The organism is Pseudoduganella sp. GW821-FHT11H04, assembly GCF_058807935.1.
Genome location: NZ_JBXARE010000014.1, coordinates 55,778 through 113,053, shown reverse-complemented (window position 1 = coordinate 113,053; position 57,276 = coordinate 55,778). Strand labels below are relative to the sequence as shown.

General features: G+C 60.7%; 50 protein-coding genes (2 of these 50 only partly in view). 18 read left to right on the top strand and 32 right to left on the bottom strand.

Annotation, left to right across the window (positions count from 1 at the left end):
* The 5 genes from AC1RTP_RS23815 to AC1RTP_RS23795 all read left to right on the top strand — a co-directional run.
* Positions 1 to 706 carry the 3' portion of a BMP family lipoprotein gene (locus AC1RTP_RS23815; protein WP_498611119.1) on the top strand. The gene continues 293 nt to the left of window position 1, outside the view, so the window shows 706 of its 999 coding nt (coding positions 294-999); its start codon lies beyond the left edge, outside the window; it ends in the stop codon at positions 704 to 706.
* An 80-nt stretch (positions 707 to 786) separates the two neighbouring features.
* Positions 787 to 2,316 carry an ABC transporter ATP-binding protein gene (locus tag AC1RTP_RS23810; RefSeq protein ID WP_498611118.1) on the top strand — a complete coding sequence of 510 codons (1,530 nt, stop codon included), beginning with the start codon at positions 787 to 789 and terminating at the stop codon, positions 2,314 to 2,316.
* Positions 2,317 to 2,318: 2 nt separating this feature from the next.
* Complete coding sequence (locus tag AC1RTP_RS23805) at positions 2,319 to 3,401, top strand: ABC transporter permease (RefSeq protein WP_498611117.1); 1,083 nt, start codon at positions 2,319 to 2,321, stop codon at positions 3,399 to 3,401.
* A 4-nt stretch (positions 3,402 to 3,405) separates the two neighbouring features.
* Positions 3,406 to 4,377, top strand: coding sequence for an ABC transporter permease (locus AC1RTP_RS23800; protein ID WP_498611116.1), 972 nt, complete (start codon positions 3,406 to 3,408; stop codon positions 4,375 to 4,377).
* A gap of 76 nt (positions 4,378 to 4,453) precedes the next feature.
* Positions 4,454 to 5,323: a hypothetical protein gene (locus AC1RTP_RS23795; RefSeq protein ID WP_498611115.1), complete on the top strand. Its 870-nt coding sequence runs from the start codon at positions 4,454 to 4,456 to the stop codon at positions 5,321 to 5,323.
* Here AC1RTP_RS23795 and AC1RTP_RS23790 read toward each other — a convergent pair.
* From AC1RTP_RS23790 to puuE, 11 genes are all read right to left on the bottom strand, one after another.
* The gene (locus tag AC1RTP_RS23790) at positions 5,250 to 6,488 is read right to left on the bottom strand and encodes an MFS transporter (RefSeq protein ID WP_498611114.1); all 1,239 of its coding nucleotides are present in this window, start codon (positions 6,486 to 6,488) and stop codon (positions 5,250 to 5,252) included. The genes AC1RTP_RS23795 and AC1RTP_RS23790 overlap by 74 nt on opposite strands.
* Positions 6,488 to 7,516 (bottom strand): S1/P1 nuclease, encoded by a 1,029-nt coding sequence (locus AC1RTP_RS23785; RefSeq protein ID WP_498611113.1) that lies wholly within the window; start codon positions 7,514 to 7,516, stop codon positions 6,488 to 6,490. Before AC1RTP_RS23785 ends, AC1RTP_RS23790 begins: the two co-directional genes overlap by 1 nt.
* Positions 7,513 to 8,754 carry a phospholipase D-like domain-containing protein gene (locus AC1RTP_RS23780; protein ID WP_498611112.1) on the bottom strand — a complete coding sequence of 414 codons (1,242 nt, stop codon included), beginning with the start codon at positions 8,752 to 8,754 and terminating at the stop codon, positions 7,513 to 7,515. The genes AC1RTP_RS23785 and AC1RTP_RS23780 overlap by 4 nt, the downstream gene beginning before the upstream one ends.
* A gap of 12 nt (positions 8,755 to 8,766) precedes the next feature.
* A complete protein-coding gene (locus AC1RTP_RS23775) occupies positions 8,767 to 10,428 on the bottom strand; it encodes a bifunctional metallophosphatase/5'-nucleotidase (RefSeq protein WP_498611111.1) in 1,662 nt (553 codons plus the stop codon).
* Between the two features lie 121 nt (positions 10,429 to 10,549).
* Positions 10,550 to 13,963 carry a TonB-dependent receptor gene (locus tag AC1RTP_RS23770; RefSeq protein WP_498611110.1) on the bottom strand — a complete coding sequence of 1,138 codons (3,414 nt, stop codon included), beginning with the start codon at positions 13,961 to 13,963 and terminating at the stop codon, positions 10,550 to 10,552.
* 424 nt (positions 13,964 to 14,387) lie between these two features.
* On the bottom strand, positions 14,388 to 15,791 hold the full coding sequence (locus AC1RTP_RS23765) for an adenosine deaminase family protein (protein WP_498611109.1): 1,404 nt from the start codon (positions 15,789 to 15,791) through the stop codon (positions 14,388 to 14,390).
* Between the two features lie 11 nt (positions 15,792 to 15,802).
* Positions 15,803 to 17,110 carry a guanine deaminase gene (guaD, locus tag AC1RTP_RS23760; protein WP_498611108.1) on the bottom strand — a complete coding sequence of 436 codons (1,308 nt, stop codon included), beginning with the start codon at positions 17,108 to 17,110 and terminating at the stop codon, positions 15,803 to 15,805.
* Between the two features lie 2 nt (positions 17,111 to 17,112).
* Positions 17,113 to 18,030 carry a xanthine dehydrogenase accessory protein XdhC gene (gene xdhC / locus AC1RTP_RS23755; RefSeq protein ID WP_498611107.1) on the bottom strand — a complete coding sequence of 306 codons (918 nt, stop codon included), beginning with the start codon at positions 18,028 to 18,030 and terminating at the stop codon, positions 17,113 to 17,115.
* A gap of 1 nt (position 18,031) precedes the next feature.
* Positions 18,032 to 20,359, bottom strand: coding sequence for a xanthine dehydrogenase molybdopterin binding subunit (gene xdhB / locus AC1RTP_RS23750; protein WP_498611106.1), 2,328 nt, complete (start codon positions 20,357 to 20,359; stop codon positions 18,032 to 18,034).
* Positions 20,360 to 20,370: 11 nt separating this feature from the next.
* Complete coding sequence (gene xdhA, locus AC1RTP_RS23745; protein WP_498611105.1) at positions 20,371 to 21,837, bottom strand: xanthine dehydrogenase small subunit; 1,467 nt, start codon at positions 21,835 to 21,837, stop codon at positions 20,371 to 20,373.
* 79 nt (positions 21,838 to 21,916) lie between these two features.
* On the bottom strand, positions 21,917 to 22,867 hold the full coding sequence (gene puuE / locus AC1RTP_RS23740; protein ID WP_498611104.1) for an allantoinase PuuE: 951 nt from the start codon (positions 22,865 to 22,867) through the stop codon (positions 21,917 to 21,919).
* Between the two features lie 93 nt (positions 22,868 to 22,960).
* Here puuE and uraH point away from each other — a divergent pair, with 93 nt between their 5' ends.
* On the top strand, positions 22,961 to 23,314 hold the full coding sequence (gene uraH, locus AC1RTP_RS23735) for a hydroxyisourate hydrolase (protein WP_498611103.1): 354 nt from the start codon (positions 22,961 to 22,963) through the stop codon (positions 23,312 to 23,314).
* On the opposite strand, the gene AC1RTP_RS23730 is transcribed toward uraH, so the two are convergent.
* Complete coding sequence (locus AC1RTP_RS23730) at positions 23,311 to 23,799, bottom strand: NuoB/complex I 20 kDa subunit family protein (RefSeq protein WP_498611102.1); 489 nt, start codon at positions 23,797 to 23,799, stop codon at positions 23,311 to 23,313. The two genes, uraH and AC1RTP_RS23730, sit on opposite strands and share 4 nt — an antisense overlap.
* Before the next feature lie 80 nt (positions 23,800 to 23,879).
* On the bottom strand, positions 23,880 to 24,770 hold the full coding sequence (locus tag AC1RTP_RS23725; protein ID WP_498611101.1) for a helix-turn-helix domain-containing protein: 891 nt from the start codon (positions 24,768 to 24,770) through the stop codon (positions 23,880 to 23,882).
* A gap of 113 nt (positions 24,771 to 24,883) precedes the next feature.
* Between AC1RTP_RS23725 and AC1RTP_RS23720 the strand changes: the two genes are divergently transcribed.
* From AC1RTP_RS23720 to yacG, 7 genes are all read left to right on the top strand, one after another.
* Entirely contained in the window at positions 24,884 to 26,173 is a 1,290-nt protein-coding gene (locus AC1RTP_RS23720; protein ID WP_498611100.1) for an HlyC/CorC family transporter, read from the top strand.
* A 121-nt stretch (positions 26,174 to 26,294) separates the two neighbouring features.
* A complete protein-coding gene (gene pilB, locus AC1RTP_RS23715; protein ID WP_498611099.1) occupies positions 26,295 to 27,983 on the top strand; it encodes a type IV-A pilus assembly ATPase PilB in 1,689 nt (562 codons plus the stop codon).
* Positions 27,984 to 27,993: 10 nt separating this feature from the next.
* A complete protein-coding gene (locus AC1RTP_RS23710; RefSeq protein ID WP_498611098.1) occupies positions 27,994 to 29,202 on the top strand; it encodes a type II secretion system F family protein in 1,209 nt (402 codons plus the stop codon).
* Positions 29,203 to 29,207: 5 nt separating this feature from the next.
* Positions 29,208 to 30,077 carry a prepilin peptidase gene (locus AC1RTP_RS23705; RefSeq protein ID WP_498611097.1) on the top strand — a complete coding sequence of 290 codons (870 nt, stop codon included), beginning with the start codon at positions 29,208 to 29,210 and terminating at the stop codon, positions 30,075 to 30,077.
* A 1-nt stretch (position 30,078) separates the two neighbouring features.
* Entirely contained in the window at positions 30,079 to 30,681 is a 603-nt protein-coding gene (gene coaE / locus AC1RTP_RS23700; protein ID WP_498611096.1) for a dephospho-CoA kinase, read from the top strand.
* 61 nt (positions 30,682 to 30,742) lie between these two features.
* Positions 30,743 to 31,498, top strand: coding sequence for a cell division protein ZapD (zapD, locus tag AC1RTP_RS23695; protein ID WP_498611095.1), 756 nt, complete (start codon positions 30,743 to 30,745; stop codon positions 31,496 to 31,498).
* Positions 31,499 to 31,506: 8 nt separating this feature from the next.
* On the top strand, positions 31,507 to 31,695 hold the full coding sequence (gene yacG, locus AC1RTP_RS23690; RefSeq protein WP_498611094.1) for a DNA gyrase inhibitor YacG: 189 nt from the start codon (positions 31,507 to 31,509) through the stop codon (positions 31,693 to 31,695).
* 93 nt (positions 31,696 to 31,788) lie between these two features.
* Here yacG and mutT read toward each other — a convergent pair whose 3' ends face one another.
* From mutT to argJ, 3 genes are read right to left on the bottom strand one after another with little or no spacing between them, the layout of a single operon-like run.
* On the bottom strand, positions 31,789 to 32,190 hold the full coding sequence (mutT, locus tag AC1RTP_RS23685) for an 8-oxo-dGTP diphosphatase MutT (RefSeq protein ID WP_498611093.1): 402 nt from the start codon (positions 32,188 to 32,190) through the stop codon (positions 31,789 to 31,791).
* Complete coding sequence (locus tag AC1RTP_RS23680) at positions 32,187 to 33,053, bottom strand: ATP-binding protein (protein ID WP_498611092.1); 867 nt, start codon at positions 33,051 to 33,053, stop codon at positions 32,187 to 32,189. The genes mutT and AC1RTP_RS23680 overlap by 4 nt, the downstream gene beginning before the upstream one ends.
* A 5-nt stretch (positions 33,054 to 33,058) precedes the next feature.
* Complete coding sequence (argJ, locus tag AC1RTP_RS23675; RefSeq protein ID WP_498611091.1) at positions 33,059 to 34,297, bottom strand: bifunctional glutamate N-acetyltransferase/amino-acid acetyltransferase ArgJ; 1,239 nt, start codon at positions 34,295 to 34,297, stop codon at positions 33,059 to 33,061.
* A 251-nt stretch (positions 34,298 to 34,548) separates the two neighbouring features.
* Here argJ and AC1RTP_RS23670 point away from each other — a divergent pair, with 251 nt between their 5' ends.
* From AC1RTP_RS23670 to AC1RTP_RS23660, 3 genes are all read left to right on the top strand, one after another.
* Entirely contained in the window at positions 34,549 to 35,781 is a 1,233-nt protein-coding gene (locus AC1RTP_RS23670; RefSeq protein WP_498611090.1) for a porin, read from the top strand.
* Between the two features lie 10 nt (positions 35,782 to 35,791).
* Positions 35,792 to 36,199 (top strand): type 2 periplasmic-binding domain-containing protein, encoded by a 408-nt coding sequence (locus AC1RTP_RS23665; RefSeq protein ID WP_130315351.1) that lies wholly within the window; start codon positions 35,792 to 35,794, stop codon positions 36,197 to 36,199.
* A gap of 244 nt (positions 36,200 to 36,443) precedes the next feature.
* On the top strand, positions 36,444 to 38,417 hold the full coding sequence (locus tag AC1RTP_RS23660) for an ATP-binding protein (protein WP_498611089.1): 1,974 nt from the start codon (positions 36,444 to 36,446) through the stop codon (positions 38,415 to 38,417).
* A gap of 78 nt (positions 38,418 to 38,495) precedes the next feature.
* On the opposite strand, the gene AC1RTP_RS23655 is transcribed toward AC1RTP_RS23660, so the two are convergent.
* The 3 genes from AC1RTP_RS23655 to secA all read right to left on the bottom strand — a co-directional run bounded on the left by AC1RTP_RS23655 (position 38,496) and on the right by secA (position 42,149).
* Positions 38,496 to 38,786, bottom strand: a complete 291-nt coding sequence (locus AC1RTP_RS23655; RefSeq protein WP_498611087.1) for a hypothetical protein — start codon at positions 38,784 to 38,786, stop codon at positions 38,496 to 38,498.
* 56 nt (positions 38,787 to 38,842) lie between these two features.
* Complete coding sequence (locus AC1RTP_RS23650; RefSeq protein WP_498611086.1) at positions 38,843 to 39,196, bottom strand: hypothetical protein; 354 nt, start codon at positions 39,194 to 39,196, stop codon at positions 38,843 to 38,845.
* 190 nt (positions 39,197 to 39,386) lie between these two features.
* Entirely contained in the window at positions 39,387 to 42,149 is a 2,763-nt protein-coding gene (gene secA / locus AC1RTP_RS23645) for a preprotein translocase subunit SecA (protein ID WP_498611084.1), read from the bottom strand.
* Positions 42,150 to 42,294: 145 nt separating this feature from the next.
* Between secA and AC1RTP_RS23640 the strand changes: the two genes are divergently transcribed.
* Entirely contained in the window at positions 42,295 to 42,765 is a 471-nt protein-coding gene (locus AC1RTP_RS23640) for a DciA family protein (RefSeq protein WP_498611082.1), read from the top strand.
* An 83-nt stretch (positions 42,766 to 42,848) separates the two neighbouring features.
* Here AC1RTP_RS23640 and lpxC read toward each other — a convergent pair whose 3' ends face one another.
* The gene (gene lpxC, locus AC1RTP_RS23635; protein WP_498611081.1) at positions 42,849 to 43,784 is read right to left on the bottom strand and encodes a UDP-3-O-acyl-N-acetylglucosamine deacetylase; all 936 of its coding nucleotides are present in this window, start codon (positions 43,782 to 43,784) and stop codon (positions 42,849 to 42,851) included.
* Positions 43,785 to 43,817: 33 nt separating this feature from the next.
* The gene (locus tag AC1RTP_RS23630; protein WP_498611131.1) at positions 43,818 to 44,660 is read right to left on the bottom strand and encodes a DMT family transporter; all 843 of its coding nucleotides are present in this window, start codon (positions 44,658 to 44,660) and stop codon (positions 43,818 to 43,820) included.
* Positions 44,661 to 45,317: 657 nt separating this feature from the next.
* Between AC1RTP_RS23630 and AC1RTP_RS23625 the strand changes: the two genes are divergently transcribed.
* The gene (locus AC1RTP_RS23625) at positions 45,318 to 45,857 is read left to right on the top strand and encodes an SET domain-containing protein (protein ID WP_498611079.1); all 540 of its coding nucleotides are present in this window, start codon (positions 45,318 to 45,320) and stop codon (positions 45,855 to 45,857) included.
* On the opposite strand, the gene AC1RTP_RS23620 is transcribed toward AC1RTP_RS23625, so the two are convergent.
* The 11 genes from AC1RTP_RS23620 to mraY all read right to left on the bottom strand — a co-directional run.
* Positions 45,833 to 46,285 (bottom strand): hypothetical protein, encoded by a 453-nt coding sequence (locus tag AC1RTP_RS23620; protein WP_498611077.1) that lies wholly within the window; start codon positions 46,283 to 46,285, stop codon positions 45,833 to 45,835. The genes AC1RTP_RS23625 and AC1RTP_RS23620 overlap by 25 nt on opposite strands.
* Positions 46,286 to 46,393: 108 nt before the next feature.
* A complete protein-coding gene (locus AC1RTP_RS23615; RefSeq protein ID WP_057261919.1) occupies positions 46,394 to 46,897 on the bottom strand; it encodes a peroxiredoxin in 504 nt (167 codons plus the stop codon).
* An 81-nt stretch (positions 46,898 to 46,978) separates the two neighbouring features.
* Positions 46,979 to 48,199 (bottom strand): cell division protein FtsZ, encoded by a 1,221-nt coding sequence (gene ftsZ / locus AC1RTP_RS23610; protein WP_498611075.1) that lies wholly within the window; start codon positions 48,197 to 48,199, stop codon positions 46,979 to 46,981.
* A 97-nt stretch (positions 48,200 to 48,296) separates the two neighbouring features.
* On the bottom strand, positions 48,297 to 49,529 hold the full coding sequence (gene ftsA / locus AC1RTP_RS23605) for a cell division protein FtsA (RefSeq protein WP_155455388.1): 1,233 nt from the start codon (positions 49,527 to 49,529) through the stop codon (positions 48,297 to 48,299).
* Positions 49,530 to 49,544: 15 nt separating this feature from the next.
* Entirely contained in the window at positions 49,545 to 50,309 is a 765-nt protein-coding gene (locus tag AC1RTP_RS23600) for a cell division protein FtsQ/DivIB (RefSeq protein WP_498611073.1), read from the bottom strand.
* A 16-nt stretch (positions 50,310 to 50,325) separates the two neighbouring features.
* On the bottom strand, positions 50,326 to 51,285 hold the full coding sequence (locus AC1RTP_RS23595) for a D-alanine--D-alanine ligase (protein WP_498611071.1): 960 nt from the start codon (positions 51,283 to 51,285) through the stop codon (positions 50,326 to 50,328).
* A 4-nt stretch (positions 51,286 to 51,289) separates the two neighbouring features.
* Entirely contained in the window at positions 51,290 to 52,678 is a 1,389-nt protein-coding gene (gene murC / locus AC1RTP_RS23590) for a UDP-N-acetylmuramate--L-alanine ligase (protein ID WP_498611069.1), read from the bottom strand.
* Positions 52,675 to 53,730, bottom strand: coding sequence for an undecaprenyldiphospho-muramoylpentapeptide beta-N-acetylglucosaminyltransferase (gene murG / locus AC1RTP_RS23585; RefSeq protein WP_498611130.1), 1,056 nt, complete (start codon positions 53,728 to 53,730; stop codon positions 52,675 to 52,677). The genes murC and murG overlap by 4 nt, the downstream gene beginning before the upstream one ends.
* Positions 53,731 to 53,741: 11 nt before the next feature.
* Positions 53,742 to 54,953 carry a putative lipid II flippase FtsW gene (ftsW, locus tag AC1RTP_RS23580; RefSeq protein ID WP_498611067.1) on the bottom strand — a complete coding sequence of 404 codons (1,212 nt, stop codon included), beginning with the start codon at positions 54,951 to 54,953 and terminating at the stop codon, positions 53,742 to 53,744.
* Positions 54,953 to 56,455, bottom strand: a complete 1,503-nt coding sequence (gene murD / locus AC1RTP_RS23575; RefSeq protein WP_498611066.1) for a UDP-N-acetylmuramoyl-L-alanine--D-glutamate ligase — start codon at positions 56,453 to 56,455, stop codon at positions 54,953 to 54,955. The genes ftsW and murD overlap by 1 nt, the downstream gene beginning before the upstream one ends.
* Positions 56,455 to 57,276: the 3' portion of a phospho-N-acetylmuramoyl-pentapeptide-transferase gene (gene mraY, locus AC1RTP_RS23570; protein ID WP_498611064.1), read on the bottom strand. 348 nt of this gene lie beyond the right edge of the window; the window shows 822 of its 1,170 coding nt (coding positions 349-1,170); the start codon falls outside the window, past its right edge — the gene reads right to left on this strand; it ends in the stop codon at positions 56,455 to 56,457. The genes murD and mraY overlap by 1 nt, the downstream gene beginning before the upstream one ends.

Below are 57,276 nucleotides of genomic sequence, written 5' to 3'. Positions count from 1 at the left end.
AGTCGCTAAAGAATTCCCGAAAGTCCACTTCGTCCTGATCGACGGCGTGGCGCAAGGTAATAACGTCAATTCCGTGACATTCAAGGAAGAAGAAGGTTCTTACCTGGTGGGCGTGGCTGCGGCCATGGCTTCCAAGTCCAAGAAACTGGGCTTCATCGGCGGTATCGACATTCCCCTGATCCGTACCTTCGCTTGCGGCTATGCCCAAGGCGCCAAGGCTACCGACAAGAAGAGCGAAGTGATCTCGAACATGGTCGGCACCACCTCCGCCGCCTGGAACGATCCTGCCAAGGGCGGCGAGCTGGCACGCGCCCAGTTTGACCGCGGCGTGGACGTTGTGTTCGCGGTGGCCGGCGGTTCCGGCATGGGCACCCTGCAGACCGCCAAGGAAAAAGGCAAGCTGTCGATCGGCGTGGACTCCAACCAGAACCACCTGTACCCAGGTTCGGTGCTGACTTCCATGGTCAAGCGTGTGGACAACGCCGTGTACGACTCCTTCATGCAGATGAAGAACGGCACCTGGAAGGCTGGCGTCACCTCCAAAGGCTTGAAGGAAGGCGGCGTGGATTGGGCGCTGGACGAGAACAACCGCAAGGTGATCACGCCTGAAATTGAGAAGAAGGTTATGGGCGCGCGCAAGGACATCATCGATGGCAAAGTAAAGGTCATCGACATCCGCACCACCAACGCCGCTTGCCCGGCCTAACAAGCAGTTCCTATAAAGAGAACGCGCCGACGGGGTTTCCCGTCCGGCGCGTTTTTCAGTAAATAAGACCGAAAATCCTTATGACGCCAGCAGTAGAATTCCGCAATATCTCCAAGCACTTTGGGGCGGTGAAGGCGAATACGGACGTCAATTTCACCATCGCCAAAGGGGCCATCCATGGCCTGGTGGGTGAAAATGGCGCCGGCAAGTCGACCTTGATGAGCATCCTTTACGGCTATTACCGCGCAGATGGCGGTGAAATCCTGTTGGACGGTAAGGCACAGCATATCCACAACTCGCATGAGGCGATCCGCCTTGGCATCGGTATGGTGCACCAGCACTTCATGCTGGTCGAGAACATGACCGTGCTCGATAACGTGATGCTGGGCAGCGAAGGCGGCTTCCGCCTGCGCGAGCACCGCGCCAACGTCGAAAAGAAACTGCGCGAAATTTGCGAACGCTATCGCCTGGACGTCGATCCTCTCGCGACCATCCACGACCTGTCCGTGGGCGCCCAGCAGCGCGTCGAGATCCTGAAGCAGATCTACCGCTCGGCAAACATCCTGATCCTGGACGAGCCGACCGCCGTGCTGACCGCTCAGGAGACCGAATCGCTGTTCGAAATCCTGAAGCTGTTCAAGGAACAGGGCAAGACCATCATCCTGATCACGCACAAGCTGCAAGAGATCAAGGACATCACCGACACCGTCACCGTCATGCGCGGCGGCCGTGTGGTGGGCGCAGTGGAAACCGCTTCGACGACCAAGGAAGAACTGGCGCAGATGATGGTCGGCCGCCCGATCGAGAACAACCTGCCGCGCGGCGCCTACAATCCTGGCGCTCCGGTGCTGGAAGTGAGGAACCTGCAACTGGCCGACGATAACGGCGTCAAGCTGCTGCAAGACATCGGCTTCACCCTGCGTGCCGGCGAGATCGTGGCGATTGCAGGCGTATCCGGCAACGGCCAGTCCGAGCTGATGGAAATCCTGTCAGGCATGAAGCTGCCGACGTCCGGTGAAGTGGACTTCGAAGGCAACCCCCTGCCCTTCGCCGGCCGCAGCGACGCCGACGGCCTGCCGACCAAGTTCCGCGAACTCGGTATCGGCCACGTGCCGGAAGACCGCCTGCGCGACGGCGTGATCAAGGCATTCTCCGTGATGCAGAACACCTTCTTCGGCTACCAGGACAAGGTAAAGAACAAATGGGGCCTGATCGATTTCAAAGGCATCGCCCAGCGCTGCGCCGGCCTGATGAAAGAGTTCGACGTGCGCCCGGCCAATCCGGACCTGCGCATTGGCCTGCTCTCCGGCGGTAACCAGCAGAAGGTGGTGATCGCACGTGAAGTGCTGGCCAAGCCGAAGCTGATGCTGGTAGGCCAGCCAACCCGCGGCGTGGACATCGGCACCATCGAATCCATCCACACCCAGCTGCTTGCCCTGCGCGATCAAGGCGTGGCAATCCTGCTGGTATCGGTGGAACTGGAAGAAGTGCGCGCCCTGGCCGACCGCATCCTCGTGATGTGCGGCGGCAAAATCACCGGCGAACTGAAAATCGACGAATTCGACACCACCCGCATCGGCTTGCTGATGGGCGGCATGCATAAACACTGATTATGACCACGAACGATATGCCACGTTGGGCAACCGGCTTTGTCCTGCCCATCCTGAACCTGATGTCCGCCCTGCTGGTGTCGGCGCTTGCGATCCACCTTATGGGCGAAGACCCGGTGGAGTCGCTGAAGATCCTGATCAACAGCGCCGTCGTCAATCCGGAAGGCTTGAGCTACACGCTGTTCTACGCCTCCACGCTTGTGTTCACCGGACTGGCCGTGTCGATCGCGATGCAGGCCGGGCTGTTCAACATCGGCGCGGAAGGCCAGATGTATTTCGGCGGCCTGGGCCTGACGCTGGTCATGATCAACCTGGACGCGGTGCTGCCATGGTACTTGCTGATCCCGGCCGGCATGGTCGGCGCCGCGGTATTCGGCGCGCTGTGGGCATACATTCCCGGCTACCTGCAAGCCAAACGCGGCTCTCACATCGTGGTGACCACAATCATGTTCAACTTCATCTGCGCCTCGCTGATGAACTTCGTGATCGTCAAGTACCTGATCCCTGCCGGCGAGCAGAATACCGCTTCACGCGTGTTCTCGGCCGCAGCGGAAATGCCGCGCCTGAACACATGGTTCCCGATCCTGGGCGAAACCCCGCTCAACATCGGTTTCTTCTTCGCCATTATCGCGCTGGTCGTTTACGGTATCGTGATGTGGCGTTCGGCGTGGGGCTACAAAGTGCGCGCACTGGGCCTGAACCAGCACGCCGCCCATTACGCTGGCGTGAAGATCAGCGCGATGATCATCCTCGTGATGGCGATTTCTGGCGCGCTGGCAGGCTTGGGCGCGGTCAACTCCATCATGGGCTCGACCCACTACCTGTCGCTGAACTTCGTTGGCGGCGCAGGTTTTGTCGGCATCGCCATTGCGCTGATGGGTCGCCAGCATCCCGTTGGCATCTTCCTGTCGTCGGTATTATTTGGCGCCTTGACCCAGGGCGGCTTCGACCTGTCGCTGGAAAAACCGAACATCCCTACTGAAACCTTTATCTTTATCCAGGGCTTGATCATCCTGTTCTGCGGCGCGATGGAATACCTGTACGCCCCGGTCATCATCAAGCTGCTCAAATCGCGCAAGGGTTAAGACCATGACATTCGAAGACCTCCACCTGGGCTCCGTCCTCGTCTCCACCGTACGCAATGCGCCGGTGCTGATTTTCGCCGCCATGGCCGGCCTGTTCGCGGAACGCTCCGGCGTGATCGACATCGGCCTGGAAGGCAAGATCCTGGCCTCCGCCTTCGTCTCCGCCGCCGTGGCCTTCGCCACGAAAAACCCATGGTTCGGCATCCTGGCCGGCATGGGCGTCTCCGTCGCGCTGGCCATGCTGCAAGGCTTCGTCGCCGTCACCCAGAAGGGCAACCAGCTCGTGGCCGGCATTGCGATCAACATCGCCATGAGCGGCCTGACCTTCGTGGTCGCGCAATACTTCTTCCAGCAAGGCGGCCGCACCCCCGACCTGGGCGAAGCGCGCCTGTTCGACGTGGTGCTGCCCGGCAGCGCCGCCGTGGCCGACGTGCCCTTCCTCGGCTGGTTCTACACCAAGCTGATTGGCGGCCACTCCGTGCTGGTCTACCTGGCCTTCCTGCTGGTACCACTGGTGCACTGGTTCCTCTACCACTCGCGCTTCGGCCTGCGCCTGCGCGCTTGCGGCGAAAACCCGCACGCCGCCGATGCAGCCGGCGTTTCCGTCGAACGCACCCGTTACAGCGCGATGCTGATCGCCGGCGTGCTGTGCTCCTTCTCGGGCGCCTACCTGGCCATCGTGCAATCGGGCTTCTTCCTGCGCGACATGTCCGCCGGCGCAGGCTACCTGGCGCTGACCGCCATGGTGTTCGGTAACTGGCGTCCTCTGTATACCTTCCTCGGCTGCCTGATGTTCGGCTTCTTTGGGGCGGTGCAGATCCAGCTGGAAGGCGTCGACTTGCCGGTCATCGGCCGCATCCCGGGCGCCCTGATCCAGATGGTGCCTTACGTCGTTACCGTAATCGTGCTGGCCGGCCTGATGGCCAAATCGGTCGCCCCGAAAGCGATCGGCGTACCGTTCGTCAAATCCCGCTAAGGCAACAACAGCGCTCATCGAAAACCCCGCTACGGCGGGGTTTTGTTTTATATTGCATGATGCAAGGAGCGTCGCCATGAGCCTACGACTGTTGTTGGTCCTTCTATATTGCCTGTGCCTTAATGCATATGCAGGAGACACGCGGCTCGTCTATCCAAAGTATTTTTCCGTTCTCGACAGCACCGGCGAATTCGATTGGATCGTGCTGCGCGTGGCGATGGACAAGACGGCCGCCAAGTTTGGCCAATATAAGCTCGGCCCATCGAAAGACCCGATGTCCGTTGCGCGCCTGTTGCAGGAAATGTCGTACCCGGAAGGCAGCATCAATGTCTTTGCCCGCGCAACCGACATCGAACTCGAAAAGAAATTCAATCCAATCCGCATTCCCATCGACCGCGGCCTGATGGGCATGCGCCTCCTCGTAGTTCGCCAAGGCGATTTGCCACGCTTCGCAGCCGTGCGCACTTTCGAAGACTTGAAGCGGCTCAGCGCCGGCCAGGGCAAGGGTTGGATCGATACCGAAGTACTTGTTGCGGCAGGCATCAGCGTCGTGGAGGCGCCGCGCCCTGACGCCTTGTACGCCATGCTGGAAGCAGGACGCTTTGATTTCTTCCCGCGCGCGCTGGACGAAGCCTCACGCGAATTGGATATGCAGCACAAGACACGCCCAGGCATCGTGATCGAGCCGACCTTGATGCTGCGCTATCCCCTGCCGCGCTACTTCTTCGTTCGGCGCAACCCGGAGGGCGACAAGCTTGCTGCGCGTATCAAAGCTGGAATGGAGATGATGGTGCAGGACGGCTCGCTGGCCGCCCTCTTCCGGCAATACAAAGGCCCGCTGATTGAACGCGCCGCCATTGGCAAACGCCGCATCATCGACCTGCCGAATCCCCTTCTTCCGCCAGAGACTCCTCTCCAGCGCAGTGAGTTGTGGTACCGCCCTTGAACGCAAGTGCAGCTAGCGTCAGCAAGGCGAAGACAGCACCGGCGCCAAAGGCGACTGCGGCGCCGTAACTGTCCCACAGCCATCCGGCAAGCGCACTCGATACCAGGAGCGCCACTCCGCTGGCCAGGTTGAACAGCCCGAACGCAGTGCCGCGCAAATGCGACGGCGCCGCATTGGCCACCATGGCCGACAACAGCCCTTGCGTCATCCCCATATGCAGCCCCCACAGGAAAACACCGCCGATGACTCCCCGCCAGCCCTGCGCCATTGCCAGCACCGCATCGGCAGCGACCAAGACCAGCAAGCCGGCAGCCAGCAAGGAGCGATGACTGACGCGGTCGGACAGTTTTCCAAATGGGTAGGCAGCGAGCGCATAAACAAAGCTCATTGCAGCCATGACCAACGGCACCTGGGCAATACCCATACCGCGCTCTTGAGCACGCAACACAAGGAAAGCTTCACTGAAGCGGGCCAGCATGAACAACATCCCGAGACCCACCAGCCACCAGTACGAGCGGCCAAGCTTGCGCAATTGCTCGCGGTGCAGAGGATTGATGCGCTTGCGACCCGGCGCTTCAGCGGGCTCGCGCACACCGACCACCATCAGCACCGTCGCCAATATGCCGGGAATGACGGCAACCCAGAACACACTGCGAAAATCGTTGGCCCACAAGAGCATCAAGCCGGAAGCGAGCAGCGGACCGGCACAAGCGCCAATCGTATCCAGCGACTGGCGCAGGCCAAAAGCAGCACCACGCATGGACTCCGGCGTCAGCTCGGCCAGCAAGGCATCACGCGGCGCACCGCGTATGCCTTTGCCGACGCGGTCGAGCAGGCGCGCCGTGGTGACCATGCCCATCGAACCTGCAATCGCAAACAGCGGTTTGGAGAAGGCGCCCATGCCGTAGCCAATGGCCGCAAGCGTTTTGCGTTTGCCCAGGTAGTCGCTGAGTGTCCCGGAAAACACCTTGACGCCCAGCGCGGTGGCTTCGGCCAGGCCTTCGAGGATACCGACAGCCAGCCCGCTCGCACCGAGCGTGCCGACCATGAAGAGAGGCAGCAGGCTGTGGATCATTTCAGATGAAATGTCCATCAGCATGCTCACCAGCCCCAGCACCCAAACGCTGGCCGAAAGCCGGTTGTTGGGTGGGGGCTGGGAAGTCATTATGGGAAGATCTTTTGCAGCACGGCGGCCAGGTTGTAGCCGCCTTTGATCAACTGCTCACGCGCGAGGGCGGACGATGGCACGGGATAGTTGTCCGGCACTGCCATTGCCCACACGGTGTAGCTCTCGCCGTTGCGGCTGGTCTGCTTGCTCGCAACGCCAACCTTTACGTCGGCGTAGGCTTGCTTGGCGACCGCCAGCGAGTCATTTGCCCACTGCACCGGCCAAGTGCTTGCCTCGCCCGTCGGCAGCGCGATCGACGGCTTGCCGTCAATCGCCCACTGGCTGAACTTGTCCACGGTGCGCATGCTGCTGCGGCGCATGGCGTAATCCACCGCAGTGGTGTCCCAGTAGGAGTGGAATGGCTTGGTTGGATACTTGGGTGGCGCTGTGTCATCGCCGGCAGGTATGCCGCTCTTTACGCTGGCTGCGGCCAGTGCCGCCTCATCCATCTGCAGGTTGTTGCCGCCGCGCGAATCGAAAACGTTCAGCGAGTCCACTTCCTTGTCGGTCTGCGGTACCACGAACTTGCCATCCTTGCTGACGAAGGCTGCGCCCACGTGCAGCGGCTGGTGGATGTCGCCGACCAGGTGCGTCAGCATCAACAGTGCCTGGCGCTTGGTGAATTTGCCGCTGCCCTTATCCTGCAAGGTGGCGATGCATTGCTCCAGCGTCTGCACCACATCATGCTCGGAAGTGCCAACGCCATGCAGGTGGTATTCGTTCAGCTGGAAAGGCACGTCGGTGTAGTGGTACTCCGAGTGGTCCGGATGGGTCGCCACATACTCGTTCATTTCCGGCGTTTGCGGACCGCAGAAAGTGCCCTTCACGCAGTCGGCCCAGTTAGCGATCTTCTCCAGGTCCTCGCCCGGCTGCAGCAGCGCCCTGACCTGCTTCTCGGCGTTGGAGCCTTTGATCAGGTTATCGGCAATCGCGCCAACGATGCGATGGCCGGAGTTACCCCATGCCATGGCATTGGTAGACAGGAAGGCGCCGGACAGCGCGGCGATCAATGCAAGTTTCTTCATTCTTCTTTACCTTTGCTAGGTTTCGGGTAGTTCTTGTTGATGTCCAGCGGCGCGGCGTACGGCGAGCTCCATGCCTGCTCTTGCAGCGCATACAGGCGCTTTGCCATGGCTTCGTTGCGCATGACCACTTCCATATTGCGCGACAGGTCGAAATAGCCGCCAGCCCAGTTACTGGTGCCGACCCAGGCCAGCTTGCCGTCGATGACCAGGGTCTTGCTGTGCAAAACGCGGGCGAACGGAATAAAACCGGTCGAGGCTTTCGGCAGCGTCACGATGCGCACTTCCACATTCGGCAAGATGGCCAGGCTTTTCAGGTGCTGCAGCGCCGGCTGCTCCAGGTTCCAGTTCGACACCATCAGCTTGACCTTCACCCCGCGCGTGGCGGCCGCACGCAGCGCGTTGTCGACCACAGCATAGTAAGGACGCGTTCCGTTCGGGCCATAGCTCAAGGGCGCATAGTCGAGCATGGAAACGCGGATTTCCTGCTTTGCATCCGCCAGCAAGGCCGGCAGCACGGTTTCGGAATCAGCCACACCGGCTGGATTGAATCCGCCCGGACTCGCGATGAGGAAGTTGGCGTCGGCAGGCAAAGCCACCGGTGCAGCATTGGCGAGGATGGCCGCTTTCGGCTGCAGCGGCGCCACCGATTTGCCGGCGGCCAGCGCCGCCTGCGCAGCCCAGTCCTGCTCGAAAATGGCCTGCACCTGGCCGACGATCCTGGCGTCGGTAATGCGCAAGCCGGTTTCGTGGATGTGGGTGAACGAACGCCAGTCGAAATTCTGGCTGCCGATGAAGGCAGCCTTGTGGTCCACAGTCAGGTACTTGGCGTGGATGATGCCATTGCCAGTTAGCTCGCTGACGTTCAGCACCCGCATCTCAAGGTTGGGGATTGCGCGCAGGCGTTCCACGGTCGCCTTGTCGGACAGGCCGGTAACGCCCTTCTTGTCGACCAGGAAACGGATCTTCACGCCACGCTTGCCGGCAGCCTCCAGGCGCTCGATCACCTTCTCGAACGGTGCGCCGGGCACGCTGGCAATGTAGAACTGGCCAATACAGATCTCTTCTTTCGCGTTGTCGAACAATTCGCTCCAGACTTCGCTTGCACCGCGCAGGTCATCGCTTTTCAGCGTGGTTTCAACCGGCACGGTCTGCACCAGTTCAAAGCCGGGAATCTGGAATGCCGCGTGGGCGCTGGCGAAGCAGCCTGCAAGCGCGGCGGCAAGGATAAAGCGGCGCATGGTTGTCCTTTCTTACTTGATGCGAATAATGCGCGGCATGGCGCCGAAGCTGCCAGCCGCTTTGTTGTCCTGCTCCAGGTGCACCAGGTAGCTGCGGAACGCATCAACGTCGCGCACTCCGGTTGCCACCCTATTGCTGCCCTGGCGGAAAGTCACAAAGCCGTCGTTGCCTTCGGCCAGGAAGTTAAATACTGCCACGCGGTAGCTCGCACCATCAGCGATTGCCACGCCATTCAGTTTGATGCTGTCACGCACAATGCGCTGGCCCTTTGGCTGGCGGGTATCCCAGGAATATGTGAAACCTTCGGATACCTGCAGCAACCCGCGCTTTTCCGGCTCATTGCCATCCCACTGCTGCTCGAGCAGCGTGGCGATCTGGGCGCCTGTCATATCCATCACCACGATTTCGTTCCCGAAAGGCAGTACCGCCTGCGTCTGCGCCACGCTCACCACATTGCCCGCGCCAGCATCGAGAGAGGTACGGACGCCGCCGGCATTGGTGAACGCGATTTGAGCGCCCCATTTGCGGCCAGCGACGAGAATCGAATCGGCAACCAGTTGGCCAAGCGGCGACTCATCGCCATCGACCATCAGGGTCTTGCTGATCGACGGCACAGCCATCTTCGCAACGGGTTTATTCAGCTCCGTATTGCCGCGCGCGCGCACCGACGCCACCAGGGCATCGACTTCCGGCACACCGGCATATTTACCGGGCTCCACGACGATATTGCGTGCATTGGCGTCGACCACGGCGCCCGTCCGGCGGTCCACCACCAGCGAAATACGCGTCAGCATATGGCCGAATTTCTCGGCCTGCGTTACCAGCCGGCCGTCGACGCGGCACAGGTAGCCGTTGTGCGAGTGGCCGCTGACCACCAGGCGCACCGCCGGGTCCAGGCGCTTGACCACATCGGCGATATCGCCGCCCATATCGTCGCAATACTGCTGGTCGTAGCGCGCCTCGGTCCTGCCGCCCTGGTGAATCAGCACCACGAACACGGTCGCGCCTTGCGCACGCAATTCCGGCAGCAGGCGGTTCACGGCTTGCGCCTCGTCGATGAATTGCAGGCCGGTGATGCCGGCAGCGGCAACCAGCTCGGGAGCGTCCTTCAGTACGGTGCCGATGAAGGCGACCTTGACACCCTTCACTTCATCGATACGGTAGGCCGGCAGCAAAGGCTGGCCGGTGCGCGTGTCGATCACGTTGGCGGCCAGGTAGCTGAATTTGGCGCCTTCCCAGGAGGGATTGAGTTTGCAGGCCTTATCAGGGCGCGGCGAGCTGGCGCAGCCGCCCTTCGCCTGGCGCAGCAGTTCGACACGTCCCGCATCGAATTCATGGTTGCCGACCGAAGTAGCGCGCATGCCAATCAGGTTCAGCGCCTGGATGGTTGGTTCGTCGGCGAACATGGCCGACAGTGCCGGGCTGGCGCCGATCATATCGCCGGCACCCACCAGCAGCAAGTCGGGATCATCTTTGCGCCAGGCTTGCAACGTGGCCGCGAGGGCATCAACACCACCCGCCTTGCCCTGTTCAAAAGTGGATGCCTCCAGGTAGCCGTGCAGATCGTTCAGCCCGACCAGCGTAAGTTCGACATGGTTGTCCGGGCGTTGTGCGGCGCAGCCGGCTAACAGGACTGCCAGGATGAGGTGGCGCAGGTAAGGCATAAGTTGCATACGCTGGGAATTAAAGAGAGATTGTACAGGCGACTGCACCAGCTGCAGCGCGGGGAAACTCTATGTTACGCACAAAAAAAACGGGCCTCGCGGCCCGTTTTTTCAGCTCATGCAACCACGTTTAGAACTCGTAGCGCACGGAAGCTTGCAGCTGCCACTGCGATTCACCACGCGACTGGCGAACATCGTAGTCCTTCACGGTGTCACGTACGCGGTATTCGTACTTGCCGGTGGCCGGGTCGATACCAGCGAAGTCCACGAACGAACGGGTCACGCCGCCGGACGAGGAGTAAGGCATCTCGTTGATGCGGCCCCACTTCTTGTTCAGCATGTTGCCGAAATTCATGATGTCGAAGGACAGCACGCCTTTGTGGCCGGACATGAAGCCTGGGATCTCCTGCTTAAGGCGCAGGTCGAAGTTATTGGTCCATGGAGCGAACGAATCGTTGCGCTGCACTACACCGCCAGCGGCGTTGCGCAGGCTGCGGTACTGGTTAACAGTTGTCCAGAACTTGTCTTCGTTGACGTGGCTCGTTGCGGTGTCGCCGACGAAGATCACATCGCCCGAACCTGGTGCACGTGGGATGTACATCAGGTCGTTGTTGGTGATGCCGTCGCCGTTCAGGTCGTTGTTGAAGGTCCAGCTGTACGGCTTACCGGTGCGGCCTTCGTAATTGATGCCGAAGGTGGTGCGGTAGTTGCCGAAGAAGGCCTTGCGGAAGTTCATGTACGCCGCGATACGGTCTTTCACCAGGTACTGGGAATTGGCCGTGGTGTTTTCGTTCGGGTTGAAGGTAGCGCGGGCATTGTAGGTCGAGCCGGAGGTCGAAGCCTGCAGTGGCGATACTTCCTTGGCGTCAGTGTAGGTGTACGACACGGACCAGCCGAAGCCGCCGATCAGAGGACGGGTCAGCGACAGGGTGGCGAGGTTCGACTTGCCTTCCTTGGTGTTGTACGCCACGAGAACGTTACCGTAGGACGCGTTGCTCAGCGCCTTGCTACGCGCACCGGTACAGGTCGTGCCGGTGGTGGTCAGGCTGCCGGTGGCGGTCCAGCAACCTGGGAGGTATGCCTGGGAAGTGTAGTACAGTGCACGGCCGTCGGTACCAGTCTTGGTCTGTTCGCCCAGGTTCAGGTTTTGGTAGTAGAGACCGTCCTTGGTCTTCAGCGACAGCACTTCTGCAGTGAAGGTCATGCCATACCATGGCAGTTCGTGGTCGAAGGCAAAGTTGGCTTTCCAGATCGAAGGCTGGCGGAAGCCTGCTGCCAGTGCGTCCACGTTAGCTTGGCTGGAGGATGCACCCAGGTTGGTCGGCTGTTTGTTGATGTCCGGAGTAAACATCGCGTCCGGGCATGGGGAGGTCGAGCTGCCGCAAGTCACGGTGCGGGTTGCCACGCCGTTGTTTTGATATGGGTTCGCCATCCAGACCGACATTGCCACGCCCTGGAACAGGCCGGCGCCACCGCGAATCTGCATTGGACGCGCGGTAGGGAACTTGTAGTTGAAGCCAGCACGCGGCTGCCACAGTTTCTGACCGTCGATAATGTTGGTGTTATCCAGGCCAAAACCACCAGTGGCGCGGGTGCTAGGCAGGCTGCCTGCCACGCGTGGAGCGGCTACGGCGGCGTTCAGGGTTGGACGCTCTGGCAGATCTTCCATGTCAAGGCGCACGCCGGCGTTGACGGTGAAGCGGTCCGTCACGCTCCAGGTATCCTGCACGAACAGGCCGGTATCCTTCAGGGTGAACTTGGCGATCGCATCGTCAAAGGTATGACCAGCAGCCGGCACCTGCACCGAGAAGCTCGATGGGCGGCCACGGGTGAAGTTCTCCATGATGGCCTTGGTCATATTGTCGTTATTGCTGCTGCAGAAGTTGCTAGCCGCGTTAGCGCCACCCAGGAAGTTGTATGCCACGTTCGGGATGCAACCGAAGGTGTAGTTGCCGTAGACGTTCTGCAAGAAGATGTTGGTCACTTCATTCTTGTTCATGTCCGCGCCGAACTTGACTTCATGCGCACCCAGGTTCCAGTTGGCGCCCACGTAGATGTCGTCGGTTTTGGTGCCCAGCACGTTGCGTTGGCGGCTGAATTCGGTACCCATGTCCAGGAAGCGGCTGGTGGTCGGCACGCTGGCAGGTGCGCCAACCGCGTTCGGGCCGCTCCAGTTCAAACCGATGGCCGGCAAAGTCGAGCCAGTGGTCCACAGGCTGTCGTAATCGCGGCGCGACCATTTGATCTCGGTCGAGAAGTTCGGAGTCCAATCGGAGAACAGCTGGGCAACCTTGGTTTCCAGGGTTTTGTTGTTGGTGATCCAGTAGCTGCTCAGGGACAAGCTGTTGTTAGCGATGCCGGAGAACATTGGCTCAGACTGCTGGGTCTTGGACCAGCGTACCATCAGGCGATGGTCGTCATTGATGTTCCAGTCAATCTTGGCAAGCTTGTCGCGCACATTCATTTGCGCTGGCGTAACCACCTCGGTACCGGGGTCCATGCCCCAGGTGTTCTTGGCGATGTCCTTGGCTTGCTGGATCTGGCCGGTGGTAATGCCGACGTTGGTCAGTGGCGAACCGACCGGGCCAAAGGTTGGCGATGCCAGGCTCGACTTGTACTTCTCGTAGTTGACCATGAAGAACAATTTGTCCTGCAGGATCGGGCCGCTCAGGGTCAGACCGTTGGTGGTGGTCTTGGAAGTAGGCGGTTTGGAGTAAGTATCGCTGGAGAGGTTATAACGGTCGCCAGCCATGTCCTGGTTGCGGAAAACGCTATATACCGAACCGTGGAACTTGTTGGTACCGGACTTGGTCACGGCGTTGATGTTGGCGCCGATATAGCCCTTCTGGGTCACGTCGTAGTTGGCAACGTTGACCTGCGAGGATTGGATCGCATCGATTGAAATCGGCTGCTTGGCGAACGGGGAGCCGGAGCCTTCCAGGCCAAAGGTATCGCTCACGGCAACACCGTCGATGGTCAGGGAGTTGAAGCGCGAGTTCTGGCCGGCCACGGAGATTTCGTTACGCTCCTTGTCGGTTTGCGAAACGCGCGGATCCATACGTGCGTAGTCTTGCAGGCTGCGGTTGACCGATGCCTGGATGTCCAGGTCGGCGGCGCTGATGGTGGTAACAGCACCCTGGTTATTCTTGCTGAATTTCTCGGCGCGGGCAGCGGAACCGGCGATGGTCACGGTTTGCATGGCCTGGCCGATGGTGGCGTCGACGGAAGCCGTTTCCGCCAGTTCGACGAAGACGTTTTCACGCTTTTCAGAAACACCGTTCTTGGTAATGATGATCGTGTATGGACCGCCAGCGCGCAGACCGCGCGCAATGTAGCGGCCTTCGGCGTCGGTCGTCACGTTGCTGGTCGAACCAGATTCAACGTGAGTAACGGTAACGGCCGCACCAGCTGCTGGCTTGCCATCGGAGCCCGAGATACGACCGCCGATCGCGGAAGTCGTGTTCTGTGCGAATGCCGGAGCGGCAAACATCAAGGACAAGCTAAACGCAATCTGCGTCAGCCGGAGCCGTTTATGATTCATCATTGATATACCCCAAAAGAGAACAAATTATTGGTAAATGTCGGCATCTTGCTGCATGCCGCATTTGCGCTTTTTACTAATGTTGCAAAAATAGTTGCCGCCCAACGAGTTTAGGCACCAACCATGACGGCGGTGCGACAGCTTCGTGACATTTGTGTGACGCCTTGGAATCCCAAGTTGCATAGACGTATCTTTCCGTCAACTATGCCTGAAAGGCGCGGTCAAAGACAAATTCATTTTCCCTTGCGTATTTATACGCAGAGCAAATAAATTGCCTATCGTTATACTTTTTTCAGCAAAAAACGGCGTGTTCTTAAGGCGAGATTATAAGAAGCTCGCGCCCCTGACGCCTTTGGAAACGTTTAGGATTTGTAAAAAGATACGCGCACTTGTGGCAAAAGGGCCACAAGTGCGGTTAAAGATGGGCTTACTTCAGCGAAATTGCTACGTCGGCTTCGAACTTTGTGAAACGGGCATCCAGCTGCTTCAGCAGGCGCTGTTTGTCGGCCTCGGCCAGGAAGGCGTAGCGAATGCTGTCATATGACAGCTTTTTTACTTCCGCATAGCTGGTCTTGTAGCGGCTGGCGAACAGCACGTACTCGTTCGACAGGGTATTGCGGCTGACACCGGTATCGTCGCTCGACAATACGAAAGGCACGCCGTATTTGCGATAGATGTTCAGCGGATGCGCCTCACCTTTCACGCCGAGGATGAATTCGTTCGAAGTCAGGTTCACTTCGACTGGAATATTTTTCTCGCGCATATTCTTCAGGATGGCAAGCGGCTGGCGTTCATGGGCGATATCCATGCCGTGGCCGATGCGCTTGGCGCCGGCAATGTCGATCGCTTCAGCAATGTGGAACTTCAATCCTTCCGGCGGCACCTGGCCCAGGGCCAGCTCACCGGCGTGCAGCGAGAGCTTCACGCTTGGATACTTTGCGCTCAAGAATTTGTACATGCGCATATGCAACTCGTAGTCGCGCATGGAGACAGGATAATGCTCGGCCCCGACGATATTCACCGACACCACCTTCGGGTTCTGGCTAGCGATCTTGAAGCCCGCAGCCATTTGCGAGAACACGATCGATGGCGACAGGAAGCGCAGCACGAAAGGCTGGTAGCGCATGGTGAAGTTATCGTCGTCGATGCCGGCGCTGCTGCTGTTGACGTAGGCGCTGTAGTCGGCGATGCCCTTGTTGAAGTCTTTGCTCGCTTCCAGCTTGGCCAGGTAGGCGGCGAAAGCTGCCTCGTCGGTCAGCTTGCCGTCGAACTCGGCATCGAAGGTGATTGGGGCGATCTCGAATACGGTTTCGATATAGCTGACGTTTTCGGCGATCGCGCGCTGCTTCAAGCGCTGCTGGCCATCGTTGCCATTGGTCGACGCCACGTCGTTAAAGCGCGGGAAAGTGGTGAAGAAAGCCAGGTCGGGAGCCAACTGGTCTTCGCTGTGATTGTAGAAGTCCAGGGTCGACCACTTGTGCAGCAGCGCGCGGTAGGCGAGCGGGTCTTGCTCCAGCTCGGCGACGGTTGCGCATGTCTTGGGGTCGGCTGGCTTGTCGGTCTTCACGCTCCAGCTGGATTTGTCGATGCAGTAGCCCAGCTTGGCAACCCACTCCAGGTATTGCTCAGCGTAGATGGCGCCCGAGTAATGGTGATGCAGGTCGGCGCCCTTCGGCATATTGTTGAAGAACATGGTCAGCTCGGCCGTCTTCGGCGCAGGGCCCGAAACCAGCGAGGCGAAGTGGCGCGCTGTGATGTCGGCGTTGTTCGCGGCGAAGGCTGGCGCGGCAAAAGCCGCGGCGATCAACAGGCTGGTCAAGTTCTTGTGCATGGTTTCCCTTTTCAGTGTGCTTGGTGGACCAGCTTCCCTGCCGAATATGTCGCCGCGATGGCGCGATCATCCCCCAGCAGCGCCAGTGCAAACAGCTGTTCTTCCAGGCTGTCGGTATTGGCGCTGCGGCGTGCCAGCAGCGGCGTGGCCTGCGGGTCGATCACGATAAAGTCCGCTTCGCGGCCAGCGGCAAAACTGCCGATCGTGTCTTCCAGGTGCAGGCTGCGCGCGGCGCCCAGCGTCGCCAGGTAGAACATGCGCATGGCAGGCAGGTAGCTGCCCTTCAAGCGCGCTACTTTATAGGCTTCATTCATCGTTTGCAACATGCTGAACGAGGTGCCGGCGCCGACGTCGGTGGCCAGCGAGAGCAGCATGCCGGCTTTATCCGCTTGCTCGAAGTCGAACAGGCCTGAGCCAAGGAACAGGTTGGAAGTCGGGCAGATCGCAGCGGCGGCCTTGGTTTCGGCCATGCGCGCGCGGTCGCTTTCGTCCAGCCAGATACAGTGGCCGTAGACGGCGCGCGGGCGCATCATGCCGTAGCGGTCATACACATCGAGGTAGCTGCGCGCCTGCGGGAACAGTTGCTTGACCCAGCTGCATTCCTCCTTGTTTTCCGAGACGTGGGTCTGCAGGAAGGTGTCGGGATATTTGCGCGCCAGCTCGCCGGCCAGCTGCAATTGCGCTTCAGTCGAAGTCGGGGCGAAGCGCGGCGTGATGGCGTACTGCGAACGGCCTTTGTTATGCCAGCGCTGGATCAGGGCTTCGGTTTCTTCGGCACCGCGTTCAGCGGTATCGCACAGGAAGTCCGGGCAGTGGCGGTCCATCATCACTTTGCCGGCGATCATGCGCAGCTCGCGCTTTTCGCTGGCGGTGAAGAAGGCGTCCACCGATTGCGGGTGCACGGTGCAGTAGACCATGGCCGTGGTGGTGCCGTTGCGCAGCAATTCATCGAGGAAGAACTCCGCCACCTGGGCACCGTGCGCGGGGTCGTCGAACTGGCGCTCGGTCGGGAAGGTGTATTGCTCAAGCCATGGCAGCAGGCCGGGCGCCGGCGAGGCGATCATATCGGTCTGCGGGTAATGCACGTGGGTGTCGATAAAGCCGGGCATGATGATCTTGCCGCGATAGTCCTTCACCTCCGTGCCGGGCGGCAGGGTCGGCGCCAGCGTGGCGTAGTCGCCAGCCGCGCTCACCTTGCCGTTTTCAACGACCAGCAGGCCATCCTCGTACCACGCGTGGGCGTGCTCGATGAAGGCCGGATCGGCGTGAAAATACAGCAAGCCGGCTCGGTAGGCTTGCACGCTGCTTGTTGTGCTCATGCTTATTCTTTCGCCTGGGATTCCCAGACTAACAGTAATTGTGCGGCAACCGAAGCGGCGATGACCGCCGGCGCCTTGTTGATGATACCCGGCATGCCGACCGGGCATACCATGGATTCCACGCTGAGGCCCTTGGCTTCCATGCGGCTGGTGAATTGCGCGCGCTTGGTCTTGGAGCCGATCAGGCCGAACCAGCCGACATTCTCGCGCGACAGGATTGCTTCGCACAGTTGCTGGTCAAGCGCGTGGCTGTGGGTCATGACCAGGTAGCTGGCGTTGTCTGGCGCCTCGTCGACGCACGCTTCCGGCGTGTCGGTGGCTTCGATGGTGACGTTGTCCGGCACTTCGGCCGGGAACATGGCGTCGCGCTCGTCGACCCAGGTGACGGTGCAGGGCAACTCGGCCAGCGCACGCACGATGGCGGCGCCGACGTGGCCTGCGCCAAACAACACCAGGTGGGCGCGCGGCGCGTTGACCGGATCGACCAGCCAGCGGCGGCCATCCGCGTCCGTGTGGATATGCGTTTCCTTATGCTGCTCGTTCGAGAGCCGGCATTCCGCCAAGCCGTCAATAGCGGTAATGCGGCAGCTGTCTTCCCGCCGCCGCTGGCGCAGCAGCGCCATGGCGTCTTCCAGCCCGCCGGTGACCGGCTCGAACAGCAGCCAGACCACGCCCCCGCAGCATTGTCCCAGCGAAGGGCCCAGAGGGAACCGCTCCAAGTGAACCCGCGCGTCGAGCTGCAACATGCCGCGAGCAATCTCCAGCGCCTTATGCTCAAGATGGCCGCCCCCAACAGTATCAAACTGCCCCTGCGCGGTGACCAGCATATGCGTCCCCGCCTCACGCGGCACCGAACCTTCGGCGCGCGCGACCGTGACAAGGACTGCCGGCGCTCCGGCTGGCGTCAACCAATCAGTCATATCAACCTACCGCTTCTACTGCCGCAACTGCGCGCAGGATTTCCTCGCTGGTTGCCGGAGCATTCAGCGGTGGATTGACACGATGCCCCCCGACCGCCGAAATGGCATCGCGGATCGCAAAGAACACCGAGAACGGCAGCAGCAGCGGCGGCTCGCCCACGGCTTTTGAGCGATGGATCGAATCCTCCACATTACGGTTCTGGAACAGACGCACACGGAAATCTTCCGGGCAATCGGAGATGGCCGGAATCTTGTAGGTAGAAGGCGCATGCGTCATCAGCTTGCCGCCCTGGTTCCACCACAGCTGCTCGGTCGTCAGCCAGCCCATGCCCTGGATGAAGGCGCCCTCCACCTGGCCAATATCGATGGCCGGGTTCAGCGATTGCCCCGCATCGTACAGCGCATCGGCGCGCAGCAGCTTCCATTCGCCGGTCAGGGTATCGACCACCACTTCCGACACCGCGGCACCGTAAGCGTAATACGAGAACGGGTGGCCGTTCATGGTTTTCGGATCCCAATGCAGGTTCGGCGTGGCGTAATAGCCATCGGACCAGAGCTGCACGCGGGCCAGGTAAGCCTTCTGCACCAGCGCCTCAAACGGCACGCTCTGGCCATTCACGTGAATCTCATTGCCGTAGAATCGGACATCGGAAATCTCGCCGCCCAGTGTGCGCACGGCAAATTCCGCCAGGCGCTCGCGGATCTGGCGCGCCGCATCCTGCGCAGCCTTGCCGTTCAAGTCAGCGCCGGTCGAAGCTGCCGTGGCCGAGGTATTCGCCACCTTGCTGGTATCGGTTGCCGTGATGCGCACGCGATCCATGTCCAGGCCCAGTTCATGCGCCACAACCTGCAGCACCTTGGTATTGATGCCCTGCCCCATCTCCGTGCCGCCATGGTTGACCAGAACCGAACCGTCGACATACACGTGCACCAGCGCGCCCGCCTGGTTCAGGTGGGTCACATTGAAGGCGATGCCGAATTTCACCGGGGTCAGCGCCAGCCCGCGTTTCAGCACCGGACTGTTCGCGTTGTAGGCGGCGACTGCGGCGCGGCGCTCGCGGTATTCGCTGGTCTGCTCCAGCTCCGCCACCAGTTCATGGATTACGTTATCCACGATCACCTGGCCATATGGCGTCTGGTTGCGTTCGATCTTGCCGTAGAAATTCAAGCGGCGGATGTCCAGCGGGTCGCGTCCCAGGTTGCGCGCAATCTCGTCGATGATGTACTCGATGGCGATAGCGCCCTGCGGGCCGCCGAAACCGCGGAAGGCGGTATTCGACTGGGTATTGGTCTTGCCGCAGGCGGCGTGGATTTCCACGTCCGACAGGTAGTAGGTATTATCGAAGTGGCAGACCGCGCGCGTAGCGACTGGGCCAGACAAGTCGGCCGAATAACCAGCGCGCGAGGTCATGTCGACCTTGGCCGCCAGGATGCGTCCTTGTGCGTCGTAGCCAACTTCGTACTCGTAATAGAAGCAGTGGCGCTTGCCGGTTACCATCATGTCGTCGTCGCGGTCGGCGCGCAGCTTGACCGGCTTGCCGGTGCGCGCAGCTGCAACGGCGGCCGATGCCGCCCACAAAGCCGATTGCGATTCCTTGCCGCCGAAACCGCCACCCATGCGGCGGCATTCCACCTGCACGTGGTGGGAATGCAGGCCCAGGGCGTGCGCCACCACATGCTGCATTTCGCTCGGGTGCTGGGTCGAGCACTGCACCAGCATGCCCCGGCCTTCTTTCGGGATGGCGTAGGCGATCTGGCCTTCCAGGTAGAACTGTTCCTGGCCGCCGACATACAGCTGGCCCTTGATCTTATGCGGCGCCTTTTCGAACGCAGACTGCGCATCACCGCGCAGCAGCTGCATTGGCGGCAGCACATAAGACTTCGCAGCCTTGGCTTGCTGCGGCGTCAGGATCGCGGGCAGCTCTTCGTAGCCAACCACGCCGCGCTTGGCCGCGCGGCGTGCATTGGTATGCGAATCCGCCACCACGATGAAAATCGGCTGGCCAACGTATTGCACGATGCCGTCTGCGAGGATCGGGTCGTCGTGGATGATCGGGCCGCAATCGTTGGTGCCAGGGATGTCGGACACCGTGTACACCGCAACCACGCCCGGCGCTGCACGCACGGCATCCAGGTCCAGGGAAGTGATGCGCGCATGCGCCTTGGACGACAGACCGAGGGCCGCATGCAGCGTGCCGTGGAGCTCTGGGATATCGTCGGTGTAAGTAGCCTGGCCCAGCACGTGCAGCTCGGCCGATTCGTGCGGGCGCGGAATGCCGACACCTGTCCAGGTGGCGGCCTTCAGTTCAGGAGTGACGGGATGGTTCATGGTGCTTCCTTTCACACACTGACAGCGAAAGCGTTGACGGCATCGGCCGCCAGCGGCGCATCGCTGCGCGTCTCCAGCCAGAAACGGCGCAGCAGGTTCTGCGCAGTCTTCATGCGGTATTCGCTGCTGGCGCGCATATCGCTCAAAGGCGCAAAGTCGCGCGTCAGTGCCGCCATGGCGTTAGCCAGCGCAGCCTCGCTCCAGGCGCGGCCAACCAGCTCAGCTTCCGCCTGCGCGGCGCGCTTTGGCGTCGCCGCCATACCGCCGAAAGCGATGCGTGCTTCGGCGATGGCGTCGCCGTCCATGCGGAAGGCAAAGGCAGCGCACACGGCGGAAATATCCTGGTCGAAGCGCTTGGCCAGCTTGTAGGTGCGGAAGCGAACGTCCGGCCGCGGCAGCGGCACACGCACGGCCTGCACGAATTCGCCCGGATACATGTCCTTCTTCATATAATCGAGGTAGAAGTCTTCCAGCGCCAGCACGCGCTCGCCTGCCGCGCCGCACAGAACGACTTGCGCGCCCAGTGCAATCATCCACGGCATGGAATCGCCGATCGGCGAGCCGTTGGCGACATTGCCGCCCAGCGTGCCCGCATTGCGGATCGGCAGGGAAGCAAAACGCTGGCGCAGTTCGCCCAGTTCATTCGGGTAATGCTGGCACAGCGCGTTGTACGCGTCCTCCAGCGAAACGCCGGCGCCGATTTCAATCATCCCGTCAGCTTCGCGCAGCACTTTGAGCGCGTCAACGTGGCCGAGATAAATAATGTCGCCCAGATCGCGCATCTGCTTGGTGACCCACAGGCCAACGTCGGTGGAGCCGGCTAGCAGCACCGCACCCGGATTGGCCGCACGCAACTGGATCAGTTCATCGAGGGTACGCGGCGCCAGGAATGTCTGGCCATGCGCACTGTAGACGGCGAGCGAATCGCGCTTCAGCGCTTGCAGCTGTTCGGCGACGCGGGCAACGTCGAATTCAACTTTCGGGAGTTCGACCATGCGCTGGGCGGCATCGATGATCGGGCGGTAGCCGGTGCAGCGGCACAGGTTACCGGACAGGCAATCGTCGATTTCCTTGCGCGAGGCGCACTGCCCTTCCTTCTTCAGGTACAGGCCCCACAGCGACATGGCGAAACCCGGGGTGCAGAAGCCGCATTGCGAACCATGGCATTCGACCAGGGCCTGCTGCACCGGGTGCAGCGCGCCGTCGGCCTGTTGCAGGTCTTCCACGGTGAACAGGGCTTTGCCGTCCAGCGTAGGCGTGAGCTGGATGCAGGAATTGACCGCTTTCAGCTCCAGCTTGCCGTCGACGACGCTGCCCAGCACCACGGTGCAGGCGCCGCAGTCGCCTTCAGCGCAGCCCTCCTTGGTACCGGTGCAACGCAAGTCTTCGCGCAGATGCTGCAACACAGTCTGCGTTGGGGCGGCGTCTCGCACTTCATGTACGGCGCCACGGTAGTAAAAGCGGATCGGTTCTGACATCTTGGCCTCGCAGGTCTCCTAGCTTGCAAGACTATCACTATCGCACCCCGACCATATAAGAATTCTCTGATTTTGAATATCAGATGTTTCGCATATAGGGGTGATGCTTGTGCCAGTGCTCGGCAATGTCGATGCGGCGGGTGATCCACACCTTGTCATGGCTTTGCACATAGTCGAGGAAACGCGCCAATGCGGCAGCGCGCGCCGGACGGCCGATCAAGCGGCAATGCAGGCCGATCGACAGCATTTTCGGCTGGTTCAGGCCGTTCGGGTCCCCTTCCTTATAGAGTACGTCGAATGCGTCCTTGAGGTAATCGAAGAATTGGGTGCCGCTGTTAAAGCCTTGCATTGCGGCAAAGCGCATATCGTTGGTGTCCAGGGTGTAAGGGACGATCAATTGCGGGCTGACGCCTGGCTTGCCGTCGGCGTCGGTATGCGCCACCTCCTGCCAGAACGGCAAGTCATCGCCGTAATAGTCGGCGTCGTAGCGGAAGCCGCCATGCTCCACCACCAGGCGGCGCGTGTTGGGCGAATCGCGGCCGGTGTACCAGCCCTGCGGCGCGCTACCGGTCAGGTCCTTGATGATTTGCACCGCTTGGTTCATGTGGGCGCGCTCGGTTTCCTCATCCATGTTCTGGTAAGTGATCCAGCGCAGGCCGTGGCAGGCGATTTCGTGGTCCAGCTCCTGGAAGGCGGCCACCGCTTCCGGATTGCGTTGCAGGGCCATCGCCACGCCGAAGATGGTCAGTGGCAGCTTGCGTTCTTCGAACATGCGCAGCAGGCGCCACAGGCCGGCGCGCGAACCGTATTCGTATATCGACTCCATGCTCATATGGCGGCTCGGGAAAGCAGCCGCGCCGATGATCTCGGACAGGAAGGTTTCCGATGCAGGATCGCCGTGCAGCACGCAATTCTCGCCGCCCTCTTCGTAATTCAGCACGAATTGCAGGGCCACGCGGGCCTGGCCTGGCCATTGCGGGTGGGGTGGCGTGCGGCCGTAGCCGATGAGGTCGCGGGGGTAATTGCTCATGATGGGTCCGGGATGAAAGGTATATGCTCAATAATATATTGGCGTTATGGCACTGGTATATGATCAGCCGGATAAGCAAAATAAGGAATGACTATGGGAAAACTCTCTACCCACGTGCTCGATACCGCCCACGGCCGCCCGGCCGCCGGTGTACACGTTGCACTGTACGCCGTGGCCGAAGGCGCGCGCTCGCTGGTGAAGAAAGATGTGACGAACGCCGATGGCCGTTGCGCCTCGCCGCTGCTCGAGGGCGAAACCATGCAGCCTGGCCGCTATGAGCTGGTATTCGGCGCCGGCGCCTATTTCGCCGCGTCCGGCGTGGATTTGCCGGAGCCGCCCTTTATAGATGAAGTAACGATCGCTTTCGGCATCGCACACGCCAACCAGACCTATCACGTGCCGCTGGTGGTGTCGCCCTGGTCGTATTCGACCTATCGCGGCAGCTAATCGCGCAGCATGACTGCGCGCTCCCCGCGCCGAGCCCTCTGCTGCAGTTGCATCAAGCCATACAGCAGGGCTTCCGGCGTCGGCGGGCAGCCGGGCACGTAGACATCGACCGGCACAATGCGGTCGCAGCCCCGCACCACGGAATAAGAATAGTGGTAATAGCCGCCGCCGTTGGCGCAGGAACCCATCGACACCACGTAACGCGGCTCGGGCATCTGGTCGTATACCTTGCGCATGGCGCGCGCCATCTTGTTGGTCAGTGTGCCGGCCACGATCATCAGGTCAGCCTGGCGCGGCGATGGACGCGGGCACATGCCGAAGCGGTCCATGTCATAGCGCGCCGAAGCGGCTACCATCATCTCCACCGCGCAGCAGGCCAGGCCGAAGCTCAGGTACCACAGGCTGTTGGTGCGGACGGTTTCCATCAATGAGTCCAGCGAAGTGAGCACGTAGCCGTCGCGCTCGAGCGTAGCATCCAATTCCATTTCGTTTCCCCTTTATCAGCGTCGCTACGATAGCGGGGAACGCGCGGAAAATATTGTATGGATGCGACATGCGCCGCGAATCAGTAATCCTCGCGGGTGACGATGGGACGGGAGGCTTCGTCGTAACGCAGCAGGCGCAGGGAGCCCTTGGCATCAGCCGCTGCTTCCATCAGGGCTTTAGGCGCCAAACCGGTGTACTGCACGAAGTCGCGCACCATGTGGGCCTGGTCATGGTAGCCGCAATCGACGGCCAGGCGGGTCAGGCCACCGTGGCGCAGCGGGGTAGAGATCATGCGCGACAGGGCGCGGATGTAGCGCATCATGCGGCGGCTATCACGCATGCTTTGCCCGTAGCTGGCCATCACCTTGCGCTCCAATTGACGCACGCTGATGCCGAAACGGGTCGCGATTTCCTCGGTGGGCAAGGCCAGCATCAGGGGAGGCAGGGAGAACGGCTGCGCGCCGCGGCGCAAGGCCGCTTCGCGCTGGTCGAGGCGGCGCAGCAGCCAGTCGGACATCAGTGCCACCCAGCGCCCACTATCCATCCCGCCGCGTAATTGCTCCTCCAGCGCGGCGATGCCGGGCCAGTCCGGCGCCGCATCTTCCAGCGACACCACCGCATCCCGCAGTTCGCCCGGCGGGACATCGAACAGGCGCCCGAAAGCGCCCGCATCGATCACCGCGCTGATAAAGGTCGTCTGAGGCTCCCACACGGCAGGAAAATGGCTGGTCATCGGCCCGGTGACGAAGGGTTCGGAATGCGTCCACTCACGCCCATCGGCATCGGCAAAGCGCGATCCGCCGCGAATGAAAAAAGTAAGCATGGGGCATGGCGAAGCAGGCACCAGCACCGCGCCCGGGCTGAAGAGCTCAATATGGAAATAGCGCACCACCCCCGCCAAGCTGGGCGGAGGGGCGATAGCGAGGCGCATCGGCGCCGAAATCAAGTCCACATCACGCATGCCGAGCATTATATGGCCCCTCGGCAGAGCCCGTGTCAACCTTGGGGTCAGGCTCTTTGGTTGACACGGGCTCTACTGTTGCCATGCTAGAATCGCCCTCTTATTGACTTGTCATTACGACCTTGGATACCGTTCCCTTGTGGGCGCAATTTGCCGCCCTCTCCTTCCTGATTCTTGCCTCGGCCTTCTTCGCTATGGCCGAAACCGCTCTGATGGCGGCCAATCGCTTCCGCCTGCGTCACCAGGCTAAACGAGGCAGCCGCCGCGCCATCGCTACGCTGTGGCTGCTGGAACGTACCGAACAACTGCTTTCCCTGGTCCTGGTCGCCAATACCCTACTCAACGCAATGGCGATCGCCTTGGCCACCGCCATCGCCATCACCCAGTTCGGGCTGGAACAGCATGTAATCCTGCTTTCGACCGTTATCGTGGTATTCATCCTGATCGTGCTGGCCGAGATTTCGCCCAAGATTATGGGTGCGCGCTATGCCGACCAGATCGTGCTGCCAGCCTCCCTGGTGCTGCGCCCCCTGCTGTCGGTGTCCAAGCCCTTGCTCTGGTTCGTGCACCTGTTCGTGAATACCCTGCTGCGCCTGTTCCGCATCAAGCCTACGGGCCAGATCCAGGAGGGAAACCTATCGCCGGACGAATTGCGCTCGGTGCTGCTGGAAAACGGCAGCTTCATCCCGAAAAAGCATAAGAGCATCCTGCTCAACCTGTTCGACCTGGACACCATCTCGGTGGAAGACATCATGACCCCGCGCGCCCATATCGAGGCGCTGGACCTGGCCATGCCGGTGGAAGACATCAAGTCCCAGCTCACTACCTGCTTCCATAACAAGCTGCCGGTCTATGACGGCGAGATCAACCAGATCGTCGGCATCCTGCACGTGCGCAAGGCCATCGCCCTGTTAAATGAGGACGAGGAGCTGACAGTCGAACACTTCCGCAAGCTATTGTCTGAGCCCTTCTTCATCCCTCAGGACACCCCGGCTTTCTCCGCCCTGCAGAACTTCCAGGAGAATAAAGAGCGCCTGGCCATCGTGGTCGACGAGTACGGCGAGGTGCAAGGCCTGGTCACCTTGGACGACATCATCGAGGAAATGATCGGCGAGTTCACTACCTCCACCCCAAGCGCGGCGCGCGCCGAGAGCTTTGGCTGGGACGCGCACGGCGAATGCTTGCTGGAAGGTAGCACGGCTTTACGTGACATTAACAAGCGTCTGGGTTTAAACTTTCCCTTGGATGGGCCTAAGACCCTGAACGGCTTGCTGCTGGAAGTGTTACAGGACATCCCGGATGCGCCCATCTCGGTCAAGGTGGGGAATTGCATCGTAGAAGTGGTGCAAGCACAAGACCAGGCTATCAAAGTAGTGAAATTACGACGTCCGGAGCCCCGCCACGCAGAGTGAACGGTGCGGAGCTTTACAAAAATGATTCCTATAGGCATCATCCGGAGACTCACTCTAATTAACATTCTGATAGTGCGCTCCTATGGCTGCAGTACAACCGAACTCGGCGTCAGGTACCCCTATGTCGGGGCTGGCCCGGGCCCTGATGCAAGCGGGGCGACTCACCCCGCCTCAGGCGGACGCACTTAATAAGAAGGCGCAGACCGAGAAATCGACCTTTATCGATGTCCTCCTTGAAGGGGGCACGATCAAACCGGCCGAACTCGCCGCCTTTTGCTCCGATACCTTCGCTTACCCGCTGCTCGACCTGAGCGCGATCAATACCGACCTGCTGCCACCCAAGGCCATCGACATCAAGCTGATGCTGTCCCAGCGCGTGATCCCGCTGGCCAAGCGCGGCAACAAGATGTCGGTGGCCCTGTCCGACCCCACCAATACCCAGGCGCTGGACCAGATCAAGTTCCAGGCCGAATCCACGGTGGAGCCGGTCATCGTGCAGCACGACGTGCTGCTCAAGCTGCTGGAGAACCTGACCAAGAGTTCCCAGCAGACGATCATGGACATGACCGGCGAAGAAGGGGAAATCGAGTTCGCCGAGGAAGAAAGCGTATCGCAGGCCACCTCTGACGCGGCTGCCGAGGTGGAAGACGCGCCGATCGTGCGTTTCCTGAACAAGATGCTGATGGATGCGGTCAATATGGGCGCATCCGACTTGCACTTCGAGCCGTTTGAAAAGTTTTACCGCATTCGCTTCCGCGTGGACGGCGTGCTGATGGAACACGCCCAGCCGCCGACCACGATCAAGGACAAGCTGGTTTCGCGTATCAAGGTGCTGTCCAAGCTGGATATCTCGGAAAAGCGCGTGCCGCAGGACGGACGTATGCGCCTGATCGTCTCGGCCACCAAGACCATCGACCTGCGTGTCTCGACCCTGCCGACCCTGTTCGGCGAAAAGACCGTCATGCGTATCCTGGATGCGACCCAGGCCCAGATGGGTATCGACTCGCTAGGCTACGATCCGGACCAGAAAGAACTGCTGCTGGACGCGATCCAGCGTCCCTACGGCATGGTGCTGGTGACCGGTCCGACCGGTTCCGGCAAAACCGTGTCGCTGTACACCTGCCTGAACATCCTGAACAAGCCGGGCATCAATATCTCGACTGCGGAAGATCCAGCCGAGATCAACTTGCCGGGTGTGAACCAGGTCAACGTGAACGACAAGGCCGGCCTCACCTTCCCGGTGGCGCTGAAAGCCTTCCTGCGTCAGGATCCCGACATCATCATGGTCGGCGAGATCCGTGACCTGGAAACGGGCGACATCGCCATCAAGGCTGCGCAAACCGGCCACATGGTGTTCTCGACGCTGCACACCAACGACGCGCCATCAACCCTGACGCGTCTGATGAATATGGGGGTAGCCCCATTTAACATTGCCTCCTCCGTGATCCTGATCACAGCGCAGCGCCTCGCGCGCCGCCTGTGCACCTGCAAGAAGCCGGTCGATATTTCGCCCGAACTCCTGCTCAAGGCGGGCTTCAAGGAAGACGACCTGGATGGCACATGGAAGCCTTACGGCCCGGTGGGCTGTGAGCGCTGCAATGGCTCGGGCTACAAAGGCCGGGTCGGTATTTACCAGATCATGCCGATCACGCCCGCGATCGAAGCATTGATTCTGGCACACGGCAACGCGATGCAGATCGCGGCACAATCGGAAGCGGAAGGCGTGAAGTCGCTGCGCCAATCGGGACTGGTCAAGGTCAAGGGTGGCCTGACGAGCCTGGAAGAAGTGCTGGGCTGCACCAACGAATAGGAAATAGGAAATGGCTACTGCGGGCACTAAAGAACAAGTCTTCGCTTGGGAAGGCAAAGATAAAACCGGCAAGACCGTACGGGGCGAAATCCGCGCCGGCGGCGAGGCCGTGGTCAACGTAACCCTGCGCCGTCAGGGCATCATGGTGACCAAGGTCAAGAAGAAGGTCTACCGCTCCGGCAAGAAGATTAAAGAGAAGGACATCACCCTGTTCACTCGTCAGCTGGCGACCATGATGAAGGCTGGTGTGCCATTGCTGCAAGCCTTCGACATCGTCGGCAAGGGCCACGCCAATCCATCGGTCGCCAAACTGATCATGGACCTGCGCGCCGATATCGAAACCGGTACCAGCCTGAACATGGCTTTCCGCAAGTATCCGCTGTACTTCGACCCGCTGTTCTGCAACCTGGTGGCAGCCGGCGAACAGGCCGGTATCCTGGAAGACCTGCTGACCCGCCTGGCGATCTATAAGGAAAAGACCCTTGCCATCAAGGCCAAGATCAAGTCGGCACTGACCTATCCAATCGCCGTTATCGCGGTGGCCTTCATCGTGACGGCCGTGATCATGATCTGGGTGGTGCCGGCGTTTAAAGAGGTGTTCTCCAGCTTCGGCGCCGACCTTCCGGCACCGACGCTGTTCGTGATGGCGATGTCGGAATACTTCGTCAACTACTGGTACCTGATATTCGGCTCCATCTTTGCCGGGCTGTACTTCTTCTTCCAGTCCTGGCGACGTTCGGAAAAGATGCAGGCCACGATGGACCGCCTGCTTTTGAAAGCTCCGGTGTTCGGCGATGTGATCCGCAAAGCGACCATCGCGCGCTGGACTCGTACCCTGGCGACCATGTTTGCCGCCGGCGTGCCCCTCGTCGAATCGCTGGATTCGGTGGGCGGCGCTTCGGGCAATAAGGTTTACCTGGAAGCGACCAAGAAGATCCAGACCGAAGTCAGCACCGGTACCAGCCTGACCGTGGCCATGCAGAACGCGGACGTGTTCCCGAGCATGGTGACGCAGATGGTGGCGATCGGTGAAGAATCGGGTGCGCTCGATTCCATGCTGGGCAAGGTGGCCGACTTCTATGAGGATGAAGTGGACGAGGCGGTTTCCCAGCTGTCCAGCCTGATGGAACCGATGATCATGGTGATCCTGGGCGTGCTGATCGGTGGCCTGGTGGTCGCGATGTATATGCCAATCTTCAAACTCGGTTCGGTGGTGTAAAGAGAATGCAAGAAACTTTGATGCTGTTCTCCCCGCCTGCAACGCTGGCCGCCGCCGTGGTGGCCGGCATCCTGGGTTTGCTGATTGGCAGTTTCCTGAATGTGGTGATCCACCGCCTGCCGATCATGATGCAGCGCGAAGTCGACAGCGTTTGCGCCTGCGAACGCGACGAGCCGGAACCGCACCCGGAAAAGTACAACCTGGTCGTGCCGCGTTCGGCCTGCCCGCACTGCGGCCACCAGATCACGGCGCTGGAAAACGTGCCTGTCATCAGCTGGCTGGTATTGCGCGGCAAATGCAGCTCCTGCAAGGCGCCGATTTCCGCCCGCTATCCGATGATCGAAGCTGTCAGCGCTGCGCTGTCCGCCGGCCTGGTCTGGCATTTCGGCTTTGGCTGGGAAGGCATGGCGGCCTTGGTATTTGGCTGGCTGCTGCTGGCCATGACCTTCATCGACATCGACACCCAACTGCTGCCGGACGACCTGACCTACCCGCTGTTGTGGCTGGGCTTGCTGGTCAACGTGAAAGGCATGTTTGTGCCGCTGCAGGACGCGGTTCTGGGTGCTGCCGCCGGCTATATGGTGCTGTGGACTGTGTACTGGGTGTTCAAGCTGGTGCGCGGCAAAGAAGGCATGGGCTACGGCGACTTCAAGCTGCTGGCTGCGCTGGGCGCCTGGATGGGCTGGCAAATGCTGCCGGCGATCATCCTGCTGTCGGCCGGTGTCGGTTCGGTGATCGGCATCGCCATCATCATCGCCTCGCGCATGGGCTTCGACCACAAGATCCCGTTTGGTCCTTACCTGGCGGGGGCCGGCCTGGTTGCCCTGCTGTGCGGCCAGCAAATCACTGCCTTCTTCTACGGGGTGACGGGCTGATATGCCTGGGCGCCTCGTCATCGGCCTGACTGGCGGCATAGGCAGCGGTAAAAGCCTGGTCGCCAATATGTTTGCCGAGCGCGGCGCCAGCATCGTCGATACCGACCAGATCGCCCACAGCCTGACCGGGCCCAATGGCGCCGCCATGCCCGACATCCTTGCCGAATTCGGCGCCCAGATGGCTGACAGCCATGGCGCCATGGATCGCGCCAAAATGCGCGAACTCGTATTCCGCGAGCCGGCCGCCAAGCGCCGGCTGGAAACCATTCTCCACCCCATGATCCGTGACGCCACAGAGGCGGCCGCGGCCGATGCCACCGGCGCCTATGTCATGCTAGCAATTCCCCTGCTGGTCGAATCCGGCACCTGGAAGCAGCGCGTCAACCGCGTTTTGGTCATTGATTGCCCGGAAGAAGTCCAGGTGGCGCGCGTGATGGCGCGTAACGGACTCGCCGAAGAGCAAGTACGCGCTATCATGGCGGCTCAGGTACCTCGAGCGGTACGCCTGGCAGCCGCCGATGATGTCATAGACAATGGCGGCCAGATCCAGTCTTTAACGCCCCAGGTAGACCGTTTGCATGATTTTTATCAGCAATATTTGTAATTTTGCTTCGCATGGTTCAGAATCACGTGATTATTAATAGGTCTTCCACACGAGGGATGCTTTGATCGTTTACGAATATCCTTTCAATGAGCGCATTCGCACGCTATTGCGCCTGGAGGATCTATACGAGAAGTTCAAGTTCTTCGTGCATCAGGAACACCCGATGCAGCATCACGTCGCTTTGGCCACCATCTTCGACATGCTCGAAGTCGCCGGGCGCGCCGACCTGAAATCCGATCTCCTGCAAGAACTCGAGCGCCAGCGCCAAAGCCTGATGGGCTACCGCTCCAATCCGAATGTCCAGGCCGATATGCTGGACGCCATCCTGGCTGAACTCGACAGTGTTTCCAGCGCCCTCGTCGCGGCGCAGGGCAAGACTGGCCAGAACGTGCGCGACAATGAGTGGCTGATGAGTATTCGCGGCCGCACCATTATCCCGGGCGGCGCCTGCGAATTCGATTTGCCTTCCTATTACGCTTGGCAGAAGCAGCCGGCGGAAAAGCGTTTCAACGATATCGTGACCTGGTTCAACCCGCTGGCGCCGCTGTTCGATGCGCTGGGCCTGGTGCTGCGCTTGCTGCGCGACTCGGGCGCCCCAGTGAAGATGATTGCCAATGCTGGTAGTTACCAGCAGATGTTGCAGGGTAAGGTCTACCAGATGCTGCGCCTGGCCGTGGATGAGTCGACGGGTGCGATTCCTGAGATTTCGGCCAACAAATACATGCTGTGGGTGCGCTTTACTTCGCAGGGCGGGGATTTGAAACCCAAGCCACTGGAAGAAGATGTACCATTCGAGCTTACCCTTTGTAATTTCTAAGTATTACCATGCCGACTGTCGTTGAATGCCCCACCTGCCAAGCGAAGGTAGAGTGGACGGAAGCTAATAAATACCGCCCTTTCTGCAGCGAGCGCTGCAAGATGATCGACCTTGGCGCCTGGGCTGAGGAAAAGTACACCATTCCGGGCGCTGCGCCGACTGATCCTCTCGACGAGGACGCGCCGGAAAACCGGTAAACCGGTGGTCTGACCCGCAGGGTCAGACACCTGATACGCGGCTGCCGCAGGTCGGGTGTCTGACCCTGCGGGTCAGACACCGAATTACCGGTTTTAGTAGCGCACCCGGTCCAGCCACTCCAGCAACGGTATCGTCGCCGGCAGCAACGGCTCCACGCCAACAGTCCCCTGCCACGCAAACGCCTGCCCTTCCAGGCTCTGCGGCTCACCCGTCCATTCACGGCTGATAAAGAAATGCAGCCGCACATGCGCATGCGGGTACACGTGCTCAACGCCGCACCATTCCTCCGCGCTGACAATTTGGATACCCAGCTCCTCCACAAACTCGCGTTTGAGCGCCTCGAGGATCGTCTCGCCCGGATCCACTTTACCGCCCGGGAATTCCCAGTAGCCCGCATAGGGCTTGCCATCCGGGCGCTGGCCCAGAAGCACATCCCCATTCGGCATCATCAGGATGCCAACCGCGACATCGATCGGTTTCTGCGCGGCGCTCATGGCAGCCTCCCCGCATAATCACGCGCAAACTGCCAGGCCACGCGGCCCGAACGCGAACCGCGTTGCAGCGCCCATTGCAGGGCCTCGGTGCGCGCGTCCGAAATCTGCTGCACGGTGCAGCCAAACGCCGCCAGCCAGTGCGCTACGATGCCCAGGTAGTCATCCTGCTTGAACGGATAGAACGAAAGCCACAAGCCAAAGCGCTCGGACAGGGAAATCTTCTCCTCCACCGTTTCGCCTGGATGCAGGTCGCCATCCTCGTCATGCTTGTAGCTTGCGTTATCTGACATCCGCTCCGGCATCAGGTGGCGGCGGTTGGAAGTGGCGTAGATCAGCACATTGTCGATCACCGCCGACACCGATCCATCCAGCGCCACCTTCAGCGCCTTATAGCCGCTCTCCCCTTCTTCAAACGACAGGTCGTCGCAGAACACAACGAAATGCTCGGGACGTCCGGCAACCAGCTCCATGATATCTGGCAGGTCGTGCAAATCGTCCTTGTCGACTTCAATCAAGCGCAAACCCTGCGCCGCGAAAGCCCCCAGGCAAGCCTTGATCAGCGAGGATTTGCCGGTGCCGCGCGCACCCGTCAGCAGCACGTTATTGGCTGGCTTGCCTTCCACGAACTGCCGCGTGTTCTGCTCAATCTGCGCCTTCTGGCGAGCGATATGCTGCAAATCGTCGAACGCAATTTGCGCGGGACGCGGGACCGGCTGCAGATAGCCGACATTATTGCGCTTGCGCCAGCGGAAAGCGCTTGAAGCCTGCCAGTCCGGCGCGGAAACGGCCGGCGGCAGGATGGCTTCCACGCGCGCCAGCATGGCTTCGGCGCGCTTCAGGAATTGGTCGAGTTGGTGCGACATCCGTATTAAGAACGGTAGTCGGCGTTGATCGACACGTAGTCGTGCGACAGGTCGCAGGTGTAGACGGTGGAAGCGGCAGTGCCGCGCGCCAGCTTCACGCGCACGGTGATTTCGCTTTGCTTCATCACGCGCTGGCCATCTTCTTCCTTGTAGTCAGGATTGCGGCCGCCGTTCTTGGCCACCCACACATCGTCCAGGTAGAGGTTGATCTTGCTGACATCCAGGTCGTCCACGCCGGCGTAGCCGATGGCGGCCAGGATGCGGCCCAGGTTAGGGTCGGAAGCGAAGAAGGCGGTCTTCACCAGCGGCGAGTGGCCGATCGAGTAAGCGATCTTGCGGCATTCGTCGGTGTCTTTGCCGTCTTCCACGGTAATGGTCATGAACTTGGTAGCGCCTTCGCCGTCGCGCACGATGGCCTGGGCCAGGAATACCGACAGCTCGGTGACGGCGGCAGCCAGCGCCTTGTATTCAGGCGAGTCGACCGAATCCACCACCAGGGTGCCGGCGCCCGTGGCCATCATCATGAAGGAGTCGTTGGTCGAGGTGTCGCCGTCGATGGTGATGCAGTTGAAGGACTTGTCGGCCGCCTCCTTGACCAGCACGTCCAGCACCGGCTGCGCCACTTTGGCGTCGAAGGCCAGGTAGCCCAGCATGGTGGCCATGTTGGGCTTGATCATGCCGGCGCCTTTCGAGATACCGGTCATGTTGACTTTATGGCCGGCGACATCGACGGTGCGCGACGCAGCTTTAGGCTGGGTGTCGGTGGTCATGATTGCCTCGGCGGCGTTGAACCAGTTGTCGGCCTTCAGGTTCTGGATCGCTTTCGGCAGGCCGGCCACGATCTTTTCGACCGGCAGCGGCTCCAGAATCACGCCGGTGGAGAACGGCAGAATCTGCTGCGCGTCGCAGCCCAGTTCCTTGGCCAGCGCTGCGCAGGTGGCGCGCGCATTGGCCATGCCCGCTTCGCCGGTACCGGCGTTGGCATTGCCGGTGTTGATCATCAGCGCGCGGATCGGCTTGGCGCCGCCCTTCACGGCCGCCAGGTTTTCCTTACAAATCTGTACCGGTGCGGCACAGAAGCGATTCAGCGTGAACACGCCGGACACGGCGGCGCCATCGGCCAGCTTCAGGACCAGCACGTCCTTGCGGCCCGGCTTTTTGATACCCGCTTCGGCAAAGCCAAGCTCGATACCGGCAACCGGCTTCAGGTCTGCGGCGACAGGGATAGGGGAATTGACGGCCATGGTTTTCTTCTCAATCTTGGTGGGGAACGAAGTAGTTATTTTAAACGCACGCGCATTTCAGTGCGCAGTGCAATACCGCTAATTAAAGAACTCAAAAACCCCACAAATTCTAGAAGCTGCTCTCTATTTGTGCAGTTTGGGATTCAATTTGGTGCAGGTTTAGTTTATTCTGGGAAACTGCCATAAACAATTTGGCACGACTTTGGTGCACTGCACTATCAATAGAACAACATTCGAATCGGGATCACTTCATGAAAAAACAGTTTCTCGCCGCCGCTGTGCTGGCAGCTACCAGCATGTTGGCCCAAGCCGGCACCCTGGGCGACGGCAACTTGAGCATCAGCGGTTTCGGCACGCTCGGCGTGGCCAAGACCGACTCTGACGACGCAAAATTCGCGCGCTACAACCAAGCCGCCGGTACCGGCGACTCGCCACGCATTGGCCTGGACAGCAACCTGGGCCTGCAAGCAACCTACACCTTCAACGAGAGCCTGTCGGGCACCGTGCAGGTGCTGACCCGCAAGAACACCAGCCAGCAATTCACCACCGACCTGACCTGGGGCTTCCTGAAGTACAAGCTGAACGACGAGACCAATGTACGCGTTGGCCGCGTGGTACTGCCTGCCTTCCTGATCTCGGACTATCAGAACGTGGGCTACGCCAACACCATGATGCGTCCACCGATCGAGATGTACGGCCAGGCCCCAATCGAAAACGTGGATGGCGGTGACGTCAACTGGCAGCATTCCTTCGGCGACACCAACGTGACTGTGCAAGCCTTTGGCGGCGTGAGCCGCGGCAAGCTGTACATCCCGACCGGCGGCGGCTCCGTAGCCAAGCACCAATCCCCAGTCTTCGGCCTGGCGCTGACCGCCGAATACGGCCCGTTCACCGGCCGTCTGGCGCACGCCCGCGCCAAGATCGAAGTCAACAACCTGACCCCAATCAATGCCGTGACCGACGGCCTGGCAGCGACCAAGATCCCGGCCATGATCCAGCTGGCTGACGACCTGACCCTGAAGGGCGGCAAGCGCATGAGCTTCACCGAACTGGGCCTGACGATGGACTGGAAAAACATCGTCCTGCAAGCCGAGTACGCACAGCGCCGCGCCCACGAACCGGTCTACATCCCGGAAACCAATTCGGGCTACCTGATGGCAGGCTACCGCTTCGGCAAAGTGCTGCCTTACTACGCACACGCTTACTACAAGGGCGCCGGTTCCACGGTGACGGTACCGACCGTGCCGGCTGGCCACCCGCTGGCGCCAACCCTGGCTGGCATCCGCGGCCTGCTGGTATCGCCTGAGCAGAAGTCCGACCTGATCGGCATGCGTTGGGACTTCGCCAAGTCGCTGGCCCTGAAAGTGCAGATCGACCACGTGAAGCCACAAGTTAAAGGCGGCTCCCTGATCCTGCCTTCCGGCGTTATGACCTACGGTAACAGCGTGAACGTCTATGCCGCCGGCATCGACTTCGTGTTCTAAGGAGATGGCCATGAAAAAGATACTGACCGCCCTCCTCGCCTCCGCACTGGCTGCCGCAGCGCTGCCGGCATCGGCCGAGATCGTCGTAATCGTCAACAAAGACAATCCTGCTTCGCGGATGTTCTCGGAACAAGCGTCCCAATTCTTCCTCGGCAAATCGGCCATGTTCACCCCGGTGGACCAGGCTGAAGGCTCCAAGATCCGCGCCGACTTCTACCAGAAGGTCGCCGAAAAAGACCCAGCCCAGGTGAAAGCCATTTGGTCCAAGCTGGTATTCACCGGTAAAGCCACGCCACCGAAGGAATTCAAGTCCAACGCCGAGGTAAAGAAAGCCGTGGCCGACGATCCAAAAGCCATCGGCTACATCGATAAATCGGCTGTGGACGACAGCGTCAAGGTGATCCTGACCCTGCCATAAGCCAAGCTTTCCTTTTGCGCCTGCTACGCGCCAACGCCGCCCCGCAACAGCCGGGCGGCGTTTTTTTTAAATATCGGCAACTTTTACAAGTGAAGCGATACAATGGCGTGATATTTACACAATAAAAAATGTCCACTGTGGGGCGGTACGGCGATCCGGCAGGAACAAAAGTGGACATTTCTCTTAGAAATGTCCACTTCTGTTCCTGACCCCACGGTGGACATTTATATCTGGGGAGTTGCATTTGAAGCTTTCGCTGCGCGCGAAATTCCTGCTGCTGAGCGCGTTCGTGCTGTTGGTGGTGGTGGCGGTATTGATCGGCAACAGCCTGCGCCTGATGACCAACGCCGTCAGCCGCAATGCCGACCGGGTCGCCCATGAATACGCCGTCAACCTCAACCTGACCCTGACGCCTTACGCCAGCAGCGGCCGACTCGGCGAATTACGCAGCTACTGGTCAGAAATGCTGTCCGACCCGCGCGACAGCTTCCTACGCTATATCGTGATCCTCGACGCGGCCGGTGAAACCGTGTTGGAAGCGGGCGAGCGTCCGACCTTTATGCCCGAATCCATGCGCCAGGCGCAGCTGGACGGTGTGCGCACTGCGGTCGATGGCAACCTGCTGCACGCACAGACGCCATTGCTGTTGAAGGATAACAAGGTAGGCACACTGCATTTCGGCCTGTCCACCGTCGACCTGGTTGCGGCGCGCGACGATGTGCTGCGCCAGGGCGGATTGATTGCGGCGCTGGGCTTTGCGCTTGCCCTGCTGCTGTTCATCGCGATGACGCGCGGGATGGGCAAGCGCCTTGGCGCACTGGCCGAGCATTCGGAAAAACTGGCGCAAGGCCAGTTCAGCCAATTGCCCGAAACGGGAGGCGACGAACTCGAAGTGGTAACCCATTCGCTGAACCTGATGAGCGCCGCGCTGCGCGAACGAATCTCGCAGTTGGAGGAATCGCAGCGCCGCCTGAGCGAATCGGAGGAACGCTTCCGCACGCTGTTCGATATGACGCCGCTGCCGCTGTCGGTGTCCGACCAGGATGGACGCATCATCGGCGCCAACCAGGCCTTGGCACGTATCTTCGGCATTCCATTGCACGAATTGATTGGCAAGCGTTCGGATGAAGTGAAATTCTGGGCTTCGCAAAACGAACGCCAGCGCATCTGGAACAAGATCCGCCTGCAAGGCGTGGTGCAGGGTGAAATGGCCGAAGTGCTGCTGCCAGGCGAGCGCCCGGGCCAAGTGGCGATCTGGTCTTCCTCGCTGCAGCTTGATGGCCGCCACGCCATCATCTGGGCGCTGCTCGACCTGACGCAAGAGATGAGCGCCAAGCAGCAGCTGCGCGAATTGAATGATGCACTGGAGACCCGCGTCCGCGAACGCTCCGCCGCGCTGGAGCAAGCCAACCTCGATTTATCCAACGCGCTGGAGACCCTGCAGCGCACGCAGCACGACCTGATCGCTTCCGAAAAGATGGCCTCCCTCGGCTCGCTGGTTGCCGGCATCGCGCACGAACTGAATACACCGATCGGCAACAGCCTGCTGGCCTCCACCGCGCTGGACGACCGGGTGAAAGAATTCAAACAGACCTTGGCCGACGGCTCCATCCGCCGCTCCACGCTGAACAATCATCTCGACGAGGTGCAGCTCGCCTGCGGCCTGATTTCGAACTCGCTTGAAAAGGCCGCCTCCCTGATCGCCTCGTTCAAGCAAATCGCGGTGGACCAGACCAACGACCAGCGCCGCCACTTCCGACTGCAAGCGGTGGCGCTCGACACCGCCGCCACTTACATGCCGCGCCTGCGCCGCAGCGCAATCCAGATGGAAGTCGACGTACCGCCGGAAGTGGAGCTGGACTCCTATCCCGGCAGCTTGTACCAGATCTTCAATAACCTGATCAACAACGCCCTGATGCACGCCTTCGAGGGCCGCACCAGCGGCCACCTATGGCTCAACGCCCGCCCCATCGAGGACGAACAAATCGAAATCGTGTTCCGCGACGACGGAGTCGGCATGACGGATGAAGTGAAACGCCACATCTTCGACCCATTCTTCACCACGAAGATGGGCAACGGCGGTACGGGCCTCGGCATGAACATCGTCTACAACATCGTCACCGGCGTGATGGGCGGGCGGATCAGCATCGATTCCGCGCTTGAGGAAGGTACTACTGTGCGCATGATCATTCCGGTGCTCTCGCCGCAGCGTGAATGATCGACCGTTCTCGTCACTTATAAAGTCTGCAGGAGAAATCCCGATAGGCGGCTTACGCCCCAACGCGGACTCCAGGGTTCAATGCTGGATCACTGGTAGTTCACCATCTTTAAACAACTCCAGTTTTCCGAACTTTGCAGTGAGGGCGTCGATGAGATGCCCAAAGAACAGATGATATGCGCCTTTTCGGGAAGTGATGAGGCCGCCAGTAATGATTTCACAGTCGACATCAAACTCTGGCTGCCCCGGAAGCTGGGAGTAGAAATAAAACGCTATACCGTCACGAAAGGCGGCAAGGGACGACAAGCCACGAAGAAGGCTATCCAACTCATCTGCGTCGTTACAATCAAATAAAATTACTTGCCACATGAGCGCCTAACAACAGGTTTATCGAAAGTCCGTTTTTGGCCGAGTGCTGTTTCTCGTTATTCGGCAGGAACTGGTTGTGTGACTTCATGGTATTCCTGACGGATAGCCAAATTGGAGTTCGTCAAGAACGAGTCGCATTGCCCGACGAGATCGTCTTTACTAAGGCTCGCAATCTCGTCACGCGCCCATTTTTTCAGCGTATCAAAATCAGCTCGTGCCTTGATCTTTGATGCAACCTCTGGCACGCCGGAGAAAAGCAGCACACTTCTCACCTGAAACTGCGAGCTTCTCTCTGGGTAAAGTTTTGTGCAGGCCAATTGCAGTTCTTCGACATATGCCACTGATGCTTCAAGCGGCCATGGACTTGCGTTGGCCGCCTCCATCGAAGCGACGAGCATCAACGTCACCATTAAAAATCTTCTCATCGAAATTCCATTTCATACGTCCGCAACTGGCCGGTTGCAGCAATTTCAAATCTAGGAAAACCGTAGTCGCCATTGCGCCCAACAGTCTTGATCGCCAGCCTATCACATCGTCTTGCGAAATAAATCGGCCCGGGCGCTTGCGCGGCCGGGCCGTTTTAAGTGATGCGATTAATGCTTATGCCAGCTTACCGTGGCAAGCCTTGAACTTCTTGCCGCTGCCGCATGGGCATGGATCGTTGCGGCCTACTTTGAAGCCTGCGTCCAGCGCAGCTTGCAGGTCTTCCGGCGGAACTGCGGTTGGGGCCAGCAGTTCTTCCGGTGCTGCGTTCGCGTTGAAGTCCGCGTGCTGGTAGTGGACGTTTTCCAGGTGCGTCTGGTTCATGGCTGCTTCCGCTGCCTCGACTTCTTCGCGCGACTGGATGCGGACCATCATGACCATGCGGATCACGTCGTTCTTGATCATGTCCAGCATGGTGCCGAACAGTTCGAACGCTTCGCGCTTGTATTCCTGCTTAGGGTTCTTCTGCGCATAGCCGCGCAGGTGGATACCCTGGCGCAGGTGATCCAGCGCTGCCAGGTGCTCGCGCCAGTGGGTATCCACCGACTGTAGCATGACGTTGCGCTCGAAGCCGCCGAAGGCTTCCTTGGAAACGATATCGACCTTGGCCTGGTACACGGCATCGGCTGCCGCGATCACGCGTTCGACGATGTCTTCGTCGGTGATATTGTTTTCCTTCTCCATCATTTCGACCAGCGGCAGATCGATCATCCATTCTGCGGCCAGCGTCTTCTGCAGGGCCGGGATGTCCCACTGCTCTTCCACCGATTCTTCCGGCACGAAGTTGCGCACCACGTCGGTGAACACGCCGTGGCGCAGGCTCATGATGGTGTCGGAGATCTCGGTCGCTTCCAGCAGTTCGTTACGCTGCGAGTAGATCACCTTACGCTGGTCGTTGGAGACGTCGTCGTATTCCAGCAGCTGCTTACGGATGTCGAAGTTACGAGCTTCAACCTTGCGCTGTGCGGATTCGATGGAACGGGACACGATGCCCGCTTCGATCGGTTCGCCTTCCGGCATCTTCAGGCGATCCATGATCGCGCGTACGCGGTCGCCGGCGAAGATGCGCAGGAGCGGGTCGTCCAGCGACAGGTAGAAGCGGGAGGAGCCTGGGTCGCCCTGGCGGCCGGAACGGCCACGCAGCTGGTTGTCGACGCGGCGGGATTCGTGACGCTCGGTACCAACGATGTGCAGGCCGCCGGCGGCAACCACCTGGTTGTGCAGGGCTTGCCAGTTGTCGCGCAGCGACTGAGCTTGCTCGGCCTTGTCGGCGTCGGTCAGCTCAGGATTCTCTTCGATGAACTTGATCTGGCTTTCAACGTTACCGCCCAACACGATGTCGGTACCGCGGCCTGCCATATTGGTGGCGATGGTGATCGCTTTCGGCGAACCCGCCTGGGCGATGATCAACGCTTCACGGGCGTGCTGTTTTGCATTCAGCACATTGTGCGGCAGCTTGGCCTTGTCCAGGATGCTGGACAGCAGCTCGGAGTTTTCAATCGAGGTGGTACCCACCAGTACTGGCTGGCCGCGCTCGTAGCAGTCGCGGATATCCAGCATCATGGCGTTGTACTTTTCTTCGTTGGACTTGTACACCTGGTCCTGGCGGTCTTTACGCTGCGAAGGACGGTTCGGCGGGATCACAACGGTTTCCAGGCCGTAGATTTCCTGGAATTCGTATGCTTCGGTGTCGGCGGTACCGGTCATGCCGGCCAGCTTGCCGTACATACGGAAGTAGTTCTGGAAGGTGATCGAGGCCAGGGTCTGGTTCTCGTTCTGGATCTTCACGCCTTCCTTGGCTTCGACTGCCTGGTGCAGGCCGTCGGACCAGCGGCGGCCGGTCATCAGGCGGCCGGTGAATTCGTCGACGATCACCACTTCATTGTTCTGCACAACGTAGTGCTGGTCCTTGAAGTACAGGGCGTGCGCGCGCAGCGCCGCGTATAGGTGGTGAACCAGGGTGATGTTGGCGGAGTCGTACAAGGACGCGCCTTCAGGCAGCAGGCCCATCTTGGTCAGGATGCCTTCGGCCTTTTCGTGGCCGGCTTCGGTCAGCAGCACCTGGTGCGCTTTTTCATCCTTGGTGTAGTCGCCTGGGACTTCTACCTTGCCTTTGCCGTCTGGAGTGTCTTCGCCGATTTGCAGGGTCAGCTGCTGCGGTACCAGGTTGATCTTGTGGTACAGCTCGGTGTGGTTCTCGGCCTGGCCGGAAATGATCAGCGGAGTACGCGCTTCGTCGATCAGGATCGAGTCAACTTCGTCGACGATACCGAAATTCAGGCCGCGCTGTACGCGGTCGCTGGCTTCGAACACCATATTGTCGCGCAGGTAGTCAAAGCCGAATTCGTTGTTGGTACCGTAGGTAATGTCGGAACCGTAGGCGGTTTGCTTCTGGTCGTGCGGCATCTGCGACAGGTTCACGCCGCAGGACAGGCCCAGCCAGCGGTACAGCTTGCCCATGGTGTCAGCGTCGCGCTGCGCCAGGTAATCGTTGACGGTCACGATGTGAACGCCCTTGCCGGACAGTGCATTCAGATAGGCTGGCAGGGTTGCGGTCAGGGTTTTGCCCTCGCCGGTGCCCATTTCGGCAATCTTGCCGTAGTGCAATACCATACCGCCGATCAGCTGTACGTCAAAGTGGCGCATCTTGAACACGCGCTTGGAGGCTTCGCGGCAGGCGGCGAAGGCTTCCGGCAGCAGTTTGTCCAGCGATTCGCCATTGGCAACGCGTTCCTTGAAGGCCGGCGTTTTCGCTTGCAGCTCGGCATCCGACAGCTTTTCAAACTCCGGCTCCAGGGCGTTAATCGCCTTTACCGTTTTTTGGTATTCCTTGAGCAGACGCTGGTTGCGGCTGCCGAAAATCTGGGTCAGTAAGGACATTTCTTAAATTCTTCCTCGGGTCCGCCAATGGCAAAAGTGCGTGATTTTATCATGCGTTCCGGGCAAGGTTGGGATCTTGACCTATATAACAATAGGCTAGCGTTGAAAAATTCACCGGCTGGGGCCGCCACGGTAAAATGGCGGTATGCGCTTTTCCTTCACCGATCGCAAGCACGCCCCGCAGGAAGCCACGGATTTCCTGCGTGGAAACGCGCGCCTGGCCGCCTTGCTGCCGGCCGTGCAGCGCATGGTAAATTTACAACGCGACTGTGCGGAAGTACTGCCTTCAGCCTTCAAAACCTGCGAAATCTTCGCTTTCGATGGTGGGGAACTGACCCTGGCCGTGCCCAATACGGCGGTGGCGGCCAAGCTCAAGCAACAGGTGCCGAAACTGCAGGAAGAGCTGAATGGGAAAGGGTGGCAGATTAACAACATCCGTTTTCGGGTGCAGATGCCAAAAGGGATTGCCCACGTCGGCCCAAGCGGCGAAGGCCTGAAGTTGCCGGAAGCCGCAGTCGATTCCTTCGACGAACTCAGCCAGAAGCTGGAACCAACTGCCGCCAACGAGCCCTTGGTCGAAGCCTTGCGGCGCCTGGTTGCCCGCCGCCGCGGCTAAATGTCCACCGTGGGGTCAGGAACTAAAGTGGACATTCTTCAAAGAATGTCCACTTTAGTTCCTGACCCCACGGTGGACATTTCTTATAGGTAGGCCCACTCGCGCGACATCTGCTTCGCGTAGGAAGGCGGGGCGGTGTCGATGGAGTCGAAGGAGACCAGTTCGTAGGAATCCGGATCGGCCAGCATGGCGCGCAGCAGCTGGTTGTTCAGGGCGTGGCCGGATTTGTGTGCTTCGTAGCTGGCGATGATCGGGTGGCCGACCATGTACAGGTCGCCGATTGCGTCGAGAATCTTGTGGCGCACGAATTCGTCGTCGTAACGCAGGCCGTCCTGGTTCAGGATGCGATATTCATCCATCACAATGGCGTTTTCCAGCGAGCCGCCGCGCGCCAGTCCAATACCGCGCAGCATTTCCACATCTTGCATGAAGCCGAAGGTGCGGGCACGGGCAATCGCCTGGATATACGAAACGTCGCCGAAATCCACGGTCGCGCGCTGCGCCGTGCCATCCACCGCCGGGTGGTTGAATTCGATGAAGAAGTCCAGCTTGAAGCCGTCGTGCGGCACGAGGCGTGCCCATTTCTCGCTCGGGCCTTTGCCTTCGCGGATTTCAACGGTTTTCTTAATCTTGATGAATTTCTTAGGCGCTTCCTGCTCCTGCACGCCGCCCTGCTGCAGCAGGTAGACGAAGGACGATGCCGAACCATCCATGATCGGGATTTCTTCCGCGGTGACGTCCACATACAGGTTGTCGATGCCGAGGCCGGCGCAGGCCGACATCAGGTGCTCAACGGTGGAAACGCGTCCGCCGTCCTTCATCAGCACGGTTGCCATGCGGGTATCGCCCACGATGTCCGCCCTTGCTGGGAAGACAACTTGCGGGTCCAGGTCCACACGGCGGAACACGATGCCGGTATCCGGCTCAGCTGGGCGCAGGGTCAGCTCGACCTTGGTGCCGGAGTGCAGGCCGACACCTGTGGTGCGGACGATTTCTTTGATGGTTCTTTGTTTCAGCATGCGAGGATTATAGCGCCCCGCGCCCTTCCCCGCTTACGGGTGCTCAGCCTCGGCATGCTCGGTTTCGCGCCGCACCAGGTAGATGCCGGAGCCGATAATGATGGCCGCGCCCAGCAAAGTATAGGCATCCGGCAGCGTGTGCCACAACAGCCAGTCGATGCCCACGCCCCAGGCCAGTGCCGTATATTCAAACGGCGCGACGATGGAGGCTTTGCCCATGCTGAAAGCGCGCGTCAGCGCCAGTTGGCCGAAGAAGCCGCTTACCGCCAGCGCCGCCATGGCCGGCCACAGCGACCAGTCGATCGGCACCCAGACATTGATCGCCAGCGGCGCCACACCGACGCCCATCAGCGTCAACACCCAGAACATCACGTGCTCAGGGGCGTCGGTCTTGGCCAACACGCGGCCGGCAATGGCGGAAATGGCATAGCACACCGCCGATGCCAACACCGCTAGACCGGCAACCGAGGCAAAATTGCTGCCGTCCGGGCGCAACACGACCAGCACGCCGCCCAGGCCGACCGCAATAGCAACCCACTGTCCCAGGCTGACTTTTTCGCGCAGGACGACTACGGCCAATGCAGTCACCAGGGACGGTGCAATGAAGAAGATGGCGTAGGTGTCGGCCAGCGGCAGCGACTTCAGCGCATAAGCAAAGAGCGACAGCATGGCGATGCCGATCACGCCGCGCAGGATATGCAGCGGCCAGCGCACCTTGAAGATGCCGGTGAATTTTCCACGATAGGCAATATAGGCGCACACCAGCGGCATCGAAAGCATGCATCGCAACGCCGTCACCTGCAGCGCCGGGTAACGCCCGGCTAGCACTTTCATGGAAGCGTCCATGAGGGAGAACATGGCGACGGCTGCCACCATGGCGTAAATAGCTTGCAGGTTTTCTTTTTGTTGCGGAGTCACGATGGAGGCCCAAAAGCGTTGCCGGGTCGTCCATTGTACTGAAAGAAACGAATTGCTGCTGAGGCCACATTAGCTCAATCGATAACAGTAAAAGTCCCTGTTCGACCACTCTCGCTGTTCCGTGCTGCCCCCTTGCCTGCCGTACGGCATCCGGTTCCTCGCATCCTCGCATACGCCATCCCAAGTGCCCCTGATATTGAAATAATCAGGCCAGAGTTGCTGCCTTACTGACGGCATGGCGTCGATGACTTTGAAGACCCGTCGAATGATCTTACGAGGATCCCCCCTGTCCATCTTTTTCGTAATGATCTGCAGATACCAGTCCCTGCACTCTTCGTTATATTCCCAATACATTGCCTGTGGGTGCAGTCCTTCGTCGTCAAGCCCACTCAAAAGCTCTCTACCGCACTCGACCATGCCGTTTGTCATAACGCCCTCTTCTACAAGTATTGCTCGATCCATGGTAATACTCCTTTGGGTTGACCAGCGCAGGCGAGGTACAAACATTGTGCCTTCTGCGCCGAGACCGAAAACTGCAAGACCTGCCAAGCTCCCGAATGTTCCGGATTCCAAAAACGAATCACGAATATTTTTGTGGCGGGTTATGATGGAGAGATGAATACAGAAGCGCTACTGGTTGAAGAAGTCGAACCACTCTATGTGGTGCATGAGTCGCCCGTGCATGGGCGCGGCGTTTTCGCGCGCCGGATGATACCGGCCGGCAGCCGCATCATTGAATACACCGGCGAGATCGTCGATTGGGAAGAGTGCTGCCGCCGCACCGAGGAGAAAGGCGGCCCGATCGGGCACACCTTCTTCTTCAGCCTGAACAACGGCATGCTGATCGATGGTGGCATGGGCGGCAACGAAGCCCGCTACATCAACCATTCCTGCGAGCCTAATTGCGAGGCTGAGGAAGATGACGACAGCCGCGTCTACATCTGCTCCTTGCACGACATTGCGGAAGGCGAGGAGCTGAACTACAACTACGGCTTGATTTACGAAGCCCGCCACACCGCCAAGGTGAAGAAGGAATTTGCTTGCTACTGCGGGGCGCCTTCCTGTTCCGGCGTCATGCTGGCGCCGAAGAAGCGTAAGTCCCGCAGCAAGACTTCGACTGAAGCCGCGACTCAGGCTCCGGCTTCAGGCGACTGAGCCTGTTCGACTGGCGCCGATACCGGCGCTGCATCGCTGCGGCTGCGCAAAGCCGAAATACCTTTGAACAGGTGGAAGATCACGTAAGCGTGGAAAGCCACCGGTATCCAGTCTTCGAAGAATGCATAGATCGCGGCGTCGATGACATAAACCGCCAGGCCAACGTAGAAGGCCCACAGCTTTTCGCGCAGCGCGAAATAGCCGATCACGCCGTAATGGCCAATAATCAGCGCCGACAGGATCAGGCCAACCGCCTTCGGGTCGGTGAAGACCGCGCTGACCACCGCCGTCATCCCCAGGCCGACCACGAAGCTGGTATTGCTGCCGGAGTAGAACAGGAACAGGTTGACCAGCGAAAGGCCGGCGATCCACCAGAACCAGCGGGCGCTGGAAGCTACGGTCGGATCGGAAGTGACTGGCGACGACATGGAATTCCCCCTTGAAAATAAGGGTTGCAATTTTAGCAGCAAGAATTCCCTGGACCGAAATAAAAAACGCCCGGCATGCCGGGCGTGTTGTTTTGAAGCCTTACTAAATTACAGCTGGCCCAGCATGGTTTCGGCGTTCGACACTTCGAACTTGCCGCCTTGCTCGACGTTCAGTTGCTTGACCACGCCGTCTTCCACCAGCATCGAATAACGCTGGGAGCGGGTGCCCATGCCAAATTTGGAGAAGTCTGCGTCCAGGCCCAGGGCCTTGGAGTATGCAGCGTTACCGTCGGCCATCATACGGACGGTGCCGGTGGCTTTCTGGTCGCGGCCCCATGCGCCCATGACGAAGGCGTCGTTCACGGAGATGCACCAGATTTCATCCACGCCCTTGGCTTTCAGGTCGGCTGCGTGCTTGACGTAGCCTGGCACGTGCTGTGCGGAGCAGGTTGGGGTGTAGGCGCCTGGCAGGCCGAAGATCGCGATCTTCTTGCCTTTGGTGATGTCCTGTACATTGAAGGTGTTCGGGCCGAGGGAGCAGCCTTCGGTCTCGGTTTCGATGAATTCGGACAGTTGGCCTTCTGGCAGTTTGTCGCCGATCTTGATGGTCATTTCGGGTTCTCCTTCTTGTGAAAACCCAGAGTATAACTCCGCGCCGCCGGATGCGTGATCCGGCGGCGCGGCTGACCTTATTTAGTCAGCCTGCTTGCGGAGGAAGGCAGGAATGTCGTAGGTTTCCATGCCCGACTTGGCCAGTGCGTTCACCTGCTCGGTGGCCGATTCGCGGCGCCACACGGCTGGCTGCTTCTGCACGTCGGCCGAAACGCCGGAGAAACCTGCGGAACCGAAGCCGCCGACTGCTGCAGTCGCTGCGCCGCCGCCCAAGGCTGCGTTGACGTTCAGCGGGCTGCCGCCGTGGGTGCCGGTGCGCAGTTGCTGCTGCGGTACCAGTTGCACGTGCTTCTTGGCTTTACCCAGGCCGGTCGCCACCACGGTCACGCGGATGTCGTCGCCCATGGCGTCGTCGTAGGCGATACCTTGTGCGATCGACGCATCCGGTGCGGCGAAGGCGCGAACGGCAGCCATGACTTCCTTGATTTCCTTACCTTTCAGGCCGCGCGAGGCGGTGACGTTCACCAGCACGCCGCGTGCGCCCGCCAGGTCGACGCCGTCCAGCAGCGGAGAGGCAACTGCCTGCTCGGCGGCCACGCGTGCACGGTCCACGCCGGAAGCGGTGGCGGTACCCATCATCGCCTTGCCCTGCTCGCCCATGATGGTCTTCACGTCGTTGAAGTCGACGTTGATGTGGCCAGGCACGTTGATGATTTCGGCGATACCGGCGACGGCGTTGTTCAGGACGTCGTCAGCGTGCTGCAGCCACTCGATCAGGGACTCGTCTTCGTAGATCTCTTCCAGCTTCTCGTTGCAGATCACGATCAGCGAGTCGACGTTGGCGGACAACTGCTCCAGGCCTGCTTCGGCGATGTCCAGGCATTTCTGGCCTTCGTGCGAGAACGGTTTGGAAACAACGGCCACGGTCAGTGCGCCCTGCTGCTTGGCGATTTCCGCCACGATCGGCGCTGCGCCGGTACCGGTGCCGCCGCCCATGCCGGCAGCGATGAAGACCATGTGCGCGCCGCGCAGCGCATCTTCAATGCGGCTGCGGGATTCTTCTGCCAGCGCGCGGCCGACGTCAGGCTTCATGCCTGCGCCCAGGCCGGTCTCGCCGATCTGGATGATGTTGCTTGCCTTGGAGGTGGCCAGCGCTTGTGCGTCGGTATTGGCAGCGATGAATTCCACGCCGCTCATGCCCTTGTTGATCATGTGCTGGACCGCATTGCCGCCCGCACCGCCAACACCAACGACCTTGATGACCGTTCCCAGTGTTGCGTTGTCTACCATATCAAACTCCATGATGTACTCCTATCTAGAATGCGGTTTTCAAGCGCCAGGCCTCATATCAATAGGAGAACTGGAGATTGAAAACTGCAGGTTTTATTTCAAATTGATTTTAAAAGTTACCCAGGAACCATTCCTTCATGCGCTGCCATACTGCTTTTACCGAACCATCCTGGCGGGTCACAATGTGGCCACGCAGGTACTGCTTCTTCGCTTCCAACAACAGCCCCAACACGGTTGCATAGCGCGGGCTGCGAACCACGTCGGCCAGCTGGCCGCGGTAGTCCGGCGTGCCCAGGCGCGCAGGCTTGAGGAAGATGTCTTCCGCCATCTCCACCATGCCCGGCATGATCGCGGTGCCGCCGGTCAGCACGATGCCCGACGAGAGCACGCCCTCGTAGCCGGACTCGCGCACCACCTGATGCACCATCGCAAACAGTTCTTCCACGCGCGGCTCGATCACGGCGGCCAGCGCCTGGCGCGACAGGTTGCGCGGACCGCGGTCGCCCAGGCCCGGCACTTCCAGGTGCTCGCCTGGATCGGCCAGCACTTGCTTGGCCACGCCGTAGCGGATCTTGATTTCTTCCGCTTCGCCGGTCGGCGTACGCAGCGCCATCGCAATATCGTTCGTGATCTGGTCGCCGGCGATCGGGATCACGGCCGTATGGCGGATCGCACCGTCGCTGAAGACCGCCACGTCGGTGGTGCCGCCGCCGATGTCGATCAGCACTACGCCCAGTTCCTTTTCATCGTTGGTCAGCACCGCGTCGGCCGAGGCCATCGGCTGCAGGATCAGGTCCGACACTTCCAGGCCGCAGCGGCGCACGCACTTGACGATGTTCTGCACCGCGCTCACGGCGCCCGTGACGATATGCACCTTCACTTCCAGGCGGATGCCGCTCATGCCGATCGGCTCGCGCACATCGTCCTGCGAGTCGACGATGAATTCCTGCGGCACCGTGTGCAGCAGCTGCTGGTCGGTCGGGATGTTGACTGCCTTGGCAGTCTCGATCACGCGCGCCACGTCGGTGGCGGTGACTTCCTTGTCCTTGATCGCCACCATGCCGCTGGAATTGAAGCTGCGGATATGGCTGCCGGCGATGCCCGCGTACACATTACGGATCTTGCAGTCGGCCATCAGCTCCGCCTCTTCCAGCGCGCGCTGGATCGATTCGACGGTCGCTTCGATGTTCACCACCACGCCTTTTTTCAGGCCGCTGGACTCGTGCTGGCCCAGGCCAATCACTTCGTGGCGTCCATCGCCCATCACCTCGGCCACCACGGCCACCACTTTGGAGGTGCCGATGTCGAGGCCGACGATCAGGTTCTTAGCGTCTTTAGTCATCTCTATGCCCTGCTTTCAACGTTTCTTCGTATCCGACGGGATCTTCAATCCCGCTGCGCTCAAGGCCAGGCCGTTCTGGTAGCGCATATCAATCGTTTCAATATTCGGCACGCGGGCGGAAATCTGCGGCCAGATCCCGACCAGGCGCTGCACCCGCTGATGCAGGGTGTCATGCGTTGCCTCGCGTCCCAGCGCCACACTGGCGCCGTTGTCCAACTTCACCGTCCACGCATAGCGTCCCGACAGGGCCACTCCCTGCGGCGCCAGCTTGGCCGGTGCAAACCATTGCTTCAACTCGCCATAACGCGCGAGCACTTCCTTTTCGCTGCCGTCCGGGCCGGAAAACTCCGGCAGCTCGTGATCCTCTTCGGCTTCGGCCAGGTTGGCGGTGAAGACATCGCCTTTCACCGACAACAGGCGGCCGTCTTCGCCCCAGGTGCCCAGCGCTTCGTGCTCTTCCAGCTCCACGATCAGCTGGTCTGGCCACTCGCGCCGCACACTGGCACGACGAACCCACGGCACCGACTCGAACACCTTGCGCACCTGGTCCAGGTCCGCCGTGAAGAAGTTGCCGAGCAGGCGACCCTGGGTGCCGTTTCGCAGCGTCAGGTGGTTCACGTGCTTGAACTCCGACTTGTCCATGGTCTCAACGCGGATGGAGCGCAAATCGAATACAGGACGATTCGCGACCCACCACACGCCGGCAGCGGCGCAAGCCAGCACCGACAGCGCGACCAGGCCGCTGGCGGATGCATTCAAGGCTTTTACGTCGTGCCACATAAGTCTTTTCGGTCCTTTACTTCTTCAGCTTCAGTCGTGCGGTGCGCAGAATTTCCACGCACAATTCTTCGTAGCTCACGCCGGTCGCGCGGGCGGCCATCGGCACCAGCGAATGGCTGGTCATGCCTGGCGAGGTATTCACTTCCAGCAGGAATGGCTTCTGGTCCTTTTCGCGCAGCAGCACGTCGACCCGGCCCCAGCCCTCGCAACCAACGGCGCGATAGGCCGCGACGGCCAGTCGCTGCATTTCGTCCTGCATCGCCTGGTCCAGCTGCGGCGGGCAGAAGTACTGGGTGTCGTCTGTGAAGTACTTGTTCTGGTAGTCGTAGTTGCCGGCCGGCGCGACGATCTCCACGATCGGCAGCGCGCGCGCGGTCTTGCCGGTGCCCAGCACGGCGACGGTGAACTCGCGGCCTTCCACGAATTCTTCAGCCAGCACGCAGTCGTCCAGCGCCGCGGCAGCGTCGTAGGCGGCTTGCAGGCCGGCCTTGTCGCTCACCTTGGTGATGCCGATGGTCGAGCCTTCGTGAGGCGGTTTCATGATCAGCGGCAGGCCAAGGCGCGCGGCTTCCGCGTCCAGGTCGGAGTCGGCGCCCAGCACCGCGTATTCCGGGGTCGGCAGGTTTTCGCGCAGCCACAGGATCTTGGTGGTGATCTTGTCCATGCCCACCGAGCTGGCCATGACGCCGGAGCCGGTGTATGGAATGCCGAGCAATTCCAGCGCGCCTTGCAGGCTGCCGTCTTCGCCATAGCGGCCATGCAGCGCGATGAACACGCGGTCGAATTTTTCCGCGGCCAGTTCAGCCAGCGAGCGTTGGCCCGGGTCGAAAGCATGGGCATCCACGCCTTGCGATTGCAGGGCTGCCAGCACGCCGGTGCCGGACATGATGGATACGTCGCGCTCGGCGGACAGGCCGCCCATCAGCACGCCCACCTTGCCGAATGCTTTTGCTTCTTGTGCAGTCAGTTTGGTCATCGCGTCAGACCTTCCAGTTCGTGAGTTTTGCAGGGACGCCGCTGATCGAGCCCGCGCCCATCGTGAGCACGACGTCGCCGTCGCGCACCACGTTCATGATCGTTTCCGGCATGTCGGCGATGTTTTCGACGAATACCGGTTCTACCTTGCCGCGTGCGCGGATCGCATGCGCCAGCGCGCGGCCGTCGGCGGCCACGATCGGGGCTTCGCCCGCCGCATAAACGTCCGACAGCACCAGCACGTCGACGGTGCTCAGGACTTTTGCAAAGTCTTCAAACAGGTCGCGGGTACGGCTGTAGCGGTGCGGCTGGAAGGCCAGCAGCAGGCGGCGGCCAGGATAGGCGGCGCGCGCAGCGGCGGTGGTCACTTCCATTTCAATCGGGTGATGGCCGAAATCGTCCACCAGGGTGAAGCTGCCGCCCGACGGGATGGCCACTTCGCCGTATTTGGTGAAGCGGCGGCCCACGCCGGCGAAGCCTGCCAGGCCAGCTTGCGTCGCGGTATCCGGTACGCCGATTTCGCGCGCGATGGCGACGGCGGAGCAGGCGTTCTGCACGTTATGCAGTCCGGGCTGGTTCAGTACGATGTCCAGGTCCGGGAAGCCCTCCTGCAGCACGGTGAAGTGCATCTGGGTGCCTACGGCGCGCGCGTTGATGGCGCGTACTTCGGCGTCTTCCGCGAAGCCATAGGTGGTCACCGGCTTGGTCACCTGCGGGATGATGGCGCGCACGTGCGGGTCGTCGATGCACAGCATGGCGCGGCCGTAGAACGGCAGGCGGTGCGTGAAGTGCACGAAGGCTTGCTTCAGCTTTTCGAAATCGTGCTCGTAAGTCTCCATATGATCGGCATCGATGTTGGTGATGACTTCGATCATTGGGGTCAGGTTCAGGAAGGACGCATCCGACTCGTCGGCCTCCGCCACCAGGTATTCGCCGGAGCCCAGCTTCGCGTTGGCGCCGGCTGCGGTCAAACGGCCGCCGATCACGAAGGTCGGATCAAGGCCGCCCTCGGCCAGCACGGACGCCACCAGGCTGGTGGTGGTGGTCTTGCCGTGGGTGCCGGCAATGGCGATGCCGCGCTTCAGGCGCATCAGCTCACCGAGCATCACGGCGCGCGGGACGATAGGAATCTTGCGGGCGCGCGCGGCGACCACTTCCGGGTTGTCGGCCTTGACGGCGGTCGAGGTCACGACCGCGTCGGCGTTGCCGATGAAGGCTGCATCGTGGCCCTGGTGCACGGTGGCGCCCATGTCGACCAGGCGCTGGGTTACGGCGTTCGAACCGAGATCCGAGCCGGAGACGTTGTAGCCCAGGGTCACCAGCACTTCGGCGATGCCGCTCATGCCGCTGCCGCCGATGCCGACGAAGTGAATGTTCTTTACTTTATGTTTCATGCAAGTGCTTCCAATTCTTTTGCGATGGCGTCATTCGCATCGCGCTTGCCCACTGCGAGCGCGGCGGCCGCCATCTTTTGACAGGTATTGCGGTTCAAAGTCTGCAACAGTGCTGCCAGGCTTTCCGGATTCAACTCCGTCTGCGGCATATGGATGGATGCGCCCTGCTTCGCCATCCACTGCGCGTTGTCGCGCTGGTGGCTGGTCGTCGAGGCCACCAGGGGAACCAGCACGCTGGCCACGCCAGCTGCCGTCAGTTCCGACACGGTGATGGCGCCGGCGCGGCAGATCACGATATCCGCCTGCGCGTAAGCGCTCGCCATGTCGTCGATAAAATCGACCACGTTCGCTTCCACATGCGCCTGCGCGTAAGCCGCGCGCAGGGCTTCAATATTCTTCTTGCCCGACTGGTGGCTCACCAGCGGACGCTGTTCCGGCGCGATCAACGCCAGTGCGGCCGGCAACGCATCGTTTAGCGCCTTGGCGCCCAGGCTGCCGCCCACCACCAGGATGCGCAGCACGCCTTCACGGCCGGCGAAACGCTGCTCCGGCGCCGGCATTGCCAGGATTTCCTTGCGCACCGGATTGCCGGTGACGACCGCCTTGCCTGCAGCGGCGCCGAATTCCGCCGGGAAGCCGAAGAAAACTTTCTTCGACATCGGCGCCAGCGTCTTGTTCGACAGCAGCAGGGCTGCATCGGCATTCACCAGGGCCAGCGGCACGCCGCGCAGCTTCGCCATCAGTCCGCCCGGCACGCAAACGTAGCCTCCCATGCCCAGCACCACGTCCGGCTTGCGCTTGCCGATGAAGCGGAAGCAGTCCAGGAAGGCGCCAATCATCTTGAAGCCGCCGCTGATGGTGTGCATCAGGCCTTTGCCGCGCATGCCGCTGAAGTGGACCACGTCCATCTCCACGTTATGCTTCGGCACCAGGTCCGTTTCCATGCCGTGCGACGTGCCGAGCCAGGAAACTTCCCAGCCACGTGCAAGCATGGCCTGCGCAATTGCCAGGCCAGGGAAAATGTGGCCGCCGGTGCCGGCTGCCATGATCATCAAGCGCTTGCTCACAGGCGACCTCCCCGCATCATGACCCGGTTTTCGTAGTCGATCCGCAGCAGGATCGCCAGGCCCACGCAGTTGATAATGATGCCGGTGCCGCCATAACTCATGAGCGGCAGCGTCAGGCCCTTGGTCGGCAGCAGGCCGAGGTTTACGCCCATATTGATAAACGTCTGTACACCGATCCAGATGCCGATGCCTTTTGCGGCCAGGCCTGCGAAGGTCTGGTCGATGGCAATCGCCTGGCGGCCGATGTCGAAAGCACGTTTGACGATCCAGTAGAACATACCGATGGTGACCAGCACGCCGACCATGCCCAGCTCTTCGCCGATCACGGCCAGCAGGAAGTCGGTGTGGGCCTCCGGCAGGTAGTGCAGCTTCTCGACGCTGGCGCCCAGGCCTACGCCGCCGATTTCGCCGCGGCCGAAGGCGATCAGCGAGTGCGTCAGCTGGTATGCCTTGTTCAGCGCGTTCTCTTCTTCCCACGGATTCAGGTAGGCGAACAGGCGCGCGCGGCGGAATGGCGAGAGCCAGATAATCGTCACAAAGATCAGCACCAGCATGCCCGCAATGCCCCCGAACCAGACCGCGTTCACGCCGCCCAGGAACAGGATGCCCATGGCGATGCAGACAATCACGCCGAAGGCGCCCAAGTCCGGCTCCAACAGCAGCAAGAGGCCGACGAAGGCCACAGCCAGCGCCATCGGCGCGAAGCCCTTGGAAAGGCGGTGCATGAATTCCTGCTTGCGCACGGTGTAGTCAGCCGCGTACAGCACGATGAAGAGCTTCATCAGTTCCGACGGCTGGAACTGGAATACTTTCAGTGTCAGCCAGCGGCGGCCGCCGTTGACGTTCACGCCCAGGCCCGGGATCAGCACCAGCACCAGCGCCACCAGGGTGGCGATGAACAGGTAAGGCGCGGCCCTCTGCCAGTCTTCCACGCGCACCCGGAAGGCGACAGCTGCCGCCACCATCGCGATGCCGATGAAGACCGCCTGGCGTTGCACGAAGTAGTAGTTCTTATAGGCGGCGAATTTCGGCGAATCCGGCAGCGCGATCGACGCCGAATACACCATCACCATGCCGAACAGCATAAGCAGCAGCACCGACCATACCAGCGGCTGGTCGTATTCCATCATCTTCGAATGGCGTGCGCGTCCATCCAGCGGAGCTGGGGACTCGGCGCCACCGAAGCGGAATGGAAGCTGGATCGCCATCAGATCTCCTGCCCCGCATCAAGCGCAATCTCGCGCACGGTGTCGATGAACACCTGCGCGCGGTGCGCGTAGTTCTTGAACATGTCCAGGCTGGCGCAAGCCGGCGACAGCAGCACGGCATCGCCCGCGTGGGCCAGCGCCGAGGCGCGCTTGGTCGCTTCTTCCAGCGTAGCGAAATCTTCCATCGGCACGCCGGTCGGTTCCAGCGCGGTGCGGATAGCCGGTGCATCGCGGCCGATCAGCACCACGGCGCGCACAAAGCGGCGCACAGGATTCGCCAGAGGATCGAATTCCTGGCCTTTGCCGTCGCCGCCCATGACCACCACCAGCTTCTGCTCGCCGGCGAAAGCCTGGCCAAGGCCTACCAGTGCTGCGACAGTCGCGCCCACATTGGTGCCCTTGGAGTCATCGTAGTAATCGACGCCATTGATCGATGCGACCAGCTCCACGCGGTGCGGCTGGCCTTTGTATTCGCGCAGGCCGTGCAGCAGCGGTGCAAACGGCAGGCCGATGGCGCGGCACAGTGCCAGCGCCGCCAGCGCGTTGGAAGCGTTGTGCGTGCCGCGGATCTGCAGCGCGTCGGCCGGCATCAACCTCTTGGAGTAGCACTCAACCGGCGGCGGAGGCGGGTCGTTCTTCTTGCGGCGCTTCGGCGGCTCGGTGTCGTCGGTCGGTTCGGCGGTAGCGAGCCAGTACACGCCACGCTCGTTGACCAGTCCGAAGGAGTGGGCCAGTTCCGGCGCATCGGTGCCGAAGGTGACGTTTTCACCAGTCGGGTTGGACATCGCCATGGTCCATTTGTCGTCGCGGTTCAGCACGCGCACAGTGTCTTCGCCGAAGATGCGTTTCTTGTCGTCGGCGTAGGCTTGCATGCTGCCGTGCCAGTCCAGGTGGTCCTGGGTCACGTTCAGCACGGTGGCGGCGTCGGCATTCAGGCTGTAGGTCGTGTGCAGCTGGAAGCTGGACAGCTCGAGCACCCAGGCTTGCGGCAGGCTATCGTTCTCCATCACTTCACGCAGCACGTCCAGCGCCGCCGGGCTGATATTGCCGGCCACGCGCACCGACATACCGGCGCGTTCGCACAGCTGGCCGGTCAGGCTGGTGACCGTGGTCTTGCCGTTGGTGCCGGTGATGGCGATGACTTTCGGCTCGTAGGCGCGGTCTTCCTTCAGCCATTTCAGTGCCTGCGCGAACAGCTCGATCTCGCCCCAGACGGGAATACCCTTCTCCGCCGCGGCAGGGATGATCTCGGCCAGTTCCTTGTTCGGACCCAGGCCAGGGCTGGCGCAGACAAAGTCCACGCCGTCCAGCAGCGCCGCATTGAACGGGCCGGCGATGAACTGCGTACCCGGCAACTGCTCGCGCAGCAGCGGCAGGCGGTCCGGCACTGGGCGCGTATCGGCAACGCGCAGCAGTGCGCCGCAGCGCGCCAGCCAGTGCGCCATCGCCAGGCCCGATTCCCCGAGCCCCAGTACCAGTGCAATTTTGCCGTTATAAATCATCAGCGCAGTTTCAAAGTAGACAGGCCAACCAGGACCAGCATCATCGTGATGATCCAGAAGCGCACGACAACCTGGGTTTCTTTCCAACCCTTCTGTTCAAAGTGGTGGTGCAAGGGCGCCATCAGGAACACACGGCGGCCAACGCCATAGCGCTTCTTGGTGTACTTGAACCAGCCCACCTGGATGATCACGGACAGCGTTTCGGCAACGAAGATGCCGCCCATGATGAACAGGACGATTTCCTGGCGCACGATCACCGCGATCGTGCCGAGCGCGCCGCCCAGCGCCAATGCACCGACGTCGCCCATGAAGACCTGCGCGGGGTGCGCGTTGTACCACAGGAAGGCCAGGCCGGCGCCCGCCATCGCACCGCAGAAGATGATCAGCTCACCCGCGCCAGGAATGTGGGGGATGAACAGGTATTTCGAATACGTCGCGGAACCGGTCAGGTAGGCGAACAGGCCCAGGGCCGAACCCACCATCACGGTCGGCATGATGGCCAGGCCGTCCAGGCCGTCGGTAAAGTTCACGGCGTTGGAGGTGCCGACGATCACGCAGTACGTCAGCGCGATGAAGCCCCACACGCCCAGCGGATAGCTGATGGTCTTCACGAACGGCACGATCAGGTCGGCCTTTGGCGGCAGGTCCATGGAGAAGCCAGACTGCACCCACTGGAAGAACAGCTCAAACACTTTTGCCGGGGTAGGCGCGGACACCGAGAACGCCAGGTAAAGGGCGGCAGCGATGCCGACCAGCGACTGCCAGAAGTATTTTTCAGCCGAACGCATGCCTTCCGGATCCTGGCGCACCACCTTGCGGTA

Excerpts from the sequence above, each read along its gene's own strand:
- AC1RTP_RS23810 (WP_498611118.1), top strand. The coding sequence starts at position 787 with ATGACGCCAGCAGTAGAATTCCGCAATATCTCCAAGCACTTTGGGGCG.
- AC1RTP_RS23805 (WP_498611117.1), top strand. The coding sequence starts at position 2,319 with ATGACCACGAACGATATGCCACGTTGGGCAACCGGCTTTGTCCTGCCC.
- AC1RTP_RS23800 (WP_498611116.1), top strand. The coding sequence starts at position 3,406 with ATGACATTCGAAGACCTCCACCTGGGCTCCGTCCTCGTCTCCACCGTA.
- AC1RTP_RS23795 (WP_498611115.1), top strand. The coding sequence starts at position 4,454 with ATGAGCCTACGACTGTTGTTGGTCCTTCTATATTGCCTGTGCCTTAAT.
- AC1RTP_RS23790 (WP_498611114.1), bottom strand. The coding sequence starts at position 6,488 with ATGACTTCCCAGCCCCCACCCAACAACCGGCTTTCGGCCAGCGTTTGG.
- AC1RTP_RS23785 (WP_498611113.1), bottom strand. The coding sequence starts at position 7,516 with ATGAAGAAACTTGCATTGATCGCCGCGCTGTCCGGCGCCTTCCTGTCT.
- AC1RTP_RS23780 (WP_498611112.1), bottom strand. The coding sequence starts at position 8,754 with ATGCGCCGCTTTATCCTTGCCGCCGCGCTTGCAGGCTGCTTCGCCAGC.
- AC1RTP_RS23775 (WP_498611111.1), bottom strand. The coding sequence starts at position 10,428 with ATGCAACTTATGCCTTACCTGCGCCACCTCATCCTGGCAGTCCTGTTA.
- AC1RTP_RS23770 (WP_498611110.1), bottom strand. The coding sequence starts at position 13,963 with ATGATGAATCATAAACGGCTCCGGCTGACGCAGATTGCGTTTAGCTTG.
- AC1RTP_RS23765 (WP_498611109.1), bottom strand. The coding sequence starts at position 15,791 with ATGCACAAGAACTTGACCAGCCTGTTGATCGCCGCGGCTTTTGCCGCG.
- guaD (WP_498611108.1), bottom strand. The coding sequence starts at position 17,110 with ATGAGCACAACAAGCAGCGTGCAAGCCTACCGAGCCGGCTTGCTGTAT.
- xdhC (WP_498611107.1), bottom strand. The coding sequence starts at position 18,030 with ATGACTGATTGGTTGACGCCAGCCGGAGCGCCGGCAGTCCTTGTCACG.
- xdhB (WP_498611106.1), bottom strand. The coding sequence starts at position 20,359 with ATGAACCATCCCGTCACTCCTGAACTGAAGGCCGCCACCTGGACAGGT.
- xdhA (WP_498611105.1), bottom strand. The coding sequence starts at position 21,837 with ATGTCAGAACCGATCCGCTTTTACTACCGTGGCGCCGTACATGAAGTG.
- puuE (WP_498611104.1), bottom strand. The coding sequence starts at position 22,867 with ATGAGCAATTACCCCCGCGACCTCATCGGCTACGGCCGCACGCCACCC.
- uraH (WP_498611103.1), top strand. The coding sequence starts at position 22,961 with ATGGGAAAACTCTCTACCCACGTGCTCGATACCGCCCACGGCCGCCCG.
- AC1RTP_RS23730 (WP_498611102.1), bottom strand. The coding sequence starts at position 23,799 with ATGGAATTGGATGCTACGCTCGAGCGCGACGGCTACGTGCTCACTTCG.
- AC1RTP_RS23725 (WP_498611101.1), bottom strand. The coding sequence starts at position 24,770 with ATGCTCGGCATGCGTGATGTGGACTTGATTTCGGCGCCGATGCGCCTC.
- pilB (WP_498611099.1), top strand. The coding sequence starts at position 26,295 with ATGTCGGGGCTGGCCCGGGCCCTGATGCAAGCGGGGCGACTCACCCCG.
- AC1RTP_RS23710 (WP_498611098.1), top strand. The coding sequence starts at position 27,994 with ATGGCTACTGCGGGCACTAAAGAACAAGTCTTCGCTTGGGAAGGCAAA.
- AC1RTP_RS23705 (WP_498611097.1), top strand. The coding sequence starts at position 29,208 with ATGCAAGAAACTTTGATGCTGTTCTCCCCGCCTGCAACGCTGGCCGCC.
- coaE (WP_498611096.1), top strand. The coding sequence starts at position 30,079 with ATGCCTGGGCGCCTCGTCATCGGCCTGACTGGCGGCATAGGCAGCGGT.
- yacG (WP_498611094.1), top strand. The coding sequence starts at position 31,507 with ATGCCGACTGTCGTTGAATGCCCCACCTGCCAAGCGAAGGTAGAGTGG.
- mutT (WP_498611093.1), bottom strand. The coding sequence starts at position 32,190 with ATGAGCGCCGCGCAGAAACCGATCGATGTCGCGGTTGGCATCCTGATG.
- AC1RTP_RS23680 (WP_498611092.1), bottom strand. The coding sequence starts at position 33,053 with ATGTCGCACCAACTCGACCAATTCCTGAAGCGCGCCGAAGCCATGCTG.
- argJ (WP_498611091.1), bottom strand. The coding sequence starts at position 34,297 with ATGGCCGTCAATTCCCCTATCCCTGTCGCCGCAGACCTGAAGCCGGTT.
- AC1RTP_RS23670 (WP_498611090.1), top strand. The coding sequence starts at position 34,549 with ATGAAAAAACAGTTTCTCGCCGCCGCTGTGCTGGCAGCTACCAGCATG.
- AC1RTP_RS23665 (WP_130315351.1), top strand. The coding sequence starts at position 35,792 with ATGAAAAAGATACTGACCGCCCTCCTCGCCTCCGCACTGGCTGCCGCA.
- AC1RTP_RS23655 (WP_498611087.1), bottom strand. The coding sequence starts at position 38,786 with ATGTGGCAAGTAATTTTATTTGATTGTAACGACGCAGATGAGTTGGAT.
- AC1RTP_RS23650 (WP_498611086.1), bottom strand. The coding sequence starts at position 39,196 with ATGGTGACGTTGATGCTCGTCGCTTCGATGGAGGCGGCCAACGCAAGT.
- secA (WP_498611084.1), bottom strand. The coding sequence starts at position 42,149 with ATGTCCTTACTGACCCAGATTTTCGGCAGCCGCAACCAGCGTCTGCTC.
- AC1RTP_RS23640 (WP_498611082.1), top strand. The coding sequence starts at position 42,295 with ATGCGCTTTTCCTTCACCGATCGCAAGCACGCCCCGCAGGAAGCCACG.
- lpxC (WP_498611081.1), bottom strand. The coding sequence starts at position 43,784 with ATGCTGAAACAAAGAACCATCAAAGAAATCGTCCGCACCACAGGTGTC.
- AC1RTP_RS23630 (WP_498611131.1), bottom strand. The coding sequence starts at position 44,660 with ATGGTGGCAGCCGTCGCCATGTTCTCCCTCATGGACGCTTCCATGAAA.
- AC1RTP_RS23625 (WP_498611079.1), top strand. The coding sequence starts at position 45,318 with ATGAATACAGAAGCGCTACTGGTTGAAGAAGTCGAACCACTCTATGTG.
- AC1RTP_RS23620 (WP_498611077.1), bottom strand. The coding sequence starts at position 46,285 with ATGTCGTCGCCAGTCACTTCCGATCCGACCGTAGCTTCCAGCGCCCGC.
- AC1RTP_RS23615 (WP_057261919.1), bottom strand. The coding sequence starts at position 46,897 with ATGACCATCAAGATCGGCGACAAACTGCCAGAAGGCCAACTGTCCGAA.
- ftsZ (WP_498611075.1), bottom strand. The coding sequence starts at position 48,199 with ATGGAGTTTGATATGGTAGACAACGCAACACTGGGAACGGTCATCAAG.
- ftsA (WP_155455388.1), bottom strand. The coding sequence starts at position 49,529 with ATGACTAAAGACGCTAAGAACCTGATCGTCGGCCTCGACATCGGCACC.
- AC1RTP_RS23600 (WP_498611073.1), bottom strand. The coding sequence starts at position 50,309 with ATGTGGCACGACGTAAAAGCCTTGAATGCATCCGCCAGCGGCCTGGTC.
- AC1RTP_RS23595 (WP_498611071.1), bottom strand. The coding sequence starts at position 51,285 with ATGACCAAACTGACTGCACAAGAAGCAAAAGCATTCGGCAAGGTGGGC.
- murC (WP_498611069.1), bottom strand. The coding sequence starts at position 52,678 with ATGAAACATAAAGTAAAGAACATTCACTTCGTCGGCATCGGCGGCAGC.
- murG (WP_498611130.1), bottom strand. The coding sequence starts at position 53,730 with ATGATCATGGCAGCCGGCACCGGCGGCCACATTTTCCCTGGCCTGGCA.
- ftsW (WP_498611067.1), bottom strand. The coding sequence starts at position 54,953 with ATGGCGATCCAGCTTCCATTCCGCTTCGGTGGCGCCGAGTCCCCAGCT.
- murD (WP_498611066.1), bottom strand. The coding sequence starts at position 56,455 with ATGATTTATAACGGCAAAATTGCACTGGTACTGGGGCTCGGGGAATCG.